Below are 55,769 nucleotides of genomic sequence, written 5' to 3'. Positions count from 1 at the left end.
GGTCACGATTCGACAACCGGCGGCGTCCAGTTGAGCCCACCAAGCATATTCATAATAGCCGAGATCGAAGACGTAGGTTGCTCCCGGCTCGATGGGCATCTGATGCGCTGCAGTATTGTCGTTGACGTTGGCTCCGCTGATTGCCGCATAAATCGGCCGGTCGGCGTCGGCATCATAGATCACATGCACCTTGGCACCGCAGACACCGGTAGAGAACCGTGCCCAGCCAGCGCTGGCTTCTGTCAGCCGTACGCTGGTCGAATCAATCAAATACGTCGTCTCGGCAAGCTTGCGGCGTAACCGGCGATGGGCCTGCTTCATCATGATGGCCAACAGGGCGGCAAACATCTCCGCAGGCCGATTCATATTGGCGTCCGCGAAAGTCGAGCGGCGGACAGGGCCCCCACCCAGGTGATAAAGCCGCGCGGTGTGGCTCGACAGCCCGGTGACAATCTCACGCAGACTGGAAGCCCCCGAAAGCTGGCCGTACAGCAGCGCCACAAATTGGTCTTTGGTGGAAAGCCGTCGAATCCGCGCGTCCGTGCCATGCTCGTCCACAAGCGCCTCGAAGCGATGCCAGGGGACCAACTTCAGAATGTCTCGGAATACTGTATTCTGATGCGGCATGGCGGGACCTTCCTGGTGTGTCTCGAACATTTGGCGATGCTCAAGACCGCAGAAGAATCCACGCCATGCGCCTTGTCCAGCCTGCCTGAACCGGACAGCCGTGGGCTTGTCCCGGGCATCCACGTTTTTCCGAGGGCGCCGCACGGCGTGGATGGCCGGGCTTGACCCACGGCTGTCCGGTTCAGCTTCCGCATATTGCGAGGCTCAACTGTTGTGGGTTTTTGGCAAGTTGGGGTGGCCCCGTGAGCAATTGATCGATGGGGCGGCGATGCATGAGGTTGGTGCGGACCAATCTGGCAAAGACCAAGGGGCTTTGGATTGCCTTCTGAAGGTCTTGCGCGAGGCGAAGCAAGAGGAAGGCGATCAGGGCAACGGCGATCTGGATACGAACGGCGTTCTCAGAAGTCCCGAGGAACCTGGTGATCTTGAGGGTCTGCTTGACCCAACGAAAGAACAACTCGATGGCCCAGCGGCGACGATAGAGGTCGGCGATCTCTTGAGCGCTGGCATCGAGGTCGTTCGACAGGATGCGCAGGATCTTTCCCGTTTCCAAGGTGACGCGCACTTCGCGCACCGCAGTCTGCATTGGATTGCGGCGGCTGTAGGCTTGGCGTTGTGGAAGGAAGCCGATGCGGTCGGAGAGGATGTTGCCATCCGCGATGACAGGCAACTCCTCCACGACCCGCAGCGGCGTATTGGATTTGAACCGGGTCACGATTCGACAACCGGCGGCGTCCAGTTGAGCCCACCAAGCATATTCATAATAGCCGAGATCGAAGACGTAGGTTGCTCCCGGCTCGATGGGCATCTGATGCGCTGCAGTATTGTCGTTGACGTTGGCTCCGCTGATTGCCGCATAAATCGGCCGGTCGGCGTCGGCATCATAGATCACATGCACCTTGGCACCGCAGACACCGGTAGAGAACCGTGCCCAGCCAGCGCTGGCTTCTGTCAGCCGTACGCTGGTCGAATCAATCAAATACGTCGTCTCGGCAAGCTTGCGGCGTAACCGGCGATGGGCCTGCTTCATCATGATGGCCAACAGGGCGGCAAACATCTCCGCAGGCCGATTCATATTGGCGTCCGCGAAAGTCGAGCGGCGGACAGGGCCCCCACCCAGGTGATAAAGCCGCGCGGTGTGGCTCGACAGCCCGGTGACAATCTCACGCAGACTGGAAGCCCCCGAAAGCTGGCCGTACAGCAGCGCCACAAATTGGTCTTTGGTGGAAAGCCGTCGAATCCGCGCGTCCGTGCCATGCTCGTCCACAAGCGCCTCGAAGCGATGCCAGGGGACCAACTTCAGAATGTCTCGGAATACTGTATTCTGATGCGGCATGGCGGGACCTTCCTGGTGTGTCTCGAACATTTGGCGATGCTCAAGACCGCAGAAGAATCCACGCCATGCGCCTTGTCCAGCCTGCCTGAACCGGACAGCCGTGGGCTTGTCCCGGGCATCCACGTTTTTCCGAGGGCGCCGCACGGCGTGGATGGCCGGGCTTGACCCACGGCTGTCCGGTTCAGCTTCCGCATATTGCGAGGCTCAACTGTTGTGGGTTTTTGGCAAGTTGGGGTGGCCCCGTGAGCAATTGATCGATGGGGCGGCGATGCATGAGGTTGGTGCGGACCAATCTGGCAAAGACCAAGGGGCTTTGGATTGCCTTCTGAAGGTCTTGCGCGAGGCGAAGCAAGAGGAAGGCGATCAGGGCAACGGCGATCTGGATACGAACGGCGTTCTCAGAAGTCCCGAGGAACCTGGTGATCTTGAGGGTCTGCTTGACCCAACGAAAGAACAACTCGATGGCCCAGCGGCGACGATAGAGGTCGGCGATCTCTTGAGCGCTGGCATCGAGGTCGTTCGACAGGATGCGCAGGATCTTTCCCGTTTCCAAGGTGACGCGCACTTCGCGCACCGCAGTCTGCATTGGATTGCGGCGGCTGTAGGCTTGGCGTTGTGGAAGGAAGCCGATGCGGTCGGAGAGGATGTTGCCATCCGCGATGACAGGCAACTCCTCCACGACCCGCAGCGGCGTATTGGATTTGAACCGGGTCACGATTCGACAACCGGCGGCGTCCAGTTGAGCCCACCAAGCATATTCATAATAGCCGAGATCGAAGACGTAGGTTGCTCCCGGCTCGATGGGCATCTGATGCGCTGCAGTATTGTCGTTGACGTTGGCTCCGCTGATTGCCGCATAAATCGGCCGGTCGGCGTCGGCATCATAGATCACATGCACCTTGGCACCGCAGACACCGGTAGAGAACCGTGCCCAGCCAGCGCTGGCTTCTGTCAGCCGTACGCTGGTCGAATCAATCAAATACGTCGTCTCGGCAAGCTTGCGGCGTAACCGGCGATGGGCCTGCTTCATCATGATGGCCAACAGGGCGGCAAACATCTCCGCAGGCCGATTCATATTGGCGTCCGCGAAAGTCGAGCGGCGGACAGGGCCCCCACCCAGGTGATAAAGCCGCGCGGTGTGGCTCGACAGCCCGGTGACAATCTCACGCAGACTGGAAGCCCCCGAAAGCTGGCCGTACAGCAGCGCCACAAATTGGTCTTTGGTGGAAAGCCGTCGAATCCGCGCGTCCGTGCCATGCTCGTCCACAAGCGCCTCGAAGCGATGCCAGGGGACCAACTTCAGAATGTCTCGGAATACTGTATTCTGATGCGGCATGGCGGGACCTTCCTGGTGTGTCTCGAACATTTGGCGATGCTCAAGACCGCAGAAGAATCCACGCCATGCACCATGTCCAGTCTGTCTGAACCGGACAGCCGTGGGCTTGTCCCGGCCATCCATGTCGTTCGGTATTCCGGGGACGGCGTGGATGCCCGGGACAAGCCCGGGCATGACGGTGCGACTTATTAGAAGCGTCCCGGGGCAACGCAGGGAGAGATCAGTCCCCTGACACGCTGCCAAGATTGGAGGCGATAGGAATGAGCTAACAACTACACGCCAGCATCACCTCGTTCCGCCGCAGCATGGGCAAGGTCCAGGGCGGATTGTAGAAGGCGAGCAGCGGTGCGCCGGACACGGCCAGTCCCTTCCGTTGCGCGTAGTCGCGCAGCACGCGGGTTTTCTCGGCCAGGATGCCGTCGGAATAGGAGCCCGAGAAGGTCAACGCGACCATGCGCTGTGCCGGGACGGGCGTCAGCTTGATCCTGCGGTCGGCCGGCGGCGGCAGCGTTTCCAGCGACCAACTCGACGGCATCACGAAGCTGACGCTCCACCGGTCGCTGTTCCCGCCATCCGTCGGTGGTGTGCCGCTGGCCTGCTGCTGCACCGGGGCCGTCATCGCGATCTTCGCCTTCGCACGGTTGGCGCCGAAGATGTAGCCGGCGATGATGCGAAAGCCTTCCTCGATGGCCGGCCTGCGCGCGCCCTGCACCTCCGCCTGCGCGATGATCATCGGCGCATAGGCGCGGATCTCGAACTCGCCGTCGCGCTTCACCACGTCATACTTGGGATGTTCGACCCGGCTCATGATCGGCCCCGCGGCAATGGCGGCACCGGCCAGGACGAGCACGAGGAGGCTGGTGAGCCCAATCAGCATGCGGCGCCTCCTTGGTGGTGTCGTTTCGGTCATGGCGGTTGCGCCGTCAGGTTTGAGTAACGAGGGGACGCGAGCAAAGGTTCGGCAGATCACGTGCCGGGTGCTTGCCTGCGGGCGATCCTTCGCGAACCCCTGCCTGCGGATCCGGATCAGCGATATCTGGGATCACACGCGTTGTGGGGGAGCGCCCCGGGTGACGCTGCGCTCGTCCGTGCTGCGCCTGTGCTGCCGGCAATGCGTGCCCGTCGGGCGACTCGGACCCGGGCGCCGCCAAGAGCGCTGCCCGCAACGCCTCTCATGATCGAAGATCGCGTGTGCGCCCAAAACGAAAAATCGCCCGCGCGTTCAACACGATCACCTCTGTCCAGATCTCGACGTAAAAATTTCCTTCTTTCGTTTTATCGGAATACATGCTCTCCTCCCTCTATCCCGTCCTCATGCTGAGGGGCGTACGCGTCGTCACGATACGTTGAGGCGGGGAGCGGTGGCCGCGAGCCTGTCAGGTGCTGTTGCGCTGGACGATTGGCAACTCGCGGACGTTCAAGCCGTGTGGTCCTGGCGCCCCGATGCTGGCGCCAAGCCTGATGCCGACCTGACGGGTTGCGCAGGTGACGGGGGCAAACAAGCCGGTCCCCGGGGAGAGCGCGGAGCAGACGTTCAACCCACCGCGCAGGGAAGGCCGGGTCTGTCCGGCTGAACCTGTGGTTCCTGCCGCCTGCATTTTTTTCGCAGGCGGGCCACGGGCCTCAGTCGAGGTCCGGCCTTCCCTGCGCCCTCGCGCTTCCGGCGAGGGTCTCGAGCATCGCTTCGGGCGCGTGTTGCGTCGCGAGAGCGACCGCGCGTGCGCGCATGGTGGCGCTGGCATACTGGATATGCTTATCAGTTGGGGCGCCGATAGCGCTCAAGAACAACAGGCCGCCAGTCGCGACGGCTGACCCCAGGAGGACCCCAATGGCAGACACCTCACGCCGCAATCTTCTCGTTGCCGGCAGCGCCGCTGCAGCGGCCGCGATCATGACGGATACTCATCCGGCTGCGGCTCAGGCCGGACCGAAGCCGATCTTCGCCGTGCCGGCGACCACGATCCCGATCGCCGGCGAGCAGGGCGTGTTTCCGGTCCGCCGCATCTATTGCATCGGCCGCAACTACGCAGCGCATGCGATCGAGCGCGGCTCCGATCCGAACCGCGAGCCGCCGTTCTTCTTCCAGAAACCGACCGACGCGATCCAGAACGTCGCGATCGGCGAGGTCGCCGATCATCCCTATCCGTCGCTGACCAAGAACTATCATCACGAGGTCGAGCTGGTGGCGGCGCTGAAATCCGGCGGCACCAACATTCCCGCCGAGTCCGCGCTCGATCATGTCTATGGCTACGCGCTCGGCCTCGACATGACTCGCCGTGACCTGCAGAACGGCATGGCCGCCGAGAAGAAGCCATGGGAGATCGGCAAGAGCTTTGATCATGCCGCCGTGCTCGGCCCGATCCATCCGGTCTCGAAGGTCGGCCACTTCACCAAGGGCGCGATCTCGCTTGCGGTCAACGGCACGGTCCGGCAGAACTCCGACCTGACCAAGATGATCTGGAACGTCGCCGAGCAGATCGCGAAACTGTCCGAGGCGTTCGAGCTGAAGGCCGGTGACATCATCTATTCCGGCACGCCGGAGAATGTCGGCCCGGTGGTGAAGGGCGACGTGCTCTTGTGCAAGCTCGAAGGCTTGCCGGACATGTCGATCAAGATCGTCTGAGGATCGTGGATCTTGTTTACGAAGACGAACTTCTCCGCAGTTCGCTTCCCGCCTGTGGCTCATGGTTCGAGACGCGCCGCGAGCGGCGCTCCTCACCATGAGGCGCAAGCGGCGGGGCGGCCGCTGCATACGGGACTATGAACACGCTGTTGGCGTGTTCATGGAGAGGATCACGACTGTGACATGAGGCTCAAGCCTTTGACCGAGCATTCCGCCCTCATCCTGAGGAGCGCGCCGAAGGCGCGCGTCTCGAAGGATGGGCCGAGCAAAGAATGCCGATGTGGCGGCAATACGCTGTCCTCCTGCGGACCGCCGCCCAAAGGGCGGCAGCCGCCATCATCCCTCCGGATGCTGCGCCTGTCGCCATGGCGCTCGCGGCGCTGCGCCTCCCATCACCTGCCGAACGGGAACTATCGTTGTTCCCGCGCAAACAGTCGCTGCCACCCGTTCGCAAGTTTGTGGCCCGACAAAGAGCGTCCCGGCCTCGCCGCCTATCGTCGCCTGCAACAGGCAAGCGAACGAGGGCAGCCGTGGCCATCACCATCGAGATCGATCACGCCAGGACGCGGCGCATGGCGGAGGGACGGGGACAAAGCCAGTCCCAGGCACCAGCGCGCAGCCCGGCACGATCGCCGCGCAAGGCGGGTGGTCCTGTGGTTCCGCAGGGCGTCAAGGGCCCGATCCGCCGGCTCAAATGGCTGATCCTGGTGTTCACCCTGTCGGTCTACTACGTCTCGCCGTTCATCCGCTGGAACCGCGGGCCGAATGCGCCGGGCCAGGCCGTGCTGCTCGATTTCGCCCACGGAAAGCTCTATCTCGGCCCGGCCGAGATCTGGCCGCAGGACCTCTACCTCATCACCGCGGCGATGCTGCTGGCGACCTTGATCCTGGTTCTGGTCAATGCGCTGGCCGGCCGTCTCTGGTGCGGCTTCGCCTGTCCGCAGACGGTGTGGACCGACCTGTTCCTGCTGGTCGAGCGCCTGGTCGAGGGCGACCGGCGGCAGCGGCTGAAGAACATCGGCGCGCCGCTGACGGCGAAACGCATCGCGCAGATCGCGACCAAGCACGCACTTTGGATGGCGATCGCGCTCGGCACCGGCGGCACCCTGATCTTCTACTTCACCGACGCGCCGGAGCTGGTGCGCGATGTCATCCATGGCGAGATGTCGGCGACGGCGCTGACCTGGACGCTGGTGTTCGCGGGCACGACCTACGGCCTCGCCGGCTTCGCGCGCGAGCAGGTCTGCACCTTCATGTGTCCGTGGCCGCGGCTGCAGGGCGCGATCTGGGATCCCGAAGCCTTCACCGTCAACTACCGTGACTATCGCGGCGAGACCCGGATGTCCGCCAAGAAGGCCGCCGAGGCGAGGTCGCAGGGGCTACCGGCCGGCGACTGCGTCGATTGCGGCGCCTGCGTCGCGGTCTGCCCGATCGGCATCGACATCCGGCAGGGTCCGAGCTTCGCCTGCATCAATTGCGGCCTCTGCGTCGACGCCTGCGACGGGGTGATGGCCAAGCTCGATCGTCCGCGCGGCCTCATCGACTACGAGAGCTGGCGCAACATCGAGCGCGGCCGCGTCGGCGAGCCGCGTGTGTCGCGGCTGGTGCGGCCGAAGACGATCGGACTCGCGCTGGCCTGCGTCGCGCTGGCCGGCGTCATCGCGGTGTCGTTCGTGACCAAGACCACGGCCGTGCTGTCGGTGCAGCACGATCGTGATCCCCTTGCCGTGCGGCTGTCGGATGGTTCGGTGCGCAACGCCTACACCGTCAAGCTGCTCAACAAGTCCTCGGCCGTGCAGAGCTTCAAGCTCGGGATCAGTGGCGTCGACGCGGCGCTCGCCATCGTCGGCCATGCGGCGGCGGATGCGATCGAGGTCGAGCCCGACGGCTCGGAAACGCTGCGGGTGACGCTGACCATGCCAGAGCCCGAGGATGCCGACGTCACCTTCGAGGCGGTCGATCCGAGCGGGCAGGTCGTGCTGACCGCGCACGATCGCTTCGTCAACCGGTAGAGGAGGCTCAGAGATACGCCTTCGGCAGCAGCATGTGGATGCCCTTGTTGCCGTCGACCAGCTGGGTGACGCGCAGATTGCCGGCCAGCGAGCACAGCATGTAGGCCTGGTTGCGCGACAAATTGGTGCGGGCGCAGACATGCTTGACCATCTCGCGCACCGCCTGCTTGGCGGCATCGTCGAGATCCTCGTCGAGGCCGATCGACATCAGGTGGGTGGCGTTCTCGGCGAACGGCCAGGTGATGTCCATGTCCTTGCGCACGGTGAGGCGGAAGCTGCCGGTGACGCCGGTCTCGAGCGCGGTGATGCAGACCTCGCCGTCGCCCTGCACGCCATGGCCGTCGCCGGCAAAGAACAGCGCGCCCTCGTTGAAGACGGGCAGATACAGCGTGGTGCCGGGCCGCAGCTCCTTGTTGTCCATGTTGCCGCCAAAACTGCGCGGCACCGGCGAGCCGCACCGCCCCCATGCGGGCGGTGGCGCGGTGGCGATGATGCCGAAGAACGGATCGAGCGCGATCTCGGTGCCCCAGGGCATGATGCAGACCTGGCGGTCGTGGTCGACCTTGGGGTGGATGGTCTCGTAGTCCGTGAACTCGTCTGGCAGGGTGCCGAGCAGCGGCAGGATCGAGACGAAGCCCCAGTCCTGGCTGACCTTGACGTTGAGGATGTCGACCTGGAGCGTGTCGCCGGGCTGCGCGCCCTTCACATAGACCGGGCCGGTGATGAAATGCGGTCCGGGCCCCTGGATCATGGTGTCGAGCGCAGTGAGGTAGTTGGCGGGAACGATCCTACGGTCCTCGGGCAAGGTCTCCTTCCCGCCGGCCGGAAAGGAATGCAGCGTCACGGTGTCGCCGGAGGCGACCTCGAGCACCGGCGGCGTCGTGCTGTCGAGATAGCCCCAGACCATGCTCTCATGCGTCGCGGGAATCTCGTGGCGTTTGGACATGGCAGGGCTCCTCGGGTCTCGGTCTTTGCAGCTGATATCAAGGCAGGATGTCGCGGTCGGCAACGCCAAATACTGTTCAGCCTTGCTCACACGACCGGCAGCGGGCGACGTGTCTGGCGACGCGCGTCAATTTTGCCAATTGGCGGCGAGGCGCCGGCGGCCCGCGATGAGCCCGCATCGCCGCGCTTGACCTCGATCGCGGTGCGCCCACGCGGAGCGCGGTTGCGAGACCCATGCGTTGCCGCACTACCAAGCTCATGGAATTCATGCGAGATTGACCGCGTTGGCCGCGTAGGGGTACCTGATCATGCGACGTTCCCTGCACACCGAGCACGAAATTCTGGTTCTGCTTGGCGAGGCGGAGTCGGGCGTTCCGATTGCCGAAATTTGCAGCACGGCCGGCGTGTCGCTGCGCACCTTCTATCGTTGGCGTCAGCGCTATGGCGGTCTCAGCAGTCCTGCTCTGCGTCATCTGAAAGAGCTGGAGATCGAGAATCAGCGGCTGCGCTCGCTGGTGACGAAGCTCGTCGAGGGGCAGCCGAATGCAAACACGGCCATCAAGGCTGCGCCGGTGCCGCAGCGCCAGGACTGCGGCAGCACGCCTCACGGCGTGGCCGGCGCGCCGGGGCAGGGAGGTGGCGCCGTCATTGGCCGCTATGCCTCGGTGCGCTATGGGCGCTGACTGATCCTGCGTCTTCCGGTAGGATCATCGGCCGGATCGCTCCGGCCGATGATCTGCTGATTGCTGCAAGCTTACGTCGCGAGCTGATTGCCGATCGGCAGCGCCCGCAGGCGCTTGCCGGTGGCGGCGAAGATCGCATTGGCGAGCGCCGGCGCGAACGGCGGCACGCCCGGCTCGCCGACGCCGCTCGGCGGCGTGTCGGCATCGGCAGGGACGATGTGCACGTTCGTGATCAGCGGGGCCTCGTCGATCCGGACCACCGGATGGTCGTCGAAGTTGCGCTGCTGCACCCGGCCGTTCTTGAAGCTCACCTCGCCATATTTGGCGAGGCTCAGCCCCATGATCGCGGCACCTTCGAGCTGCGAGGCGATACGCTCGGGGTTGACGAAGGTGCCGCAGTCGATCGCGGTGTCGACCTGATGCACGGTCAGCTTGCCCTTGTCGTCGACCGACACCTCCACGATGGTGGCGATGTAGCTGACGAAGCTGCGATGCGCGGCGATGCCGAGACCGTGGCCCTTGGGCACCGACCGGCCCCAATTGCCTTTCTCGGCGACGAACTCGACGACGCGGCGCAGCCGTCCGGTATCGATCGGGTAGCTCTCGTAGGGCTCGCCGTAGTTCCAGAGGTCCTTCACCGAGGTGAGCTTGAGCACGCGCGGGCTGCCGATCAGATCGAGCAGCGTGTCCTTCTGGTCGCGGCCGGTGGCGTGCGCGATCTCGCCGACCATCGACTGCACGGCGAAGGCGCGCGGGATGTTCGAGACCGACCGGAACCAGCCGATGCGGGTCATCGCCTTGGCGGCCGGATTCTCGCATTGGATGTTGGCGATCTCGAACGGCATGTCGACGAGGCCCATGCCGAGCTCGAACGGCGCGGCATGGTCGGCGCCGGCGGCGAAGGTCGACAGGATGGTCGGCGCGACGCTGCGGTGACGCCACGCCACCACCTTGCCGCTCTTGTCGAGGCCGGCCTCGATGCGCTCCACCGACACCGTGTGCAGGAAATCGTGATGGATGTCGTCATCACGCGTCCACTGCACCTTGACCGGCGCGCCCACCGTCTTCGACAGCAGGGCGGCCTCGAGCGCGAAGTCGCATTTGGACTTCCGCCCGAACCCGCCGCCGAGCAGGGTGACGTTGACGGTCACGTTCTCCGGCGGAATCTGCAGCGTCTTGGCGACATCCTCGTGCGTGCCGCCGGGGCTCTGCACCGGCGCCCAGATCTCGGCCTTGTCGCCCTTGACGTCGGCGACCGCGACCGGCGGCTCCATGCTGGCATGAGCGACGTGCGGCAGGTAGTACTCACCGATGACGACCTTGTCGGCCGACTTCAGCGCGGCCTCGACGTCGCCTTCCTGTCGCACGACGAGGCCCGGCTGGCGCGCGGCGGCCTCGAGCTCGGTCCGATAGGCGACAGAGTCGTAGCTCGCATTGGCGCCGTCGTCCCACTCGACCTTGAGCACGTCGCGGCCCTTGATCGCGGCACCGGTGTTGCGTGCGATCACGGCGACGCCGCCGAGCGGCTGGAACTTCGACGGCCACGGCCAGCCCTTGACCTCGATCACCTGCTCGACGCCGGGCACCTTCAGTGCCTCGGCCGGATCGAACGACTTGACCTTGCCGCCGGTCACCGGCGGCCGGGCGATGACCGCGTATTTCATGCCGGGCAGGCGGACGTCGGCGCCGTAGCGCGCCTTGCCGACGGTGATGTCGTGCAGATCGACGATGCTGACCTGCCCCTTGCCGAGATAGCGGAAATCCCCAGGCGACTTCAGCTTGATGGTGTCGACCGCAGGCACCGGCAGACCGGCGGCATCGGCTGCGAGCTCGCCGAAACCGAGGCGGCGGCCGCTGGCGCTGTGCACGACCTCATGATTGACGGCTTTCACTTCGCTCGGCGGCACGCCGAGGCGCTTGGCCGCCGCGGCTTCGAGCATCGCCCGCGCCAGTGCGCCGATCTGGCGCATCGGCAGCAGATAGTGCCGCGTGCTGCGCGAGCCGTCGGTATCCTGGTTGCCGAACTTCACCTCGTCGCCGGGGGCCTGCACGACGCGCACGCGCGACCAGTCGGCTTCCATCTCCTCGGCCACGATCAGCGGCAGGCTGGTCCGCACGCCCGTGCCCATCTCGGAACGGTGGGCGACGATCGACACGATGCCGTCGGGGGCGATCGAAACGAAGACCTTGGGATCGACCACGGTGCCGTGCGGCATCTTGCCGGCGCCGGTCTCATAGGCGGCAAACGCCGGGCGCGACAGCAAGGGAGCCGCGAGCACGAACCCGCCGGCGAGCCCCAGCGTCTGCAGGATGGCGCGGCGCGAGACGTTCTCGACCTTGAGATGCCGCTCGAAGCCGCCGCGAGAAGCAGACTTTGCGATGTCGGGATTTGCGATGATGCTCATGATCACACCCCTGTCGAGGCCAGATGGACCGCATTCTCGATGCGCTGATAGCAGCCGCAGCGGCAGATGTTGCCGGACATCGCGTCCCGGATCTGGTCATGCGACGGCTTGGGATTCTGGTTGAGCAGCGCCGCCGCCTGCATGATCTGCCCGGCCTGGCAGAAGCCGCATTGCGGCACGTTGACCTGCCGCCACGCCTTCTGCACCGGATGATCCCCGGTCGGATGCAGACCTTCGATGGTGGTGACCTCGCGGCCGGCCACATCCGAAATCGCCGTGATGCAGGAGCGCGCGGCTTCCTTGTCGATCATCACGGTGCAGGCGCCGCACAGCGCTGCCCCGCAACCATATTTCGAGCCGGTCAGGCCCAGCTCATCGCGCAGGTACCACAGCAGCGGCAGGCTCGGATCGCCATCCCAGCTCTGCTCCTGTCCGTTGATTTTCACCTTGATCATGCTCGCCCTCGTTCTGTCGGACCAATGGTCGTTGGTTCTGATCGTTGGTGGACGCGCGCGGGACCACATGTCCTGAGTACACGCGCCGGATCAATTGGGAGTTGTCGGAAAACGATTCACGATAGCAGACCGGGACAGGCATCGGTCTACACAGGCGCGTGTGTTGGCAGAGCAGGTGCACGCCGTGCGCGGCCCGCTGCAATGCAAACGCGGAACAAGGACGATGCGCCGGCGACAATGGCGGCCGCCAGATCAAAACGACGGGAAAAAAAGAAACGACGGCAAAAAAGAATGCCTCGCCAGCGTGGGGCAGGCGAGGCACCAAGTCTTCAGGAAGGAACGCTTCAGTTGTACGCTTGGTAGGTTGCGGCCGTCAGGCCGCCTTTGCTTTCGCCACGTGGGTGGCAATCGCATCCATCAGGGCCGGCGACAGGCAGTCATAGGGCTCGAGCCCCAGCTCCTTCAATCGCGCCCGAATCTCGCCCATCTGTTCCGGCTTCACGCCCGACTCGATCACCGAGGAGACGAAGGCCGCAAAGCCCGGCGCGGCCGAACCCTGCTCCTGGAACAGCTCGGGGTGAATGAAGTCGAGGCCGTAGAACGGGTGACCCGTGTTCTCGATGCGGCCATACATGTGCGTGCCGCAGCCGGTGCAGGCGTAACGCTGGATGACGGCGGAGGGATCGACGATCTTGAGCTTGTCGCCGTTCTCCAGCACCGTGACGTTCTGCCGCGGCACCACTGCAACGACCGAGAAGGTCGCGCCGGAGGGCTTCCAGCATTTGGTGCAGCCGCACGCGTGGTTATGCGCGACATCGCCCTTGATGCCGACCTTGACCGGCCGGTCGTGGCATTTGCAGACCAGCGTGCCGCCGGCGAAATGGCCGCTTCCCTGTTTGACGCCGTTATCGACGGACGGATGGATGTGGACAGTCATGGCGCAATCCTCCTCAGTTTTGCGTGCTTGGGGTCAGAACACGACGACGGAACGGATCGATTTGCCCTCATGCATCAGGTCGAAGCCCTTGTTGATGTCTTCGAGCTTGAGCGTGTGGGTGATCATCGGGTCGATTTCGATCTTCCCGTTCATGTACCAGTCGACGATCTTGGGAACGTCGGTGCGCCCGCGCGCGCCGCCGAACGCCGTGCCCTTCCAGACGCGTCCGGTGACGAGTTGGAACGGGCGGGTCGCGATCTCCTTGCCGGCCTCGGCGACACCGATGATGATCGATTCGCCCCAGCCGCGATGGCAGGCTTCCAGCGCCTGGCGCATCACCGTGGTATTTCCGGTGCAGTCGAAGGTGTAGTCGGCACCGCCGTCGGTGAGCGCGACCAGGTGCTGGACGATGTCTCCCGTCACCTTCTTCGGGTTGACGAAATGGGTCATGCCGAAGCGGCGCCCCCACTCCTCCTTGCCGTCATTGAGGTCGACGCCGATGATCTTGTCGGCCCCGGCCATCCTGGCGCCCTGAATGACGTTGAGGCCGATGCCGCCAAGGCCGAACACCACGACGTTCGCGCCGGGCGTGACCTTCGCCGTGTTGACGACCGCGCCGACGCCGGTGGTGACGCCGCAGCCGATATAGCAGCTCTTGTCGAAGGGCGCGTCCTCGCGAATCTTCGCGACCGCGATCTCCGGCAGCACGGTGAAGTTGGAGAAGGTCGAGCAGCCCATGTAGTGATAGATGGCCTGGCCCTTGTAGCTGAAGCGCGACGTGCCGTCGGGCATCAGGCCCTTGCCCTGCGTGGCGCGGATCGCGGTGCAGAGATTGGTCTTGCGGCTGAGGCAGCTCTTGCACTGGCGGCATTCCGGTGTGTAGAGCGGAATGACGTGGTCGCCGAGCTTGACCGAGGTCACGCCAGGGCCGACTTCGCGCACGATGCCGGCGCCCTCATGGCCGAGGATCGAGGGGAAGATGCCCTCGCTGTCGAGACCGTCGAGCGTATAGGCATCGGTGTGGCAGATGCCGGTAGCCTTGATCTCGACCAGCACCTCGCCGGCCTTCGGCCCTTCGAGGTCAACCTCGACGATCTCCAGCGGCTTCTTGGCTTCGAAAGCGACCGCGGCGCGCGTCTTCATGTCTCAAACTCCTGTTTCAGTCTGTCAGGCCCGCGACCCTGTCCAGGGAAACTGTCCAGGCGCGGTCCTCGTCGTCAGTCATTTCTTGCCCATGCAGGAGTTCTCCGCTTCCGTATAGGCTGGCGGCTTGTCCTCATGCTTGGCGGGGCGAACGCGGCCCACCGCATCATCGCCGCGGGCGCGCAGGTAGACGTAGAGATCGTCCATGTAGCAGGCCACGTTCGGATTGTCGCCGAAGGCCGGCATGACGTTCTCCTGGGACGTGCTGACATTCTTGCGGCCGCTGGCGATGGTCCCGATGAAGTCGCCGTAGCTCATGTTCTTGACCGAGTCCTTGAGCGCCGGCGCGTAAGTCGATCCCATGCCGTCGGGGCCATGGCAGACGTGGCATTCGGAATGATAGCGGCGGTATCCGGAGTAGGTGTACCAGTCGACCGTTCCGTCGGCGGCCACCTTGTAGGTCGGAATGCCATCCTTATCGAAGTACTTCCCGTCCTCGGATTTGACGGCCCTGGAATCGCCGGGACCTTCGGCCCAGGCATTTTCGGCGACAGTCATCCCGCCGGTTGCCAGGCTCAGAGCCGTGGCGACCGCAAACCAGATTCTACGCAAGGGCGTTTTCCCATAATTTTTTGGAACAGGCGAACCGGCGCATGGACGAGATCCATGCGCCGGAGGCAGGTACCTGGCTTACTGCGGCAGTGAGAACACGGTGAGCGCACCACCGAGAGCGGTGTAGTTGCTCAGCGCGGCGTAGCCGCCGACGGCACCAAGGCCGGCGGTCGGATCGGTCAGACCCGCCGCGAGACCAATGCCGGCCCAGCCACCGACACCCGAGAGCACGGCGACGTACTGCTTGCCGTTGGACTCGTAGGTCGTGACGTTGCCGATGATGCCGGACGGGGTCTTGAACTTGTAGAGCTCCTTGCCCGTCTTGGCATCGACCGCCTTGAGGTAGCCTTCGAGCGTTCCGTAGAACACCACGCCGCCCGCTGTCGCGAGTGCACCGGACCACACCGAGAACGGCTCCTTGTTCGACCAGGCGATCTTGCCCGTCTTGCCGTCCCAGGCGATGAAGTTGCCCATATGGGTGTCACCCGCCGGCGGGTACATCGACAGGGTCGCGCCGACATAGGGCTGACCTGCGGTGTAGCTCACCTTGAAGGGCTCGTAGTCCATGCAGACATGGTTGGTGGGCACGTAGAACAACTGCGTGTCCGGCGAGTAGGCCGCCGGCTGCTCGTCCTTGGTGCCCAGCGCCGCCGGGCAGATGCCCTTGGTATTGACGTCCTCACCCTGCTTGTCGGTCGAGTATTGATCGACAACCTTCGGACGGCCGTAGGTCGCAGAGTTCTTGTCCATGTCGACGCCGGTGGTCCAGTTCACCTTCGGGTCGTACTTCTCGGCAACCAGCAGCTCGCCGGTGGCACGATCAAGCGTGTAGCCGAGGCCGTTACGATCGAAGTGCGTGAGCAGCTTGCGCGGCTGGCCGTTGATGGACTGGTCGGACAGGATCATCTCGTTGACGCCGTCATAGTCCCACTCGTCGTGGGGCGTCATCTGATAGACCCACTTCGCGACGCCGGTGTCGGCATGGCGGGCGAAGATCGTCATCGACCACTTGTTGTCGCCGGGACGCTGCTTCGGATTCCAGGTCGAGGGATTGCCCGACCCGTAATAGACCATGTCGAGCTGCGGGTCGTAGGAAATCCAGCCCCAGGTGCAGCCGCCGCCGGTCTTCCACTGATCGCCTTGCCAGGTCTTCAAGCTCGAGTCCTTGCCGACCGGCTTGCCGAGCGCGGTGGTGTTGGCGTCGAATAGGATCTGGTCATCCGGACCTTCGGAGTATGCCTTCCAGACCTGCTTGCCGCTCTTGATGTCGTAAGCGGTCATGCTGCACTGGACGCCGAACTCGCCGCCGGACGTGCCGACCAGCACCTTATCCTTCACTACGAGCGGAGCCGAGGTTCCGGTCTGTCCCTTGGTCGGATCGCCATTGACGGCGGTCCAGACGTGCTGGCCGGTCTTGGCGTCGATCGCCACCAGCTTGTCGTCGGCCTGATGCAGGAAGATCTTGCCGTCACCATAGGCGACGCCGCGGTTGACAGTGTCGCAGCACATCACCGGAATGACGTTCGGATCCTGCTTGGGCTCGTACTTCCAGACGATCTTGTTGTCCTGCGCGAGATCGAGCGCATAGACCTTGTTCGGGAACGGCGTGTGCACATACATCATGTTGCCGATGATGAGCGGTCCGCCTTCGTGGCCGCGCAGCACGCCGGTGGAGAAGGTCCACGCGACCTGCAGCTTGCCGACGTTCTGGGCGTTGATCTGGTTGAGCTTGGAGTAACGCGTATTGGCGTAGTCTCCCGCCGGCATCACCCAGTCCTTCGGGTTGGCCGACATCTTGGCCAGCTCATCGCTGGCCCATGCGCCACCCGCGGCGAGCGCCGCGACTGACGTCAGACATGTTGCGAGTAGCACTCTTCGCATCGTCTTTCCTCCCGGGTTCAACTGAGGTTCCGCAGCACGCGGCCCAGTATTCGTTTTCGGCATCATTGAATATCCACTTCTCAACCGGGAAACTTGCCCAAAAGAGAAAAGAGCTTGCTCAAGAGTGAAGCGAATAGAAGTTTTTGAAGGAGATTTTGCTTTGCTGGTCCGCAACATGAGCGCCATTCTTGCTGCGCAGCATCAATTTGCGACACCATGGTTCCACCGAAGGTTGACGTTTCCCTTGACCTTACAGAGACGAAGGCGGAGGATCACGCGGGGCGCGTTATGGAACGAAGTGCGCCGCGAAAGCCGCGGCCTTAAAATGGGAGCAATCTTGCTGCAGTCTCGTTCGCCGTCCTGCGGCGGACCCGTTGCGTTTCGATCATGAATCGGTGGATGAAACATGTCCGACACGATCCGCTCGCTTAATACTTCGGGATTCTCACCGAAGAGCCAGATCCAGCGTTGGTCAGATGCACTGACCGACCTGTGCGGACGTTTCGATGTCGATCCGCTGGAGGGGGCCTCATTCGAGGGGCGCATCAATTTCACGACGGTGTCGCGCCTGAAGCTCTGCCAGATCGAGGCCAGCCAGCACCGTATTGCGCATACCTATGCGCGTGCGCAAAAGGCGGCACATCCCTACATCAAGATCTTGTTCCAGACCTATGGGACGTCCTATTTCGAGCAGGATGGCCGCCAGATCGAGATCGGCCCGGGCGATTGTCTCGCCTATGACGTCTCGTCACCGCACACCATCATCAGCCCCGCGCTGACCCGCCATGACGTCGTGATCGTGCCGAAGGAGCTACTGCAGGAGCGCGGCTTCCGGTCGGAGAAAATGCCCGCATACAAGCTGTCTGCGCGGAGCGGGACCGGTCGGATTGCGCATGACGTCACCCACGCCGCTTTCGACGAGGCGACCCGGCTTTCGCCCAACTCGGCGGTCAGCGTCGCCGAATCGCTGATCGATCTGTTGCTCCTGCCGCTGCGTGAGGCCGATCGCATGCTGGACCGCGCGGGACCCGAGGCGGTCTATATCCGCGCTCAAGCCTTCATCCGCGAGCATCTGCGCGATCCAGATCTTTGCATCGATCAGATTTCGGCGGCGCTCGGGTGCACCAAGCGCTACCTTCACATGGTCTTCAGCGATCGCGGCATGACGGTCAGCGACTACATCTGGCGGGCTCGGCTTCAGCATTGCCGGCAGGAGCTGGAGACGCAGAGCGGCAAGACCATCACCGATGTCGCGTTCTCGTGGGGCTTTTCGAGCTCGTCGCACTTCAGCCGCGTCTTCCGCAAATATTTCGGCGTCGTGCCGTCGTCGGTTCACAAGACGGCGGCGCGCTGAGCGCTCCTGCAGCGGCCGCGCTAGCGTGTGCCGCTCCGGATGATCCTCTGGAACGCGTCGCCCAGAATCACCGGCTGACGCGGCGGAAGGTAGGTCAGTCCGGCGGATCGGCCGAGAGTCGCAAGAATCCCTGAGGCCTCGAGCTCCGTCAAGGCCTTGTCGACCGATGCGATGAGCTCGGCAGAGCTGGCCAGCCCGACATAACCTCGATTTGCACCGATCGGATAGCTGTACCCCGACGCGCTCAGCTTGGTGTCGGGATGAGCGGCCCGATACGCATCGAAACGTCTGCCATCGAGCAGGGTCGCGTCGAACTTTCCCTGTTCGAGCGCCCCGAGCAGATCATCCCGCGCCGGAATCAAATGCGTGATGTCGTCGATCAGCCGCCCCTTGTCGAACGTCATCAGGATTGCATCTGCCAACGTGCCGCTCTCGATTGCCAGCCGCAGCCCGGCCAGATCGCCGATGTCGGTAATCGGGCGCTGTTTCGCGGAAGGTCCGAGAACGACGGTCAGGGTCGAAAACATGTAGGGCTTGCTCGGCGTCAGCGTGCCGAGGGCAACACGGCGGCGGCGGTCGTCGCGCGTGGCGCCATCGAAGTCCGGCAGCTTGGCCGTCTTGACGCCAGGCGCGACCAGTCCGTCCTGGGTGAACGCGTAGCTGCCGAGCAGCGAGCAGCGTCCGTCCGATAGCAGCGCATTCGCCTCCAGCGCCGGACTGGAATCTTCGTCCAATTTGCTTTCGTACCACTGGATCTCGAGCTTCCTGCCAAGGCGGTCGGCGATCGCCTGACCCAGCAGGACATCGAAGCCGCCGCCGGGCTTGCCGCGATGATGGACCGAGAGCGGCGGAAGATTTTCGTCGAGACAGATGCGCAGCACGTCGTCAGCGGCTAAGGCCGCGGACGACATTGCCGACATTATCAAGGCAGCCAGCCAACAGCAGAGATGACGCATCACTGCGCTCTCCGGCTCGAGACGTAGGCCCACAGTGCGGTGATCTCGTCATCGCTGAGAATGTCGCCCCAGGGCGGCATACGGCCGTTCTTGCCCTGCTTCACCGTGGTGACGAAACGAGGCTGATCATCGGGAAACCGGCGCAGGTCCGGCGTTATAGTCCCGGAGTTCACCATGTTGGGCCCGTGGCAGTGCGAGCATTTCTGGGCGAATGTCGTCTTGCCGAGGTCCACCTGGCTGTGTGCCGCGCTGTCATCTTGTTGTTGGGCGAGGGCGGCCGTCGACAGGACGGCCAACGTCGCCACGACGGCGGCGAAGGCCGCCGCCGCTTTCATGAACGTATTCTGTCTCACGGGCGATCCGCACTCAATTCTTGACCGCGAAGACCCACAACGAGCCGCCTGCCGGAACGTTGGCGAGGCGCTCGTCACCGGAGAACAGCGAGTAGACGCCGCCGTAGCCGGAGGTGACAGCGACATACTGGACGCCATCCTGCTGCCAAGTGACGGGCTGGCCCTCGATGCCGGAGCCGGTCTGGAACTGCCACAGCTTCTTGCCGCTGTCGGCGTCGAAAGCCTCGAACTCGCCAGTCAGCTTGCCCGAAAACACCACGCCGCCTGCCGTGGACAGCACGCCGGAGAAGCGCGGGATGTCGCTCGGCTGCTCCCACTTGGTCTTGCCGGTCATCGGATCGATGGCCTTGAGCTGACCACGCGGCCCTTCCGGCCAATCCCACAGATCCGTCAGATCCATGCCGAGGTACCACTCGCCGGCCTTGTAGGTCGCAGGCTCGGTCTTGTAGTGGCCGCCGAATACGAGCGTGTTGGCGTAGGCCAATCCGGTTTGCGGATTGAACGACATCGGCTCCCAGTTCTTGCCGCCGAGAATCGACGGATAGACCGTGACCTTCTTGCCCTCGCGCGCATCACGCGTGACATCGGTCTCGACCGGCTTGCCCGTCTTCAGGTCGATGCTGGAGGCCCAGTTCACCTTCACATAGGGGTTGGCCGCGAGCAGCTTCCCATTGGTGCGATCGAGCACATAGAAGAAGCCATTGCGGTTGGCGTTCATGAGCACCTTGGTCTGCTTGCCCTCGACGTTCATGTCGGCGAGCACCATCTCCGCGACCGCGTCGTAGTCGAACGGATTGTTCGGCGAGAACTGGAAGTGCCACTTCATCTTGCCGGTCTTCGGATCGAGCGCGAGCACCGAGCAGGTGTAGAGGTTGTCGCCCGGGCGCACCGCCGCGTTGAACGGTCCGGGATTGCCGACGCCCCAGAACACGGTGTTCTGCTCGGGATCGTACGATCCTGTGATCCAGGTCGAGCCGCCGCCGAGCTTCCAGGTGTCGCCCTTCCACGTGTCGCCGCCGGGTTCATCCGGGGTTGGCACCGTATGCGTGCGCCACAAATGCTTGCCGGTCGCCGGGTCCCAGCCATCGATGAAGCCGCGCGTGCCGAACTCGGCGCCGGAGATGCCGGTCAGCACGACGCCGTCGGCGACCAGCGGCGCCACCGTCATCGAGTAGCCTTCCTTGATGTCGGCAGCCTTCTGGCGCCACAGCTCCTTGCCGGTCTTGGCATCGAGCGCAATGACGTTGGCATCGAGCGTCGTGCGGAACAGCTTGCCGTCGTACAGCGCGGCGCCGCGATTGATGATGCCGCAGCAGACCACGCGCGGCGTCTCGGCAGGATAGTCGATCTTGCTTTTCCAGATCTGCTTGCCGGTCTTGGCGTCGACGGCCATCGTCGCATTGTGGGTCGTGACGTAGAGCACGCCCTGGTAAACCAGCGGCTGCGACTCCTCGCTGCGGTCATCGGCGAAACTGTAGTTCCAGACCGGAACCAGGTTCTTGGCGTTGTCCTTGTTGATCTGGTTGAGCGGACTGAACCGCTGCAGATTGTAGCCCATGCCGTAGTTGAGAACGTTCGCCGTATCAGTTGCACCCTTGACCAACTGATCGGCGCTCTGCGCGCTTGCACCATGTGATGCAAAAATGGCGAGGCCTGCGGCCAGCGCGATCCGCTTCATTCATTTCCTCCGAGATTTTTATGCGCGCCTATCCTGACGCTGCGGGAACAACACTCCGCTCGAAATCAGGAACCGTCAATACGAAAAGCTGGCAACCGCCCTCGGCGCATCGGGAAGCCGTCCTCGCTCGATTCGGGCATAGCGCCAAGCCGTTGCGACGCTCACTGATCGGGATCGACAAAATGGCACCGCCGTCATGCTGCATTGCGGCACGAACATTGCTTCACTGCATCATGCCGGGATAACAGAGGAGTAGGCGGATGAGACGAACCATCCTTTGGCTCGGCATGCTTTGTTGCCTTTGGGTGAGTGCGAGTGCGCGTGATCTCGGTCAGTGGGGAGCGGTCGATCCGGCGTTGCGCCAATGGTACGAGGCGCTGATGCAGCCTGACGTGCCGACGGCATCGTGCTGCGGCGAGGCCGACGCCTACTTTGCCGATGAGATCCATGTTCGCGACGGCAAGACCTATGCGATCATCACCGACGACCGTCCCGATGAGCCGCGTGGCCGTCCGCATGTCGATGTCGGCACGGAAATCGAGGTCCCGGATCACAAGCTGAAGTGGGATAAGGGAAATCCGACGGGGCACGGCATCATTTTCCTGAGCCGCAATCGGTATGTGTTCTGCTATGTGCAGCCGGGCGGTGCGTGAGCGGATGCTGCGGGCGCTCGTCCTCGGCGGATGATGCCTGCGTCGAGCAGCCGGAGACGGGCGGGCGGCGATTGCGGCGGAACGTTGTCGGGTCAACTACGCGACATCTGCATAGGGATCCGCCGGCGACGGTCGAGCCTTGCGTTCTTCCGAACGCGATCCTAGCTTCGGCCTTGGCGCGAGCAATGCGCCAGTCAATGATAGTCGAACTTGGGAGCTTGAAATGGCCTGGAAGACACCAAAGATCGTCGAAGTGCCGGTTGGCATGGAAATCAACATGTACGCCTGTGCGGCGCGCAAGTAACGCGTAGCGATCTGCCAAGCCACGAGGTGCGCCATTCGCTTCTGACTGGCTTGGCGGATCCATTCGATGGACGATCCGCGAGATCGTCCCGGCGACCGGCCTGTCGGCCGATCGGATATGACGGGCACGCCGCCGAACGTTGGTGACGGCCTGAGGACCGTCCAAGGGTCAGACGTCCTGCGTGTCGAAGATATACAGATCGACGCCGCCATCGGCGAAGTTGGGCAGATCGCCCGCCGCCGCCTTGCCTTCGGCAGAGCTCATCCCTGCCTGCAGTGCCGACATCGAATCGAATACCAGGGTGGCGACGAGGTGGAGGTTGGTAGGCCCCCCCGGCCCATTCACCGGACCGCGGCTGATATCGTAGCTCTTCAGACCGGGAATCTTCTTCGCCAGCGGCACATGGACGTTCATATAGTGTTTGTCGAACGCCTCGGCGCTCTTGGGGGTCTTGTAGAGTACGAGAACCTTGGGCATCTGCTTCCTCCGCATTCGCTCTTTTTGAGGTCGATCGACCGATTCCATTGCAGCCGATCTGCCGGTTCGGATCAAGCGTCAGGGCGGCTTCGCCCAGGGATCGTCGCTCCAGCCTCGGTTCCGCTGCATAATTTGTTGCGGGCGGAGAAACTGATGCAGCCGGATGTCGTAGTTTCAGATAAGCTGTTTCAGGCTTATCGAAGGACAACGAGCCATGAGCTCCATCGATCTCGTCATCACCGTCTGCGCAGTGCTGTCTCCGGCCACCTGCGAGGAGCAGCATCTCGTTTTCGCCGATGGCGGCGCCTCGCTGCAGCAATGCGCGATGAAGGCGCCGCCCTACATCGCCCAGTGGATCGGCGAGCACCCGAAATGGACTGCAGTGCGATGGCGCTGCGAATATCCGCACAGCAACGACAAGGCCTGAGGCCGGCTTTGCCGCAGGCGCGTCAGCCGCCTATTTCGTGCATTCCTTGAGGTCCTTGTCCGCCACCGAGACCACGGCGTCGGCCGTGATGTCGAGGCCGCGAACGACGCATTGGCGCTCGCCGGCATAGCTCACCTTGGCGTCGTAGCGCCCAGGCTCGACTCCGGTCAGCTTCAGCCGTTCGTCGTGATCGAGCTCCTTGTCCTTGTCGTTCAGCGTCTGATTCGGTCCCCAGTTGTTCTGGCCGGCCGGAGAGAGCTGAAAGCCGGTCATCGTTGCGGTGGTCAGATTCCAGAGCCGGATGCCCTTGCTTTGTGCGGCGGTCGCGAGCGGGATGCCGAACAGAATGATCGCCGTCACGGCGAATGCGCGTCTCATGGCGTTTTCCCTTGGAGTCCGATGTCCTTTGCCGTGACTATGACACGGAAAAATCCAGTCGCGCCACATCGGCCTTGATTGCCGCGACCGCGTCGTTGTTGCGCTGCGCGCGCGGCAGGTCGATCGGGACTGAATGAAGCAGACGGGCGGGGCGCGAGGACAGCAGGAAGATCCGGTCGCCGAGCCGTGCCGCGTCGTCCATGCTGTGCGTGACCAGCAGCGTGATCATGGGGCGCGAGGCCACGAGCGTCGCGATCTCCTCGCGCAGCCGCGCGGCGAGCGCGTCGTCGAGCGAAGCCAGCGGCTCGTCGAGAATCAGGAAGTCCGGCTCCACTGCAAACGCCCGCGCCAGCGCGACGCGGCGGGCGAGGCCGAGCGACAGCTCGCCGGGAAAATGGCTGCGATGTCCCTCGAGCTCGAGCACGCCGAAGATGGCGGCCAGCCTGTCCTCGGCGACACCGGGCGCTGCCAGCCGGACATTGTCCTCGACGGAGCGCCACGGCAGCAGCCGCGGCTCCTGGAACACCATCGCCAGCCGGGCGCCGGCGGGTTGTGCGACGTGGCCCTCATAGTCGTTGTCCAGACCGGCGAGGATCCGCAGCATCGTGCTCTTGCCGCAGCCCGAGGGACCGACGACGACGCCGACCTCGCCCCGCTGCAGCGCAAAGGCAATGCCCGCAATCACCTCCTGGCGCTTGCCATTGGCGCTGGTGTAGCTCTTGGACCTGATATCGACCTCAAGCCGCACGGAGCCGCCACCTCGATGCGCGCAGCTCGAACGGCTGGACGATGACGGCCTCGATCACCAGCACCACGGCGGCAAAGCTGAGCGAGTAGGCGAGCAGCAGCGGAATGTCGAACAGCTGGAAGGCGACGCCGATCTCGAAGCCGATGCCGTTGGGCCTCCCGAGCAGCTCGGCGACCAGCACGATCTTCCAGACCAATGACAGGCCGGAGCGCGCGGCCGCCGCAATATAAGGCGCAAGTTGCGGCAGCAGGACATGGCGGAGGATGCGTCCGCGCGGGAAGGCGAACACCTTGGCCATCTCGTCGAGCGATGGATCGAGCGCGCGGGCGCCTTCGCGCAAGGTGACGACGGCGGTCGGCAGCTTGTTGATCGCGATCGCCGCGATCGCTGCGACCTCGGTGAGACCGGCCCAGATATAGGCGAGCACGATCACCACCAGCGCGGGCAGATTGAGCAGCAGGATCAGCCAGGGATCGCCCAGGCGGTTGGCGAGCTGGCTGCGCCCCATCAAAAAGCCGATCGCCGAGCCGAGTGCCATCGACAGCGTGAAAGCGAGGGCGACGCGGGCGAGCGTAGCGCCGAGATGCAGAAACAGCGCGCCGGACCGCGCTTCCGCCACCGCAACCGCAAGCACGGCCGATGGCAATGGCAGCTTGGCGCTGCCGGCGACAGCCGCGGCAATCCACCAGGTGGCCAGCAGGAGCGCAAAGGACAACAAGCGCAGCACTAATCCCTCGCATCCGCCCTGTAGTAGGTGCCGGGACTGAGCTCCGGAGACGGGCCGACCAGATCGCGGCCGCCGATCGAAGCGAGCACGCCGTAGAGGATGCGCGCGTCGGCCTCTTCCTCGGCGATCGGCCGGCGCGGAATGCCCTCGCGATAGCGGTCGCGATAGGCGCGCAAGGTAGCGTCGTCCTGCGCGCCGGTCAGCGGGGCGATCGTCTGCCAGTCGGCGTCGGATGTCGCCAGGATCTCCTTGGCCTTGGCCGTGACGGACAGGAAGCGTGCCACGAGATCGCGGTGCTTGGCGGCCCAGTCCTCGTCGAAGACGTAGCCGATCATCGCGGTGCGGCCCTTGGCGCCGAACGGCGGCAGCAGGTCCTCGACCCCTGCGAGCCGGCGGAAGCCCTTTGCCTCCAGCGCCGCGCAGAAATTCCAGTAGTTCAAGCCCGCATCCATCTCGCCGTCGGCCAGCTTGGCGGCCAGCAGCGGCGGCGCGCCGTAGGTGATGGTCGCCTGCGATTTCAGATCGACGCCGTCGCGCTTGAGCGTGGCTTGCAGCAGCAGCCAGCTCTTGTCGAGCGGGCCGCCGGCCACCGCCAGCTTGCGTCCCTTCAGATCGGCAAGCGTCTTGATCGGCGAGGCCGCCGGCACCATCACGGCGCCGAGCGCGCTCGAATAGGGATAGAAGGTGAGCTTGGCGCCGAGCGCACGCTCGCGCGACACCCACAGCCAGTCCGACACCATGATGTCGGCATTGCCGGCGCGCAGCGCGATCTTGCCGGCCTCGGGGCTCGCCAGCTCGATCGCATCGATCGCGATATCCGCCTGCTTGTCGAGCTGGTGGGAACGGATCACGGCCAGCTCCCAGGCGAAGGTGCCGGTCTTCTGCACCGCAACCTTGACGGTCTCGGCGGCGCAGCACGCCGTGACCGGCAGCAGGGCGCAGGCGACAATCGCCATCAACAAACGACCGATCTGCGTCATGAGCCCGTCTGCGTTTCCTCGAGATGTGTTCTTTTCAGCCTCATTCCCTTAGCATAGCTTCGGCTGCGATGCCGCGGAGGACTGTGATGCGTAGTGCTGTTCCGGTAGGACCGATTGTCGCCACCCTCATTGCCATGATTGCGCTGGGCGGGCCGGCTCGTGGCGAGGATCTCAACGACTATCCGACCACGGCGCGGGCCGAATATGTATTCGGCTGCATGAAGGCGAATGGCGAGACCCGTGAGGCGATCGCGCAGTGCTCCTGCTCGATCGACGTGATCGCTTCGATCATCCCCTATGAGCGCTACGTCACGGCCGAGACCGTCCTCAGCATGTCCCAGGTGCACAGCAATCTCGGCACCCAGTTTCGCACGTCCGAGCAGGCCGCCAACGCGCTGAACGATCTCCACCGGGCGCAGGCCGAAGCCGAAGTCAGATGCTTCTGAAGCGCTGCTACTCTGCCGCATCAGGTTCCTGAACCGTCGGCCGGCCAATCGTGCTCGAACACGTGGCCCTGCGTATCCTTCGCTTCCGCATGGAATTGCTTGGCGCCGTTCGACACGTAGGTGAAGCGGATATTGGGATCCTCCGAGATCGAGATGCCGCCTTCGACCGACAGCACCAGGCTGCCATCCTGCGACAGCGTCAGCCGGTCGATGAAGAAGGCCGGAATGTAGAGCTGCGTCACCTGGTCCATCTGGAGCCCGGAATTGTTGGGATGCCCGATCATGACCTGCGCTTCGCGGATGCCGCTCGTGGCGCCGTCGCTGCTTTGCGTGAACTGCCGGTAGCGCATCTGGCCGATGCGCGCCTTGGCCTCGTCCGGATTCTTCGCCGCCGGCGCCGAGCAGCCTCCGGACGCCTTGACGAAGGTCTTGACCACATAGAGCTGACCATCCGTCAGCTCGGCCACGGCATGCACGTCCGTGTAGTTGTTGACGCGCACCCGCGTCGAGATCGCAGTCACATTGGCGTCCGCGCCGAGCGTGAACTTGGCGGCCATCGGCGCAGGATTCTGGTCGATCACCAGCGTGATGGTCTTGATGCGGCGCTCGTCGGCGGGCGACAGCTTGCTACGCAGGGTGACCGGGACCACCGAGGCATCCTCGGCGCGCGTCGGCATCTCGATCGACAGCACATTGGTGCCGTCCTGCATCGCCTTATTGTTGAAGATGTCCTGGACGAGTCCCGGCCATGGATCATAACCATCAGCGGCTTTCGCAGGTGCGAAGGCAAACGCGAGGCATACCCCGAGAAGCAATGTGGACGGCAAGCGGAGCCCGATCATGGCGCAGTCCTCCCAAGGCAGTCTGGTGGATTAACGATCATAGCGCGTCACCCGCCTCATTCCCATTCCATTTCCGAAAATGCTGCAGTTGCGTTGCGGGCATTGTAGTCGTCGAACAGCTCCCATTTGCCGCGCTCCGATCCGGCGGCCCCAGCGGCGTCGGCGATCGGCCTGCCCGCCTTGATCAGCCCGCGAACGTCGTGGGCCAATGTGTCGAGGTAGCGACGCTCGTCACTGAGCGCCAGTGGCCAGGGGCTGACAGGGCCATGGCCCGGGACGACGCGCTCGGCCGGGATGGCCGCGAGCGCGGCCATGTCGGCGATCCAGCCGCGCAGGCTACCATCCATCACTGGGATGTGACGCAGGAATACGAGATCGCCGGCGAACAAGGTCCGGCTCCGGTCATCATAGACGGACAGGTCGCAGTCGCTATGCGCGGTGCTCCAGGCCTTCAGCGTGAGGGTACGGCCGCCCAGGTCGAGCGCCATCTCGTCATCGACGAGGATCGACGGAGCGACGAGGCGGACCTCGTCGATCAGTTCGGCGCCCATCAGGCGCCGGAACGCCTCGATGTAGTGCGGCCCGCGCAGGGCGAGCGCCCGGGGCAGGTTCTTGGCGCCGACGAAGCGGGTGTCGTCCGCCTCGAAGGCGGCATTGCCGAACAGATGGTCGGGATGAGCATGGGTGTTGACGACGTAGCGCACGGGCTTGTCGGTACGGGCGCGGATCGCGGCCAGCAGCGCGCGGCCTTCGCGGACGCTGCCGCCGGTGTCGATCACTGCGACCGCGTCACCGCCGACGATGAAACCGACATTGGCGATGGCGCCTTCGTTCGCCGCGTTCATCAGCGCGGTCTGGCCGATGTGAACGAACACGCCGGGCGCGATCTCGCTCACCTCGAGTTCCGGGGGCATGGCAAGAGCGGCGCCGCCGAGCGCCAGCGCACACCAGGCGATGATCGCAATGATCGGATGCCTCACCATCGGCTTGCCTTGCTCGCGTGGGACCTGTTCATCAGGCCATGGACGCTGCGGCGCAGCACTGGGTCAACTCTTCGCGATGACGGCGACTGTTGCACCCGCGCGGCCGGCGGCCTAGCATTTTCAAAAATACCGCGATGCGTTCGATAGGGATGGAAATACGGATGACGAAGCGTCACAAACTTGCCTGCTCGCTGGCTGTTGCCGCGGGGCTCACTCTGCTCGGACCGGCCGCCGCTTTCGCGCAGAGCAATGACGGCCTGGACCTGTCGATCGAGCTGGTCGATCCCAAGGTGCTCAGGGTCTGCGCCGATCCGCGCAACCTGCCGTTCTCGAACGAGAAGGGCGACGGCTTCGAGAACAAGCTGGCCGAGCTCTTTGCCGCCAAGCTGCAGAAGAAGGTGGACTACACGTTCTTCCCGCAGGCCACCGGATTCGTGCGCATGACGCTCGGCTCGCACCGTTGCGACGTGATCATGGGCTTTCCGCAAGGGGACGACCTGGTGCAGAGCACCAGTCCCTATTACCGGACGGCCTACGCGATCGTGACCAAGCCGGGCTCCGATCTCTCCGATGTGACGACGCTGGAGGACGCCAAGCTGAAGGGCAAGCACATCGGCATCGTGGCGGGCACGCCGCCGGCGACCAACATGGCGCTGGCCGGCCTGATGCCGACCGCAAAGCCCTATCCGCTGATGATCGACACCCGCGTCGATTCCTCGGCGGAGGCGATGATCAATGATCTGAAGTCCGGCGAGATCGATGCCGGCGTGCTGTGGGGGCCGATGGCCGGCTACTATGCCAAGCAGGCGAGCCCGCAACTGCACGTCACGCCGCTTGTGAAAGAGACCAGCGGGCCGAAGCTGATCTATCGCATCGCCATGGGCGTCCGTGGCGCGGACCAGAATTGGCGGCGACAGCTCAACAAGCTGATCCAGGAGAACCAGGGTGAGATCAACAAGATCCTGCTGGACTTCGGGGTGCCGCTGCTGGACGAGAGCAATCATCTGATCACCGCCGAGGCTGCAGCGAAGCCATGATCGGTCGGCTCACCGCTGCGGCATTGGCAGGCGTGCTGCTGATCGCCGTGGCGGTGCGGGCCGATGATCTCGTGCCGGAGCCGGACAGCTATCGCACCGAGAACTATCGCGCGCCGGTGCCGACGACCCTGAGCGGAGCGCGCGTGCTGTCGACGCGGGAGACCGAGGCGATCTGGCGCGCAAAATCGGCCGCCTTCGTCGATGTGCTGCCGCGGCCGCCCAAGCCGAAGAACCTGCCGGCCGGGACGGTGTGGCGCGAGCAGCCGCGCCTGGACATTCCCGGCAGCATCTGGCTGCCCGATACCGGCTACGGCGTGCTGGCACCCCAGACTGAGGACTATCTGAAGCGTGGCCTCGCCCATGCATCGGGTGGCGATTTCGGTCGTCTGCTCGTGTTCTATTGCCTCGAAGATTGCTGGATGTCGTGGAATGCCGCGCGGCGCGCGCTGACTTACGGCTATCGCAACATCGCCTGGTACCCCGACGGGACCGACGGCTGGAGCCGCGCCGACCTGCCGCTGCAGCAGACGCAGCCCGAGCCGCGGCCTGAGGAGTGAGCGGAGAGGGCGGCGAGAGCGCATCAAATCAGCTACTCCATGTCCTGCTGGATCTCGCGGGCCAGGGCGAACAGGCGCTGGTCGATCGCGGTCGGGACCTCGCAGACGAACTTCATCACGCGACGCCGGTCCTCGAAGATGCGCGTCTCCCAGTTCAACTGGTTGGTCATCTCCTCGACCTTGGCCTGATCCGGGTTGGGCCCGCTGTGCATCTCCTGCAACGCGATGGTGTCGCCGCGCACCTTCTCGACCGCTTCGCGCTGCTTGCGCATGACGCGCTCGAGGCCGTTCATGACCGACGTCCGCTGGGCGTTCAGCGTATCGAAAAGGCCGGCAAACAGCAGCTTGCCCTTGCGGGTCTTCTCCTCGGGCGTACCGGTCAGGAAATCGGCGACGTCCTTCTGCGCCTGCTCCAGCGGGATGCGGCGCGCCGCCAGCCTGGCGACCAGCTCCGCGATCTTGGCGTCGTCCTTCCAGCTCGCGCCGACATCGTCGATCGCAGGGCCGGACCACACGGCCGCGATGGAGATTTCCGGCACCTTGGCCTGCGGGCAGGGCCAATCCGGATAGCGCGGATCGGCGGCCATCGCAGCGCCTGCTGACGCTGCGATGGCGACGGCCGCCAGGATCGTTCTCAACCTCATGCCTCGCCTCCGGGACCACGCCTGACAAGACCCCGCGACGGATCGTAGGCCAGGATCGCGCCGATCATGAACACGGCGGTACAGCCGCCGACCACCGCGAGCGAAACCCAGTTCAGCTTGCCATAGAGCGCGAAGCGGATGAGCTCGACCGCGTGGGTGAAGGGGTTGGCCGCGCAGAGATAAGCGAGCCATGGGCTGCCTTCCTCGACGCGCCACAGCGGGTAGAGCGCCGACGAGGCGAAGAACATCGGGAAGATCACGAAGTTCATGACGCCGGCAAAGTTCTCGAGCTGCTTGATGCCGGAGGAGATCAGCATGCCCAGCGCGCCGAGCATCAGCCCGGACAGGACCAGCGCCGGCAGCACGGTGAGATAGCCCATCGGCGGCGGGGTGATGTCCCAGAACCAGGCGATGGCGAGAAACGCGTAGACCTGCAGCACCGAGACGGCGGTGCCGGCGAGCAGCTTGCAGAACAGGAGATAGCCGCGCGGCAGCGGGCTCACCAGCAAGGTGCGCATGTTGCCCATCTCGCGGTCGTAGACCATCGATAGCGACGACTGCATGCCGTTGAACAGCTGGATCATCGCCATCAGGCCGGGCGCGATATAGACCTCGTAGGGGATGTAGGTCTCGTAGGGCGGGATGATCGAGATGCCGAGCACCTGGCGGAAGCCGGCAGCGAAGATGAACAGCCAGACCAGCGGCCGCACCAGCGCCGAGATGAAGCGCTCGCGCTGATGCAGGAAGCGCAGCCCCTCGCGCCAGACGATGCCGGAGAGGCAGGTGATGTACTCACCGGCCGAGAAGCCGCTGCGTGGTGTGGCAGGAGCGTGAACTGTCGTGACGGTCATGGCTCGCTCCGCGCCGGGCTGGCCTGCGTCGTCAGCCGCGCGAACGCCGCGTTGACGTCGGATGCGCCGGCTTCGGCAATGACCTGCGGGACAGGCCCGCGCGCCAGCACGCGGCCTTGATGCAGCACCACGAGATCGTCGGTCGGCGCGATCTCGTCGAACAGATGCGTGGCCCAGAGCACGCCGATGCCCTGCTCGGCGACGAGCTGGCGGACATGACCGACGATGTCGGCGCGCGCCTTGACGTCGAGCCCGACGGTGGCTTCGTCGAGCAGCAGGAGGCGCGGCCGGTGCAGCAGGGCGCGGGCGATTTCCAGGCGGCGCATCTGGCCGCCGGAGAGGTCGCGCACCTTGTTGCCGGCGCGGTCGGCGAGACCGATCCGGGTCAGCAGCTCCTCGCTGCGGGCGCGGGCCTCGCGGCGCGAGATGCCGTGCAGGGCGGCGTGATAGAGCAGGTTCTGAGTCAGCGACAGATCGAGATCGAGCGTGCGCGGCTGGAACACGACGCCGAGCAGCCGCAGCGCCTCGCCGGGCGTACGGCCGATGTCATGGCCGAAAATGCCGATCCGGCCGGTCTGCACCGCGAACAGCCGCGTGATCAGCGAGAACAAGGTGCTCTTGCCGGCGCCGTTGAGGCCGAGCAGGGCGGTGAAGCTCGCAGGCCTCACGGCGAAGCTGACGTCGTTGAGCGCCTTGCGTGCGCCGTAGGAATGGCTGACGCCGACGACCGACAGTGCCGGCACCTGGTCGGGAGCCGTTTGCGGCGTGGCGCCTGTCGCGTCGAGAGCGGGTGCGTTCTGCATCGTCATGGCTGTGCGATCGTGATGCCCCAGGGCAGCTCGCCGACCTGGATGGTCTTGATCACCTTCTGCGCCGCGACGTCGATCACCGAGACGTCGTTGGAGACGCCGTTGGTGACCAGAAGATATTTCTCATCCGGCGTGAATTCCATGTGCCAGACGCGCTGGCCGACCAGGAGATATTTCTTCACCTCGTGGGTGGTGCCGTCGACGACCGCGACGCGGTTGGCGGGGCCGAGTGCGACGAAGCCGGTCTTGCCATCCTTGGTCAGGGCGATGCCGACCGGCTGGATGGCCTCGCTGCGCAGGCCGGGCACGGCGAACTTGATCTTGCCGGTGACCTCGCGCTTGGCGGGATCGATGATCGACACCGTGCCGCCGATCTCCGCCGACACCCACAGTTCCGAGCCGTCGCTCTTGAACTCGGCATAGCGTGGCCGCGCATCGACCAGCACGTTGGCGACGATCTGGCGCGTCGACGTGTCGATGAAATGCGCCATGTTGGTGGTCTCGGAGGTGCAGATCAGGATCTTGCCGTCCGGGCTGAGCATCATGCCCTCGGGCTCGACGCCGACCTGGACATCGCCGATGCGCACGCGCTTTTCGAGGTCGAGCACGGTGACGGTGTTGTCATTCTCGTTGGCGACATAGAGCGTCTTGCCGGCGGCGTCCTGCGCGAACAGCTCGGGATCCGGGCCGGAGGGCAGGGTGTCCACCACCTCCATCTTCCTGGCGTCGATCACCTGGATGGTGTCGTCATCGCCGACGGCGACCATCACGAACTTGCCGTCGCGCGTGAACGCGATGCCGCGCGGCCGCTGGCCGACCTTGATGGTCTTGGTGACGGTCCATGTGTCGGTATCGATGACGGAGACGGTGTTGCCTTTTTCGTTGGAGACGAAGGCGACGTAGGCGGAGGCGGGCGACGCGTGGGCCAGCCACAGCGCGGCGGTGAGCAGGCTGGCTGCCATGCCGACATACCTGCGAAGCCGTGGCCGTCCTTCGAGACGCCCGCCTCCGGCGGGCTCCTCAGGACGAGGCCGGTGTGCGCGGTTAGATCCAAGCCATGCGCGCTCGAGACCTTGCTGCTGAACCTCCCCGTGATCTCGCCCCTCATGGTGAGGAGCGCCGTCTTGGGCGCGTCTCGAACCATGAGGCCCCAGACCGATAGCCACATTGGTTGTCGGACTGCGCATCGTCATCAACATCTTCCAATCCGACATCATTGCAGCTTGCACTTGGTTTCGGGGCGGTCGACACCGAGGGTGTCGAGCTCGGAGACTTGATGCAGGAAACCCTCCTGCGGCGAGACCGAGACGATCATGCGGCCGTCAGCCAGCAGGATCGGCTGGCGCAGTTGCAGGTTCCAGTCGCGCAGCGAGAGCCTCGTGCCCTTGAAGGCGGCGATGGTGAAGTTCGGGCCCTTGAGATAGTCGGTCAACGTCTTTGCGTCGCCGGAGTTGGTGCGCGAGGCAGCCTCGCCGATCATGCGCACGGCCATCCAGGCCTGCATGTCCAACGCGTCCATGCGGCGTGATGCCAGCTTCATGAAGCGGTTCTGCAATTGCGTCGCGCCCCACTGGTCCTGCGCCGGATCCCAGCTGGTCGGACGCAGGCCGGCGGAGCCCGCGACGGGGCGCGGATCCCAGGTGCGATAGGGCAGGTAGTTGGCGAACACCTCGCTCTCGTCGGCGGCGACCAGCACGTCATAGGCCGGCGCCTTCTGCGTGAACACCGGCATCTGGCGCTGGATCAGGGTCACGCCAGAGTCAGTGCGCCGCGCGCCGCCGGTGTCCTCGAAGGTCCGCTCCTCGACGATTCTAGCGCCGAAACGGGTGGCGGCGCGGCGCAGCGCGTCGGCGAACAGCTTGTCGTTGTCGTGCGAGCCGGTGACCAGCAACCAGCGCTTCCACTGCTTCCATACCAGATACTGCCCAAGCCCATCGGCCAGCATCGAGCGTGTCGGGGCGACATGGATGACGTTGGCGCGGCAGTCCTGCTCGCGCAGGCGGTCGTCCGTGGCGCCGACATTGAGCAGGGTGGTGCCACGTCCGCGCAGGGCGTCTGCGACCTTCAGCAGCGCATCCGCCGGAAGGTCGGCGAGAATGAAGCCGGCTTTTCCCGCGAGCTCATTGGCGGCCTGCGCCGCGTCCTCTTCGTCCTTGATGCGGCGCTCGATCAAAGTGAAGCGCTGGTTGAGGAACTTGCCGGTGGTGTTGTTGTCCTCGATCGCGAGCTTCGCGCCGGCCACGCCATCATCGGCCGCCGGCTGGTCGAGCGGCGACAACGTCTGCGGCACGCCGCTACGGCCGAGATAGCCGATCGCGATGTCGACCGGCTCCGCCGCGCTGGCGGCGGTTGCGGCGGCGATGAGGCCGATCGCGCCGATCAGAGATCGGGCCAGAACTCCCAGGACCACATGTCCTCCCACTGTTCCCTCGTCCTTTTCCGGCGAGGTTTCGTCTTGCAAGATGAACGAATTGGCCTAGCTTTCAACCCCACTTTTGGCCGCTGTCGCGTCATTTCGGATCACGACCTTGAAACCTGCCGTTCTCTTCGCGTTCCTGATCCTGATGTCTGCGACATCAGTGCATGCCGAGCCGACCAAGGTGGCGGTGTTTGACTTCGAGCTGATCGACACCAGCCTGCAGGGCGAGGTGCAGGGCCCGCGCCAGGACGAGCAGACCAGGCTGGCGCACGCCGCCGAGCAGTTGCGATCGGCGCTGCAGGATTCCGGACGTTTTCGCGTCCTTGACATCGCCCCCGTCAACGATGCGGCGCACCACAGCAATCTGCAGGCCTGCGGCGGCTGCGACGTCAAGCTCGCGGGCGACATCGGTGCCGATCTCGCCATCACCGGGACGGTGCAGAAGGTCTCCAATCTCATCCTCAACATGAACATCTATCTGCGCGACGCGCATACCGGGAAGCCGGTCGCGGCAATGACCGCCGACATGCGCGGCAACACCGACGAATCCTGGACGCGCACCATGGCCTGGCTGATCCGCAACCGCCTGCTGGCGCCGAACTACGGTGCGCCGCAGGCGCAGTAGCCGACGAGATATGACGGTGCGTTCTCGCGGCGGATGACGCCCGAGCTGTGCATGTCGATCGCCCCTCGAAAAGTAGAGAGGCGCAGGGAAGGCCGGGAGCCTGCCGCCCCCATGGCCCGCCTGCAGAAGAAAATGCAGGCGGCAGGTACCACAGGTTCGGCTGGGACATCCCGGCCCTCCCTGCGCGGATGGTCTTAACGGTTGCTTCGCGTTCTCCCCGGTGCGCCGGGCTTTCTGGTCACCGTGCGCGACGACGCGCTTTCGCGCGCCGCCGCGGGGGCATCGGCATCGGGATGCCAGGACCACGCGACTTGGCCGTACGCCGCGGCGCGTTCGTCCGCACGCTCTCGCGAGCATGCTGCGCGCCGCCGGCGTCCACCGCATCCCACCTCCACGTTCGTGACGACCGCGATACGCCCTCTCGACAAGGCGGGACGGCGCGATACAATCATGTTTTCTGGAAAAGCGAAAGCAGAATCTTTTTCCCCGACGCACTGGACGCGGTGATCGCCTTGCGCGGCCTGCGGAAATCGGCCTGCGCGCGCAGGAGATGATCGGACGGTGAAAATCATGCCATTGCCTCGACGGGCGCGCGATCGCGCCCGTCGGGCAAATCAAGGCTGCGGCTGATGTCAGCGGCCGAGCCGCGCGGCGTGCCAGCGCAGATGATCGGCCATGTAGGTCGAGATGAAGTAGTAGCTGTGGTCGTAGCCCTCCTGCTTGCGCAGAAGCAGCGGGATGTGGGCCTTGTCGCAAGCGGCCTTGAGCAACTCCGGGCGCAACTGCTGGGTCAGGAACTGATCGGCGGTGCCGACATCGACCAGCAGGTCGGAGACGCGCGCGCCGTCCTCGATCAGCGCCACCGCATCGTGCTTGCGCCACGCCGCCTTGTCGGCGCCGAGATAGCCGCCCAGGGCCTTCTCGCCCCACGGCACCTGCGACGGCGCCACGATCGGCGAGAACGCGCTGGCGGCGCGATAGCGGTCGGGGTTGCGCAGCGCCACCGTGAGCGCGCCATGGCCGCCCATCGAGTGGCCCATCACCGACTGCCGGCGCGGATCGACCGGGAAGTTTGCCGCGACCACGCTCGGCAGCTCCTCGGTGACGTAGCTCCACATCCGGTAGTTCTTGGCGAACGGTGCCTCGGTCGCGTCGACATAGAAGCCGGCGCCGAGGCCGAAATCATAGGCGTTGTTGGGATCGCCGGGCACGCCGTCGCCGCGCGGCGAAGTGTCGGGCGCCACAAAGACGAGGCCGAGCTCGGCGCAGGCGGCGCGAAACTCGCCCTTCTCGGTGACGTTGGCGTGGGTGCAGGTCAGGCCGGAGAGATACCAGACGACCGGCAGCTTCGCGCCGTCGGCATGCGGCGGCACGAACACCGAGAACGTCATCTCGGTCCTGGTCTCCTGGCTGGCGTGGCGGTAGACACCCTGGACGCCGCCATGGGATTTGTTCTGGGAGACGGTCGTAAGCGTCATGGGATCACCTGTTCGGCAATGATGTCAGGCCGCTGGCGCGCGTGCCGCCAACGCGTGTCAGGCTGCGTCGTTCAATCGGGACGAGTCAAGCGACGCCGTTCTCGATCGCCAAACGCACCAGCTCGCCGGATGTTCGCACGCCGAGCTTCTGGCGGATGATCGAGGAGGTGTTGGCGACGGTCTTGTAGGACGAGTGGATCAGCCAGGCAATCTCCGACAGGCTCTTGCCGGCGCTGAGCAGGCGGAGGATCTCGAGCTCGCGCGAGGTCAGTTTCGCCAGCGGACTCTGCGCGACCGCCGCGCCCGCGAAGGCAATGCTGCGCGCGATCGCCGGCGGCAAATAGCTGCCGCCGCGCGCGACCTCGCGGATCGCCTCGGCAAGATCGTTCGGATCGCCGCTCTTGGAGACGTAGCCCTTGGCGCCGATGTCGATGGCGCGCGCGGCGAACACCGGATCGTCGTTCATGCTGAACATGATCAGCCGGGCATTGCCGTCGTGGGCGAGAATGCGCCGCGCGAGCTCGAAGCCGGAGACGGTCGGCAGGTTGATGTCGACGACGCAGACGTCCGGCCGGCGCGCGATGAAGCCGGCTTCGCCGCTCTCGGCGTCCGCGGCTTCGATCAGCTCGAGCTCCGGATCGGTCGAGAGCAGGGCCCGGCAGCCTGATGCCACAATGGGATGGTCATCGACGATCAGTACGCGCATGGCCTTGGGGTCCCGGACTTCCAACTCGCGTCATTGTTGCGATGCATCATTAATGCATGCTGCGCGGTATTGCATGATGTTGCAATTAGATCGCCGGCGGATTTGTCTGTCAATGTGAGTGCGCATGAAACCCGGTGGCGGTGAGGCGGAGAGAATGTGGCAGAATTGGTCGTTGCGGACCCGCATCAACGTGCTGCTGGCGCTGCTGCTGACGCTGGGCCTCGCCATCAACATCGGCCGTCTCGTGCTGGAGGCGGCGCCGCGCGTGCTGGCGGAGGACCAGAGCGTCATCCGCCTGACGCGGGCCTTCGTCGAGACCATCATGGACGAGGTCAACGACGCGCCGGATCCGAACGCGCGGCTGGACCGGATCGTCGGCGATCTCCGACAGCTTCGTCACGTCAGCGTGAGACGGCAGGGAATGCCGGCGCAGACTCCGCCCTCTCCCGGCGTCGGCCGCGCGGCACCGGCGTGGTTCATCGCACTGGTGCATCCCGACAAGACCTCGGTCAGCATGCCGGTCATCGTCGCCGGCCAGAGTGACTCGCTGGTGATCACCTCGCATCCCGACGACGAGATCGCGGAGATCTGGGACGGCATCGTCACCCAGCTCGTCGTCGGCTCGCTGGTCGGGCTGGCGTTGTTCGCGATCACCATGCTCGTGGTCGGCCGCGCGCTGGCGCCGCTTTCGGATCTGTCGGACGCGATGAGCCGGATCGAGGCCGGCGCCTACGATACCCGCGTCAAGCCGGGCGGCGCGCCCGAGCTCGCGGCGCTCTGCGCCAAGCTCAACCATCTCGCCGGCGCGCTCGGCGAGGCGGTGGAGGAGAAGCGCCGCCTGGCCGAGCGCACGGTGTCGCTGCAGGACCACGAGCGCAAGGAGATCGCGCGCGAGCTGCATGACGAGTTCGGGCCGCATTTGTTCGCGCTGCGCGCCCATGCCAGCGCGCTGATGCGCTTGCCGGAGGCTGCGACGCTCGACGTCGCCGCGATGCGTCGGCACGGCCAGGCGATCCTCGACCAGGTCAACGCCGTGCAGCAGTTCAACCGCCGCATCCTGGAGCGGCTGCGGCCCGTCGGCCTCGCCGAGCTTGGCTTACGCGAGGCGCTCGGCGCTTTGGTGCGGCTGTGGCGGGAGTCGCGCCCGGAGGTCGCGATCGAGACCAGCTTCACCGACACGGTCGTGCGCAGCAACGAGACGGCGGAGCTGACGATCTACCGGGTGGTGCAGGAGGCGCTGACCAACGTGTTCCGCCACGCCGAGGCCACCGCGGTCGACGTCACCATCGAGCCGCTGCAGCAGACGACGGCCGGCCATCGCCGCAGCTATACGCGGGTGCGCGTCCGCGACGACGGCCGCGGGTTCAGCCCGGAGCACAAGCTCGGCTTCGGCCTCACCGGCATGCGCGAGCGGCTGCTGGCGCTGGGGGGCACCCTGACGGTGGCCTCCACCGGCGCCGGCGTCACGATCGAGGCGATGGTGCCGGCCGACGCGGCGTGAGTCCGGCCGCAACGAACCATCCGACCGGCTATTCGCAATTTGCAGCGCGGAGCACGCGGCGGCAGCTCCGCGGCAGATCGCCTATGGCGAGCATGCCTTGGAACTTCGTCTTGTCCCGATGATTGCCACGCAGGGAGCGCGAGCGGACAAGGAGCGAGCTGATGAGCAAGGAAACGCCGAAGGACGATCCGCGCCAGAAAAGCGACTGGGGCTCGATGAAGCAGACCGACAAGCCCTGGGCCGAGAAGCCGGAGAAGGAGCAGCGCTCGGAGGCGGCCAAGGACCTGGAGACGTGGAGCGAGAGCAACACGCATTGAGGTGACGGACTGCGATGCGGATAGACGTGTGCAGCTCGGCGTTGTCGCCTTTGTCCGACATCCGACAAATCCGTGTCGGAGCTACGCGGCGGACATCATCGCGCACGGCGCCGGCTCGGGCTTCACCGGCCACACCGCCGCGACGGCCGTGTCAGCCTGCCGCTCGTCGAGAATCCGTTTCACCGAGCGCGAGCAGAGGCCGCATTGGACCGTGCAGCCGAGACAATCATACACTTGCGCCGGCGAGCCGAAGGTGATGTCGGCCGCCGTGACGACGTCGCGAATGGCCGTGTCGCTGATGACGTTGCAGGAACAGATGATCATGGCTGTTGCTCGCTCCTGCAAACGATAAGCAACCGGGATGCCAAGGCCGGCGCGCAGGGCGCGGGCTAATCAGAATCGTTCGAAACGATCTGATCCGCGGGCAGGTCCGCGGGCAGGCTCGCGCTCGTCCTGATGCAGTGCGCGACATGCAGCCGCATGGCGGCCAGCGTCGCCTGGGCGAGTGCCTGTCCCTGCGCATCGATCCCGGTCCACTGCGCATGACGGCCGCGTGGATCGATCTCGGCGAGCGCGATGCCGGCCGGCAGGTCGCTGCCGTCGCGGACGATGCCGCGCAGGATGCCGTCATGGGGGGCCGTGACCGGCGCGCCGGAGAGATGGCCGATCACGAAGCCCTTGTAGATGCGCGTGCCGATCTCGATCGGAGTATGCCATCGGCCCTCATGCGGCGAATGCACCAGGCACTCGACGCCGACGAGCGCGCCGACATCATCCGTTGCCAGCGTCCAGCCCTGGCGTACGATCTGGCCGACCCGGTCCGGCCGGGTCTCGATCGCGATATCGCAATTGGCCGACGGCGAGAAACCCGGACCGATGCCGATCGAGAGCCGCGTCATGCCGCGCAGGTCCGGGGTCACTTCGCGCCTCTGCATCCGCGCGTCGATCAGGACGTCGATGGTACGGACCGGCAGGAGATCGAGCAATCCGAGTGGGGTGACGAGGACGTGCCGGGGATTACCGAGCGCCTTGAACACCTCCATCGTGCTCTCGATGCGCTCGCCGGTCACGTTCTCGACGCGGACCGTGTCGCCGAACAGGGCGTCGTGAAACGCCATCTTGCGGCGCATGACCGGCGGATTGGGATCATGCGACAGCACCACGCAGAAGCCGGCACGATGCAGATGCACGCCGATCGCCGACGCGACGTCGTTGGTCCCGAGGACCACGGCGAAGCGCACTGCATTCGTCCCCATGTCCTGGTCCATACGCTGTTGGCGTCTCGTGGCTGTCCGTCGTTCGACTGACAAGCGGTCTTCCAGTTCGAATGATCGGTTCCGTCGAGCAAGAGTTGGACCATCGGCCATCGTTCTGAAAACGATCGCGCTTTGACGGTCTTGCGAAGGACGCGGTCCAAAGCCGACGCGGGATGTGTCCAGAACCCGCCAATCTGTCGCGAACCCGACAGGAAAAGGCTGCTTTGCCCGCTGTTTTCGCTGGCCCGGAATCTGCACAACCGGAGCATGGCGATACCACTGGTATTTCCGATCGTCGCGGAGCCTGCGCCCAGACCACGTCTGAGGCAAAGGCAGCAGCCGAAGCTCGGTAGCCGGCGTCCTGGTGGCGTTGCGGCGCAGGATCAGGACGGATGAGGTGAGCCTCGATCTCGACCAGGACGTCCGCGAACCCGTCATCGAGGCGGCCGGGACCATCACGGCCTGCCCGTTCCATCGAGACATGGCCGCCGCCGAGCGGCCCGCGCGCACCGAGCAGAAAACGCTCGTGCTGACCGGCGGCTCGCGCGGCATCGGTCATGCGACCGCAAAGCTGTTCTCCGACGCCGGCTGGCGCATCATCACCTGCTCGCGCCAGCCTTTCGATGGCGGCCGCTGTCCGTGGGACGCCGGTCCCGACAATCACGTCCAGGTCGATCTCAGCGATCGCAAGGCGATCCCGCGTGCGATTGCCGACATCAAGCACCGTCTCGACGGCGCGCCGCTGCATGCCTTGATCAACAATGCCGCGATCTCTCCGAAGGCCGGCGACGGCGGCCGGCTGGATTCGCTGTCGACCTCGGTCGAAACCTGGATGACCGTCTTTCACGTCAATTTTCTCGGACCGATCCTGCTGGCGCGCGGGCTGTTCGAGGAGCTGAAGCGCGGGCAGGGCGCGGTCGTCAACGTGACCTCGATCGTCGGCACCCGCGTCCATCCGTTTGCGGGCACAGCCTATGCGACCTCGAAGGCGGCGCTCGCCTGCCTCACCCGTGAGATGGCGCACGACTTCGCGCCGCATGGCATCCGCGTCAACGCCATCGCGCCGGGCGAGATCAAGACCGAGATGGTGTCGCCGGAGACCGAGGCGCGGTTCTCGCCGCTGATTCCGATGCGCCGGATCGGCGCGCCGGAAGAGGTCGCCAAGGTGCTGTTCTTTTTGTGCTCGGATGCGGCGAGCTACGTGACCGGCGAGGAGATTCAGATCAACGGGGGGCAGCACCTCTAGGTTGATCACAGCCGCGCGCGGCCGACACGCGGATGTGAACGCGTCATGCCGCGGCTGGCAGCCGAAGGAGTCGAGCGGCGGGCCGGACGTGGAAAGTTGGTGTTCAGGTGTTGTCCGTTGCGATCCGGTCGCAAACATGCCGGCGGATACGCGAATACTAGATGTCGAGAAGACAACGCGAAATCGTCAGGCGCATCGTCTTTGCCGCCCGGGCGGACGTGCAATGCACGCATCGTCACGGGTGCAAACTAATTTGTTAACATCATGAAAGCCTGCAGCTTTTCTGATCTGTCCGTTGCACACTACTTCTGCGGCAATGCAGCAAAGTTAGGCACGACAATCATCTGCGGTTAAGGGAGGATGTTAGAACACCTACAATCACGGGCGGCTTCACCAAGGCGTTCGTGACGATCAGAGAAGCGACGATGGTCCAAACGGAAACACGTCAGGTCGAAGCTCAGGACGTCAGGTCCAACGCCGCGCCGATCCCGCTCAGCGAGATCGCGCTGACCGGAATTTTCGAAATCTCGAAAATTCTCGCCGCGCCGACGCGGCTGGAGATCACCCTCGCCAATGTCGTCAACCTGTTGCAGTCCTTCATGCAGATGCGCCACGGCGTGGTGTCGCTGCTCGCCGATGACGGCATTCCCGATCTCGCAGTCGGGGCCGGGTGGAGCGAAGGCAGCGACCAGCGTTATCGCGAGCGCCTGCCGCAGAAGGCCATTGACCAGATCGTCGCCACCGCCGTGCCGCTGATCGCCGAGAACGTCGCCGATCATCCCGCCTTCAGCGATGCGGATGCGGCCACGCTCGGCGCCGGCGCCGACACCCGTGTGTCCTTCCTCGGTGTTCCCATCCGCATCGACCAGCGCGTCGTCGGCACCCTGACGATCGACCGGGTCTGGGACGGCCGCGCCGTCTTCCGGCTGGATTCCGATGTGCGCTTCCTGACCATGGTCGCCAATCTGATCGGCCAGACCATCAAGCTGCATCGCGTCGTGGCGCGCGACCGCGAGCGGTTGATGGCGGAAAGCCACCGGCTGCAGAAGGAGCTCTCGGAACTGAAGCCGGTGCCGAAGGATCGCAAGAGGGTGCTGGTCGACGGCATCGTCGGCGACAGCCCGGCGCTGCGCGCGCTGCTGGAGAAGATCAACGTCGTCGCCAAGTCGAATGCGCCGGTGCTGCTGCGCGGGGAATCCGGCACCGGCAAGGAGCTGGTGGCGAAGGCGATCCATGAACTGTCCAATCGCGCGAAGCGGCCGTTCATCAAGATCAACTGCGCCGCATTGCCGGAGACGGTGCTGGAGTCGGAGCTGTTCGGCCACGAGAAGGGCGCCTTCACGGGCGCGATCAACGCTCGCAAGGGCCGCTTCGAACTGGCCGACAAGGGCACATTGTTCCTCGACGAGATCGGCGAGATCTCCCCGGCGTTCCAGGCCAAGCTGCTGCGCGTGCTGCAGGAGCAGGAGTTCGAGCGCGTCGGCGGCAACCAGACCATCAAGGTCGATGTCCGCATCGTCACCGCCACCAACCGCAATCTCGAGGAGGCGGTGTCGCGCAACGAGTTCCGCGCCGACCTCTACTACCGCATCAGCGTGGTGCCGATCAAATTGCCGCCGCTGCGCGAGCGGCGCAGCGACATCCCGCAGTTGGCGCGCGAGTTCCTGCGCCGCTTCAATTGCGAGAACGAGCGCGATCTCACCTTCGACGTCAGCGCCATCGAGGTGCTGATGCATTGCGGCTTTCCTGGCAATGTGCGCGAGCTGGAGAACTGCGTGCAGCGGACCGCGACCATGGCGACGGGCTCGGCGATCGGCATGGACGACTTCGCCTGCAGTCGCAACGAGTGCATGTCGGCGATCCTGTGGAAGGGCAATACGGTGACGCCTCCGCCGCCGCGCGGCCAGCCGATGGTGCCGCTGCCGATCCTGCCGCGGACGTCGGCGCCGGTCGAGGCTCCCGTCGAGCTGCCGGCGATCGATGCCGATGACGGCGAGTATTCCGATAGCATGGAGGGCGGCGCTGTGCCGGAGCGCGACCGCATCGTGCAGGCGATGGAGCGGTCCGGCTGGGTCCAGGCCAAGGCCGCCCGCCTGCTCGGCCTGACGCCGCGCCAGATCGGCTACGCGCTGAAGAAGCACAACATCGAGGTCAAGCGGTTCTGAGCGGCCTGGCTTCGGCTTTTTGAAGGGCGCGCGGCTGGCGCGCCCTTTTGTTTGGGCGCACGCTGCGGTCGACCGCTGCAGTCATCGTGAGAGTCGAGCTTTCAACCACGGTGGTGGTCGGCTCCCCTCCCCCTTGCGGGGAGGGGTTGGGGGGTCTCCGAACGCAAATCGTTGTGAGTGCATTCGATCGTTATGCAGGTCTTGCCGCGGCTTACGCTCGGTTGCTCAGCGGTTCGATGTATCAACGATGGCCGGTGTCCTCGACAGAGCATCAGCGCGCATCACATGCCGCGTGCGCGTGGACCCACACCCCCGACCCCTCCCCGCAAGGGGGAGGGGAGCGCACCGTCGTCGCGGTTGGCAGTCCGATTTCGGAGACTACCGCTTACCTCGCGTCCTGTCGCACTTGCGACATGCTGTCGGGAGAGCGACAGCTCGCCGTGACCGGCGAACTTTAGAATCCTCCTTAGAAATCAACCAAATGCGCTCTGGCACGGCGCTTGAAAGATAACGCGCGAATGACATCGCTCGATGTCGCAGGAATCGCGGGAGCTGCACATGACCTACAAGATCATCGCCTCACAATGCACGGTCTGCGGGGCATGCGAGTTCGAGTGCCCGAACGCAGCCATTCGGCTCAAGAACGACATGTACATCATCGATCCGAAGAAGTGCACGGAGTGCGAAGGCCATTTCGACGCGCCGCAATGCGCTGCCGTCTGTCCGGTGCCGGACACCTGCGTCCCTGCCTGACGCGGGCCGCGGCGGAAACATTGCAAGCGGAGTGAGCGATGGCAGCAGTTCAGGAGACCATTGATCGGGTCAAGGGCATTGACGTCGATCAATATCGCTACGGGTTCGAGACCGTCATCGAATCCGAGAAGGCTCCGAAGGGGCTGTCGGAAGACACCATCCGCTTCATCTCGGCCAAGAAGAACGAGCCGGCCTGGATGCTGGAATGGCGGCTGGAGGCCTATCGCCGCTGGCTGACCATGACCGAGCCGACCTGGGCGCGGGTCGGCTATCCCAGGATCGACTATCAGGATCTCTATTATTACGCCGCGCCGAAGCCGAAGAAGAAGGTGGCCTCGCTCGACGAGATCGATCCGGAGATCCTGAAGACCTACGAAAAGCTCGGCATTCCCCTGCGTGAGGTCGAAATCCTCGAGGGCGTCGAGCGGCCTGCGGCGGCGGAAACCAATGTCGACGGCGAGGCCGCGGCGCCGCGCAGCAGGATCGCGGTCGATGCCGTGTTCGACTCGGTGTCGGTGGCGACGACCTTCAAGGAGGAGCTGAAAAAGGCCGGCGTGATCTTCATGCCGATCTCCGAGGCGCTGCGCGAGCACCCGGCCCTCGTGCAGAAATATCTCGGCACGGTGGTGCCGACCACCGACAATTATTTCGCCACGCTCAATTCGGCGGTCTTCTCCGACGGTTCGTTCGTCTACATCCCGCCGGGCGTGCGCTGTCCGATGGAGCTGTCGACCTATTTCCGCATCAACGAGCGCAACACCGGCCAGTTCGAGCGCACCCTGATCATCGCCGACAAGGGCGCCTACGTCTCCTATCTCGAAGGCTGCACCGCGCCGCAGCGCGACGAGAACCAGCTCCATGCCGCCGTGGTCGAGCTGGTCGCGCTCGATGATGCCGAGATCAAATATTCGACGGTGCAGAACTGGTACCCCGGCAATTCGGAAGGGGTCGGCGGCATCTACAATTTCGTCACCAAGCGTGGCGACTGCCGCGGCACCAATTCCAAGATCTCCTGGACCCAGGTCGAGACGGGATCGGCGATCACCTGGAAATATCCGAGCTGCATCCTGCGTGGCGACAATTCCAGCGGCGAGTTCTACTCGATCGCGATCTCCAACGGCTTCCAGCAGGTCGACAGCGGCACCAAGATGATCCATCTCGGCAAGAACACGTCGAGCCGGATCATCTCCAAGGGCATCGCCGCCGGAAAGTCGCAGAACACCTATCGCGGCCTGGTCAGCGCGCATCGCAAGGCGTCGGGGGCGCGCAACTTCACCGCCTGCGACTCGCTCTTGATCGGCGACAAATGCGGCGCACACACCGTGCCCTACATCGAGACAAAGAATTCCTCGGCGGTGTTCGAGCACGAGGCAACCACGTCCAAGATCTCCGAGGACGTGCTGTTCTACTGCATCCAGCGCGGTCTTAGCCAAGAGGAAGCGGTCGGCCTCGTCGTCAACGGCTTCGTCAAGGACGTGCTGCAGCAATTGCCGATGGAATTCGCCGTCGAGGCACAGAAGCTGATCTCGATCTCGCTCGAAGGTTCGGTTGGATGACGGCGTCGCGCGGCGACAATATCAGAAGGAGTGTTCGATGACGGCCCTGCTCGAAATCAAGGGACTCCACGCCGAGATCGCCGGCGGACGGAAGATCATCCAGGGCCTGGACCTGACCGTGAACAAGGGCGAGATCCACGCCATCATGGGGCCGAACGGTGCCGGCAAGTCGACGCTGTCCTACGTGCTCGCCGGCAAGCCCGGCTACGAGGTCACCGCCGGTGAGGTCTATCTCAACGGCGAGGACCTGCTGGCGATGGCGGCCGACGAGCGCGCCGCCAAGGGCGTGTTTCTCGCCTTCCAGTACCCGCTGGAGATCCCGGGCGTTGCCACCCTGACGTTCCTGCGCGCCGCCTTCAATGCCCAGCGCAAGGCGCGCGGCGAGGAGGAGCTGTCGTCGCCCGACCTGATCAAGCGCGTGCGCGAGATCGCCAAGACCCTGAACATCGACGCCGACATGCTGAAGCGGCCGCTCAATGTCGGCTTCTCCGGCGGCGAGAAGAAGCGCAACGAGACCCTGCAGATGGCGCTGCTGCAGCCCTCGCTCTGCGTGCTCGACGAAACCGATTCGGGTCTCGACATCGATGCGCTGAAGGTCGTCGCCAACGGTGTCAACGCGCTGCGCTCCGCTGAGCGCGGCATGATCGTGATCACCCATTATCAGCGGCTGCTCGACTACATCGTGCCCGACATCGTCCACGTGTTCGCGGCAGGGCGCATCGTCCGCACCGGGACCGCGGACCTCGCGCGCGAGCTCGAGGCGACCGGTTACGCCCAGTATCAGAGCGAAGCGGCGTAAGAGCGCGAGGAGCACGAGCATGGGCGTCGCGATCCGCAAGACCAAGGCCGAGCTCGGACTGGCCGATCTGTATCAGGGCGCCCGCCGCTATCTGCCGGGTGGCGAGGAGATCACGGCGGTGCGCGCCGCCGCATTCGACCGCTTCAACGCGGTCGGCCTGCCGCATCGGCGCGTCGAAGCCTGGCGCTACACCGATCTTCGCACGCAGATGAAGGAGGCGAAGCGTCTCGCTTCGCTTCCGGACGATGCTGCGAAGGCCAAGGCGCGCGAGGCGCGCGACTTGTTCGCCGGCGCCGGCTTTCGCAAGCTGATGGTCGTCGACGGCGCCTTCGTGCCCGAGCTGTCGGACCTCGCCGATCTCGAGACTGGCCTCACCATCCAGCCGATGGCCGACGCGCTCGTCGCCGACAAGCCGCTGCTGTCGCAGCGTCTCGGCCCGATGGTGCCGGACGACGATCCGGCGCTGGCGCTCAACACCGCGCTGGCCGCCAATGGGGTCGTGATCCTGGTCGCACCGGGCACCGTGCTGAGCCGGCCGATCCATGTCGCCTTCGTCACGACCAACTGGGTCGCGACCTCGATGTTCACGCGGTCGCTGGTCAATATCGGTGCCGGCGCCAGCGCCACCATAGTCGAGACGCATCAGGGACCCGACGGCAGCGAGTATCAGGTGAACGCCGCAATGCAACTCGTCGTCGGCGACGAGGCGCGGATCGATCACGTCAAGGTCGTCAGCGAGGGCAACAGCGCGCTGCATATCGGCTCGCTGCTCGCCAATATCGGCGCGCGCGCGACCTTCAACCAGCTCGGCTTCGTTGCCGGCGGCGGCCTGGTGCGCAATCAGCTGTTCGTCCGCCTTGCGGGTGAGGGCACCGTCGCCGATATCCGCGGCGGCGCGCTGCTGTCGGGCACGCAGCATGCCGATGCCACGCTCGCTATCGAGCACGCCGCCGAGAACGGCCAGAGCCGCGAGACCTTCAAGGCCGTCGTCGGCGATACCGCGCGCGCGGTGTTCCAGGGCAAGATCACCGTCAGCCCCGGCGCGCAGAAGACCGACGCCAAGATGATGTCGCGGGCGCTGCTGTTGTCCGACGAGGCCGAGGCCGACAGCAAGCCGGAGCTCGAGATCTTCGCCGACGACGTGCAGTGTGGTCACGGCACGACCACCGGCGCCATCGACGATGAGCTGTTGTTCTACTTGATGGCGCGCGGCATTCCGCCCAAGGAGGCCAAGGCGCTGCTGATCCAGGCCTTCATCGGCGAGATCATCGAAGGCGCGGCCAATGAGAGCGTGCGGGCGGCGCTGACCGAGGCGATGCTGGGCTGGCTCGGACGACGGGAGTAGATGATGCATGCAGCGGTGCAGGGAAGCGGCTACGACGTCGGCCGCATCCGGGCGGATTTTCCCATCCTCGGCATGCAGGTGCACGGCAAGCCGCTGGTCTATCTCGACAACGCCGCCTCGGCGCAGAAGCCGCAGGCGGTGCTCGACCGGATGAACCAGGTCTATACGTCCGAATATGCCAACGTGCATCGCGGCCTGCATCATCTCGCCAACGCCGCCACCGAGGCCTATGAGGGCGCCCGTGCCAAGGTCGCGGCGTTCCTCAATGCTGAGAGCCCGGAGCAGATCATCTTCACGCGCGGCGCCACCGAGGCGGTGAATCTGGTGGCGCAGACCTTCGGGCGCGAGCGGATCGGGCCCGGTGACGAGATCGTGCTCTCGATCATGGAGCACCACGCCAACATCATCCCCTGGCATTTCCTCAGGGAGCGCCAGGGTGCTGTCATCAAATGGGCTCCGGTCGATGACGACGGCAACTTCCTGCTCGACGAATTCGAGAAGCTCCTGAGCCCGCGCACCAGGATGGTGGCGATGACGCAGATGTCGAACGTGCTCGGCACCGTCGTTCCGGTCAAGGAGGTCATCCGCATCGCGCACGCCCGCGGCATTCCCGTGCTGGTCGACGGCTCGCAGGCCGCCGTGCACATGGAGGTCGACGTCCGCGATCTCGACGCCGACTTCTACTGCGTCACCGGGCACAAGATCTACGGTCCGACCGGCATTGGCGCGCTCTACGGCAAGCGCGAGCTCCTGGCCGCGATGCCGCCGTTCAACGGCGGCGGCGAGATGATCCGCGAGGTATCGCGGGACTTTGTCACCTATGGCGACCCGCCGCATCGCTTCGAGGCCGGCACGCCGCCGATCGTTGAAGCGGCTGGGCTCGGCGCGGCGATCGATTACGTCGCCTCGATCGGCAAGCAACGCATCGCGGCGCACGAGCATGATCTCGTCGCCTATGCCACCGAGCAGCTGCGCGAGATCAACTCGCTGCGCATCATCGGCAATGCCGCCGACAAGGGCGCGATCGTCTCGTTCGAGATGCAGGGCGCCCACGCCCACGACTTCGCCACCGTCATCGACCGCTCCGGCGTCGCGGTCCGCGCCGGCACCCATTGCGCCATGCCGCTGCTGGAACGCTTCGGCGTGACGGCGACCTGCCGTGCCTCGTTCGCGATGTACAACACGCGGGAAGAGGTCGATGTCCTCGTGCGCGCGCTGAGGAAGGCGCAGGAGTTTTTCGCGTAGAGACGACTTGCCCTACGCTTGATGATCGCAAAGAGACGGTGCCGATTGATGCGCCCTCTCCCCTTGTGGGAGAGGGCAGCACCGCTGTGAGTCCCAGGCAAACTCGGGTGAGGGGTTGTCTCCGCGAGCCACGACCGTCTGAATATGCCGAGACAACCCCTCACCCGGCGACCCAGGGCGATGCTTCGCATCGCCAGGGGCCGCCACCCTCTCCCACAAGGGGAGAGGGTGCACCGAGATCGCCGCCACAAGACGGATCAATCAAGCCAGAAAATAAGCCAATCAAACCTACGCCGCCGCCAGCGCCGCCTGGGCATCCGCCTTGATGCGGGCCACCATCGAGCGGAAACCGTTGGAGCGCTGCGGGGTCAAATGCTCGCGCAAGCCGAGCTTCTCGAACAGGGCGATCGGATCGGCGGCCAGGATCTCGCTTGCCGTGCGGCCCGACACCATGGCCAGGAGGATCGCGACCAGGCCGCGAACGATGTGGGCGTCGCTGTCGCCGATGAAGTGGAGCGCCGGTGCTGCGGCGTCGTGCCGCACGGTGGTGGCGAGCCAGACCTGGCTGGTGCAGCCCTGCACCTTGTTGCCATCATTGCGGTCGGCGTCGGGCAGCGGCGGGAGGCCGCGGCCGAGCTCGATCACATAGCGGTAGCGGTCGTCCCAGTCGTCGAGCAGCGCGAAATTCTCGACGATGTCCTCGATGTCCGGCGCCGCCTGCGTCGTGGTCTGGGTCATCTTCAACATCAGGCTCTCCGTGTCACCGGCTGATCTCCGTGGATATGCGGGCCGGCGATGCCGTCGGGCCCGGTTCGCTCCCGCGCCGTGCCAGCACGGAATCGACCGCGTGCGTGACGCCGTCGAAGGTGATCGGCTTGGCGATGATGGCTTCCGCGCCCTGCTGCAGGCCGGCCAACGCGAGCGGCGATCGGGTCGATCCCGCGACCACGATGATGCCAGCCTGATGCATCTTCCGGGCAAGCATGCCGACGGTCTCGGCGCCGTCGTCCTCCAGGATGCTGCTCCCGACCAGGACGGCATCGGGCGTGGCCCGCACGGCCTTGCTCAGTGCATCCGCGGTCTCCGCGAAGGTGAAGGTCTCGTGACGCTCGCTGAGAATGTAGCCGAGCGCCGAGCGGATCACCTGATCGGCTTCAATGACAAAGACGCGCGCCTTGCTCGCCATCAAAAGTACTCCTGCTGGCCCGTTCGAAAGCGGGTTTGATCTACATCAAGCAAACTCCGTACCGCCGCTCCTGGCCGGCCTCGGCGAGCGTTCCGCGGTGTTCTCTACGGAAGCGTCGCTCGGAGCCGCGGCGGCATGTGTCGTTTCGGACAGCACGGCGCGGGAGCGTCGGGTGAAAACCCCCGATGTCGGATTTGCAACAAGTACATCCTAGCGCCGAGCTTGGCCGCATCTCTTTCAAAACATGGCCTTTTTAACGATTCCAAAGCTCTGGCACATCAGTTGCAAAACTGGGCTCAGGCAAAGGTTGAGGGCTGAGTGCACGCCGACGCTTCGGACGAGCGATGCTCTCCTTCCCAATAACCCGTCTGCCGGTTCTGGAGAGAGGACGCGGTCTCGTCATGCAAGGCGCATGCGGGACATTGGCAATCGGTTGATGGAGAGCAGAATGTCATCACTTCGACAAATCGCATTCTACGGCAAAGGCGGCATCGGCAAATCGACGACGTCGCAGAACACGCTCGCGGCGCTCGCCGAGATGGGTCATCGGATCCTGATCGTCGGCTGCGATCCCAAGGCGGATTCGACCCGTCTGATCCTGCACGCCAAGGCGCAGGACACCATTCTCAGCCTGGCCGCCGCCGCCGGCAGCGTCGAGGACCTCGAGATTGAGGAGGTCATGAAGGTCGGCTATCGCGACATCCGCTGCGTCGAGTCCGGCGGTCCGGAGCCGGGCGTCGGCTGCGCCGGCCGCGGCGTCATCACCTCGATCAACTTCCTCGAGGAGAACGGCGCCTATGAGGACATCGACTACGTGTCCTACGACGTGCTGGGCGACGTGGTGTGCGGCGGCTTCGCGATGCCGATCCGCGAGAACAAGGCGCAGGAGATCTACATCGTGATGTCCGGCGAGATGATGGCGATGTATGCCGCCAACAACATCTCGAAGGGCATTCTGAAGTATGCCAACTCCGGCGGCGTGCGCCTGGGCGGCCTGGTCTGCAACGAGCGCCAGACCGACAAGGAGCTGGAGCTTGCCGAGGCGCTGGCCAAGAAGCTCGGCACGCAGCTGATCTACTTCGTGCCGCGCGACAACATCGTGCAGCACGCCGAGCTGCGCCGCATGACCGTGCTGGAATACGCGCCGGACTCGGTCCAGGCCGGCCACTACCGCTCGCTGGCTCAGAAGATCCACAACAACGGCGGCAAGGGCATCATCCCGACGCCGATCACGATGGACGAGCTCGAGGACATGCTGATGGAGCACGGCATCATGAAGGCCGTGGACGAGAGCCAGATCGGCAAGTCCGCCGCCGAGCTCGCCGCAACGGCGTAACCGCCACCGGTGCTCCGGCCCTTCGTCTCCAAGGGCCGGAGCACCTCCGCAACCGATCATCGAGGAAAGCCAGATGAGCGTCATCGAGAAACAAAGCGTTGCCGAGATCAAGGCGCGCAACAAGGAACTGATCGCCGAGGTCCTGAAGGTTTATCCGGAAAAGACCGCCAAGCGCCGTGCCAAGCATCTCAACGTGCATGAGAACGGCAAGTCGGATTGCGGCGTCAAGTCGAACATCAAGTCGATCCCCGGCGTCATGACCATCCGCGGTTGCGCCTACGCCGGCTCGAAGGGCGTGGTGTGGGGACCTATCAAGGACATGATCCACATCAGCCACGGTCCGGTCGGCTGCGGCCAGTACTCATGGGCGGCGCGCCGCAACTACTACATCGGCACGACCGGCATCGACACCTTCGTGACGATGCAGTTCACCTCCGACTTCCAGGAGAAGGACATCGTCTTCGGCGGCGACAAGAAGCTCGCCAAGATCATGGACGAGATCCAGGAGCTGTTCCCGCTGAACAACGGCATCACCGTGCAGTCGGAATGCCCGATCGGCCTGATCGGCGACGACATCGAGGCGGTCTCCAAGGTCAAGTCGAAAGAGTATGACGGCAAGACCATCGTCCCCGTGCGCTGCGAAGGCTTCCGCGGTGTGTCTCAGTCCCTGGGTCACCATATCGCCAACGACGCCATCCGGGACTGGGTGTTCGACAAGCTCCCGGCCGATGCCGCGCCGCGCTTCGAGCCGTCGGCCTACGATGTCGCGATCATCGGCGACTACAACATCGGCGGCGACGCCTGGTCGTCCCGCATCCTGCTCGAGGAGATGGGTCTGCGCGTGATCGCCCAGTGGTCGGGCGACGGCTCGCTGGCGGAGCTCGAGGCGACGCCGAAGGCGAAGCTCAACGTGCTGCACTGCTACCGCTCGATGAACTACATCTCGCGCCACATGGAAGAGAAGTACGGTATTCCGTGGTGCGAATACAACTTCTTCGGACCGAGCAAGATCGCCGAATCGCTGCGCAAGATCGCGAGCTATTTCGACGACAAGATCAAGGAGGGTGCCGAGCGTGTCATCGCCAAGTACCAGCCCCTGATGGACGCCGTCATCGCCAAGTACCGGCCGCGCCTCGAAGGCAAGACCGTGATGCTGTTCGTCGGCGGCCTGCGTCCGCGCCACGTGATCGGCGCCTACGAGGACCTCGGCATGGAGGTCGTCGGTACCGGCTATGAGTTCGGCCACAACGACGACTATCAGCGCACCGCCCAGCACTACGTCAAGGACGGCACGCTGATCTACGACGACGTGACCGGATACGAGTTCGAGAAGTTCGTCGAGAAGGTCCAGCCGGACCTGGTCGGCTCGGGCATCAAGGAAAAGTACGTGTTCCAGAAAATGGGCGTGCCGTTCCGCCAGATGCACTCCTGGGACTACTCGGGTCCGTACCATGGCTATGACGGCTTCGCGATCTTCGCCCGCGACATGGACATGGCCATCAACTCGCCGGTCTGGAAGATGGCCAAGGCACCCTGGAAGCAGGCGCCCAAGCCGTTGCTCCAGGCGGCCGAGTAACCACCACCACCCACGGCCTGGCTCTCCTTCGGCGGAGAGCCAGCGCTCCCTGATCGACACAGGAACATAAAGAGGGTTTTCCCATGACGCAGTCTGCCGAACATGTGCTCGATCACTTCGAGCTTTTCCGTGGTCCCGAATACCAGAAGATGCTGGCCAACAAGAAGAAGATGTTCGAGAATCCGCGCGACCCCGCCGAGGTCGAGCGCATCCGCGAATGGGCCAAGACGCCCGAATATCGCGAGAAGAATTTCGCCCGTGAGGCGCTGACCGTGAATCCGGCCAAGGCCTGCCAGCCGCTCGGCGCGGTGTTCGTTGCCGTCGGCTTCGAAAAGACGCTGCCGTTCGTGCACGGCTCGCAGGGCTGCGTGGCCTATTATCGCAGCCATCTGTCGCGCCACTTCAAGGAGCCGAGCTCCTGCGTGTCGTCGTCGATGACCGAGGACGCGGCTGTGTTCGGCGGGCTGAACAACATGATCGACGGTCTCGCCAACGCGTACAACATGTACAAGCCGTCGATGATCGCTGTCTCCACCACCTGCATGGCGGAAGTCATCGGCGACGACCTCAACGCCTTCATCAAGACCTCCAAGGAGAAGGGTTCGGTTCCGGCCGAATTCGACGTGCCTTTCGCCCATACGCCTGCCTTTGTCGGCAGCCATGTCACCGGCTACGACAACGCGATGAAGGGCATTCTCGAGCACTTCTGGGACGGCAAGGCCGGCACCGCGCCGAAGCTGGAGCGCGTTCCCAACGAGAAGATCAATTTCATCGGCGGTTTCGATGGCTACACCGTTGGCAACATCAAGGAAGTGAAGCACATCTTCGAGGCGATGGGGATCGAGTATACGATCCTCGGCGACAATTCGAACGTGTTCGACACGCCGACCGACGGCGAGTTCCGTATGTACGACGGCGGCACGACCCTGGAGGACGCGGCCAACGCCGTTCACGCCAAGGCGACGATCTCGATGCAGCACTTCTGCACCGAGAAGACCCTGCCGTTCATCAAGAACCACGGCCAGGAGGTCGTCTCCTTCAACCATCCGGTCGGTGTGACCGGCACCGACGCCTTCGTGATGGCGCTGTCGCGCATCAGCGGCAAGGAGATCCCGGAATCTCTCGCTCTCGAGCGTGGGCGCCTGGTCGACGCGATCGCCGACTCCAGCGCGCACATCCACGGCAAGAAGTTCGCGATCTACGGCGATCCGGACCTATGCCTCGGCTTGGCCGCGTTCCTGCTCGAGCTCGGCGCCGAGCCGACCCATGTGCTCGCCACCAACGGCAACAAAGACTGGGCCGAGAAGGTCCAGGCGGTGTTCGATAGCTCGCCGTTCGGCAAGAACTGCCACGTGTATCCCGGCAAGGATCTCTGGCACATGCGCTCGCTGCTGTTCACCGAGCCGGTCGATTTCCTGATCGGCAACACCTACGGCAAGTATCTGGAGCGCGACACCGGCACGCCGCTGATCCGCATCGGCTTCCCGATCTTCGATCGCCACCACAAGCACCGCTATCCGGTGTGGGGCTATCAGGGCGGCCTGAACGTGCTGGTCACGATCCTCGACAAGATCTTCGACGAGATCGACCGCAACACCAACGTGCCGGCCAAGTCGGACTACAGCTTCGACATCATCCGCTAAGTGACGGCGCGCGGCGGTCCCTCAAGGGCCGCCGCGCTTCGATCTGGACGACAAGGCTCATGGGGACGGCCGCAGAGGCCGGAGCCTCCTCGTCTCACCAAGACGCGCAGAAGGTCCGCCAACAGGAGAAGCCGATGAGCTCGCTGTCTGCCACGATCCAGAACGTCTTCAACGAGCCGGGTTGCGGCAAGAACGCCAACAAGTCCGAGGCCGAGCGCAAGAAGGGCTGCACCAAGCAGCTGCAGCCGGGCGGCGCGGCCGGTGGTTGCGCCTTCGACGGCGCCAAGGTCGCCCTGCAGCCGCTGACGGACGTCGCGCATCTCGTGCACGGACCGATCGCCTGCGAGGGGAATTCCTGGGACAACCGCGGTGCGGCCTCGTCGGGCGCGCAGATCTGGCGCACCGGCTTCACCACCGA

56 protein-coding genes (2 of these 56 cut by a window edge) are annotated in these 55,769 nt (G+C 64.7%); 24 read left to right on the top strand and 32 right to left on the bottom strand.

Annotation, left to right across the window (positions count from 1 at the left end; all coding sequences use genetic code 11):
• The 4 genes from QW845_RS22655 to QW845_RS22640 all read right to left on the bottom strand — a co-directional run.
• On the bottom strand, positions 1-627 hold the 5' portion of the coding sequence (locus QW845_RS22655) for an IS4 family transposase (protein WP_315800429.1). 528 nt of this gene lie to the left of the window's left edge; 627 of the gene's 1,155 nt are visible here — the first part of the coding sequence; its start codon is at positions 625-627; its stop codon lies beyond the left edge, outside the window.
• Positions 628-808: 181 nt separating this feature from the next.
• Positions 809-1,963 (bottom strand): IS4 family transposase, encoded by a 1,155-nt coding sequence (locus tag QW845_RS22650; RefSeq protein WP_315800429.1) that lies wholly within the window; start codon positions 1,961-1,963, stop codon positions 809-811.
• A gap of 181 nt (positions 1,964-2,144) precedes the next feature.
• Positions 2,145-3,299: an IS4 family transposase gene (locus tag QW845_RS22645; RefSeq protein ID WP_315800429.1), complete on the bottom strand. Its 1,155-nt coding sequence runs from the start codon at positions 3,297-3,299 to the stop codon at positions 2,145-2,147.
• Positions 3,300-3,564: 265 nt separating this feature from the next.
• Positions 3,565-4,176 (bottom strand): heme-binding protein, encoded by a 612-nt coding sequence (locus tag QW845_RS22640; protein WP_315803738.1) that lies wholly within the window; start codon positions 4,174-4,176, stop codon positions 3,565-3,567.
• 951 nt (positions 4,177-5,127) lie between these two features.
• On the opposite strand from QW845_RS22640, the gene QW845_RS22635 reads away from it, so the two are divergent.
• On the top strand, positions 5,128-5,922 hold the full coding sequence (locus QW845_RS22635; RefSeq protein ID WP_315803737.1) for a fumarylacetoacetate hydrolase family protein: 795 nt from the start codon (positions 5,128-5,130) through the stop codon (positions 5,920-5,922).
• 530 nt (positions 5,923-6,452) lie between these two features.
• Positions 6,453-7,934 carry a cytochrome c oxidase accessory protein CcoG gene (gene ccoG / locus QW845_RS22630; protein ID WP_315803736.1) on the top strand — a complete coding sequence of 494 codons (1,482 nt, stop codon included), beginning with the start codon at positions 6,453-6,455 and terminating at the stop codon, positions 7,932-7,934.
• A gap of 7 nt (positions 7,935-7,941) precedes the next feature.
• On the opposite strand, the gene QW845_RS22625 is transcribed toward ccoG, so the two are convergent.
• Positions 7,942-8,880 (bottom strand): acetamidase/formamidase family protein, encoded by a 939-nt coding sequence (locus tag QW845_RS22625; RefSeq protein WP_315803735.1) that lies wholly within the window; start codon positions 8,878-8,880, stop codon positions 7,942-7,944.
• 307 nt (positions 8,881-9,187) lie between these two features.
• On the opposite strand from QW845_RS22625, the gene QW845_RS22620 reads away from it, so the two are divergent.
• Entirely contained in the window at positions 9,188-9,562 is a 375-nt protein-coding gene (locus QW845_RS22620; protein ID WP_315803734.1) for a transposase, read from the top strand.
• A gap of 71 nt (positions 9,563-9,633) precedes the next feature.
• On the opposite strand, the gene QW845_RS22615 is transcribed toward QW845_RS22620, so the two are convergent.
• From QW845_RS22615 to xoxF5, 6 genes are all read right to left on the bottom strand, one after another.
• A complete protein-coding gene (locus tag QW845_RS22615) occupies positions 9,634-11,967 on the bottom strand; it encodes a xanthine dehydrogenase family protein molybdopterin-binding subunit (RefSeq protein WP_315803733.1) in 2,334 nt (777 codons plus the stop codon).
• Positions 11,968-11,969: 2 nt separating this feature from the next.
• Positions 11,970-12,422 carry a (2Fe-2S)-binding protein gene (locus QW845_RS22610; RefSeq protein ID WP_315803732.1) on the bottom strand — a complete coding sequence of 151 codons (453 nt, stop codon included), beginning with the start codon at positions 12,420-12,422 and terminating at the stop codon, positions 11,970-11,972.
• 373 nt (positions 12,423-12,795) lie between these two features.
• Positions 12,796-13,359 carry an S-(hydroxymethyl)glutathione synthase gene (gene gfa / locus QW845_RS22605; protein ID WP_315713222.1) on the bottom strand — a complete coding sequence of 188 codons (564 nt, stop codon included), beginning with the start codon at positions 13,357-13,359 and terminating at the stop codon, positions 12,796-12,798.
• Between the two features lie 33 nt (positions 13,360-13,392).
• Entirely contained in the window at positions 13,393-14,502 is a 1,110-nt protein-coding gene (locus QW845_RS22600; RefSeq protein ID WP_315803731.1) for an S-(hydroxymethyl)glutathione dehydrogenase/class III alcohol dehydrogenase, read from the bottom strand.
• A 78-nt stretch (positions 14,503-14,580) separates the two neighbouring features.
• Positions 14,581-15,060 carry a c-type cytochrome, methanol metabolism-related gene (locus tag QW845_RS22595; RefSeq protein WP_315803730.1) on the bottom strand — a complete coding sequence of 160 codons (480 nt, stop codon included), beginning with the start codon at positions 15,058-15,060 and terminating at the stop codon, positions 14,581-14,583.
• A gap of 132 nt (positions 15,061-15,192) precedes the next feature.
• On the bottom strand, positions 15,193-16,995 hold the full coding sequence (gene xoxF5 / locus QW845_RS22590) for a lanthanide-dependent methanol dehydrogenase XoxF5 (protein ID WP_315803729.1): 1,803 nt from the start codon (positions 16,993-16,995) through the stop codon (positions 15,193-15,195).
• Between the two features lie 406 nt (positions 16,996-17,401).
• Between xoxF5 and QW845_RS22585 the strand changes: the two genes are divergently transcribed.
• Entirely contained in the window at positions 17,402-18,349 is a 948-nt protein-coding gene (locus tag QW845_RS22585) for a helix-turn-helix domain-containing protein (protein ID WP_315803728.1), read from the top strand.
• A 20-nt stretch (positions 18,350-18,369) separates the two neighbouring features.
• Here QW845_RS22585 and QW845_RS22580 read toward each other — a convergent pair whose 3' ends face one another.
• Genes QW845_RS22580 through QW845_RS22570 form a run of 3 tightly spaced genes read right to left on the bottom strand, consistent with a single transcriptional unit; the run spans position 18,370 to position 21,336 of the window.
• Positions 18,370-19,305, bottom strand: a complete 936-nt coding sequence (locus QW845_RS22580; RefSeq protein WP_315803727.1) for a transporter substrate-binding domain-containing protein — start codon at positions 19,303-19,305, stop codon at positions 18,370-18,372.
• Positions 19,305-19,640, bottom strand: coding sequence for a cytochrome c (locus QW845_RS22575; protein WP_315803726.1), 336 nt, complete (start codon positions 19,638-19,640; stop codon positions 19,305-19,307). Before QW845_RS22575 ends, QW845_RS22580 begins: the two co-directional genes overlap by 1 nt.
• A gap of 31 nt (positions 19,641-19,671) precedes the next feature.
• On the bottom strand, positions 19,672-21,336 hold the full coding sequence (locus tag QW845_RS22570) for a methanol/ethanol family PQQ-dependent dehydrogenase (protein WP_315803725.1): 1,665 nt from the start codon (positions 21,334-21,336) through the stop codon (positions 19,672-19,674).
• Between the two features lie 260 nt (positions 21,337-21,596).
• On the opposite strand from QW845_RS22570, the gene QW845_RS22565 reads away from it, so the two are divergent.
• A complete protein-coding gene (locus QW845_RS22565; protein WP_315803724.1) occupies positions 21,597-21,989 on the top strand; it encodes a hypothetical protein in 393 nt (130 codons plus the stop codon).
• A gap of 223 nt (positions 21,990-22,212) precedes the next feature.
• The gene (pqqA, locus tag QW845_RS22560; RefSeq protein ID WP_009031067.1) at positions 22,213-22,293 is read left to right on the top strand and encodes a pyrroloquinoline quinone precursor peptide PqqA; all 81 of its coding nucleotides are present in this window, start codon (positions 22,213-22,215) and stop codon (positions 22,291-22,293) included.
• A gap of 168 nt (positions 22,294-22,461) precedes the next feature.
• On the opposite strand, the gene QW845_RS22555 is transcribed toward pqqA, so the two are convergent.
• Positions 22,462-22,770, bottom strand: a complete 309-nt coding sequence (locus QW845_RS22555; RefSeq protein ID WP_315803723.1) for an EthD family reductase — start codon at positions 22,768-22,770, stop codon at positions 22,462-22,464.
• 214 nt (positions 22,771-22,984) lie between these two features.
• Here QW845_RS22555 and QW845_RS22550 point away from each other — a divergent pair, with 214 nt between their 5' ends.
• A complete protein-coding gene (locus QW845_RS22550) occupies positions 22,985-23,197 on the top strand; it encodes a hypothetical protein (protein WP_315713207.1) in 213 nt (70 codons plus the stop codon).
• Between the two features lie 30 nt (positions 23,198-23,227).
• On the opposite strand, the gene QW845_RS22545 is transcribed toward QW845_RS22550, so the two are convergent.
• The 4 genes from QW845_RS22545 to QW845_RS22530 are packed head-to-tail and all read right to left on the bottom strand — an operon-like array spanning position 23,228 to position 26,030.
• A complete protein-coding gene (locus QW845_RS22545) occupies positions 23,228-23,575 on the bottom strand; it encodes a hypothetical protein (protein ID WP_315803722.1) in 348 nt (115 codons plus the stop codon).
• A 37-nt stretch (positions 23,576-23,612) separates the two neighbouring features.
• Complete coding sequence (locus QW845_RS22540; protein ID WP_315803721.1) at positions 23,613-24,323, bottom strand: ABC transporter ATP-binding protein; 711 nt, start codon at positions 24,321-24,323, stop codon at positions 23,613-23,615.
• Positions 24,313-25,050 (bottom strand): ABC transporter permease, encoded by a 738-nt coding sequence (locus tag QW845_RS22535; RefSeq protein ID WP_315803720.1) that lies wholly within the window; start codon positions 25,048-25,050, stop codon positions 24,313-24,315. The genes QW845_RS22540 and QW845_RS22535 overlap by 11 nt, the downstream gene beginning before the upstream one ends.
• On the bottom strand, positions 25,050-26,030 hold the full coding sequence (locus QW845_RS22530; RefSeq protein ID WP_315803719.1) for an ABC transporter substrate-binding protein: 981 nt from the start codon (positions 26,028-26,030) through the stop codon (positions 25,050-25,052). The genes QW845_RS22535 and QW845_RS22530 overlap by 1 nt, the downstream gene beginning before the upstream one ends.
• Positions 26,031-26,116: 86 nt before the next feature.
• On the opposite strand from QW845_RS22530, the gene QW845_RS22525 reads away from it, so the two are divergent.
• Positions 26,117-26,476 (top strand): hypothetical protein, encoded by a 360-nt coding sequence (locus QW845_RS22525; protein ID WP_315803718.1) that lies wholly within the window; start codon positions 26,117-26,119, stop codon positions 26,474-26,476.
• A 20-nt stretch (positions 26,477-26,496) separates the two neighbouring features.
• Here QW845_RS22525 and QW845_RS22520 read toward each other — a convergent pair whose 3' ends face one another.
• Positions 26,497-27,318, bottom strand: coding sequence for a quinoprotein dehydrogenase-associated SoxYZ-like carrier (locus QW845_RS22520; protein ID WP_315803717.1), 822 nt, complete (start codon positions 27,316-27,318; stop codon positions 26,497-26,499).
• Between the two features lie 56 nt (positions 27,319-27,374).
• Positions 27,375-28,301: a quinoprotein relay system zinc metallohydrolase 2 gene (locus QW845_RS22515; protein WP_315803716.1), complete on the bottom strand. Its 927-nt coding sequence runs from the start codon at positions 28,299-28,301 to the stop codon at positions 27,375-27,377.
• Between the two features lie 161 nt (positions 28,302-28,462).
• Here QW845_RS22515 and QW845_RS22510 point away from each other — a divergent pair, with 161 nt between their 5' ends.
• Both QW845_RS22510 and QW845_RS22505 read left to right on the top strand, forming a co-directional pair.
• Positions 28,463-29,338 (top strand): substrate-binding domain-containing protein, encoded by an 876-nt coding sequence (locus tag QW845_RS22510; protein ID WP_315803715.1) that lies wholly within the window; start codon positions 28,463-28,465, stop codon positions 29,336-29,338.
• Positions 29,335-29,895 (top strand): PQQ-dependent catabolism-associated CXXCW motif protein, encoded by a 561-nt coding sequence (locus QW845_RS22505; protein WP_315803714.1) that lies wholly within the window; start codon positions 29,335-29,337, stop codon positions 29,893-29,895. The genes QW845_RS22510 and QW845_RS22505 overlap by 4 nt, the downstream gene beginning before the upstream one ends.
• A gap of 32 nt (positions 29,896-29,927) precedes the next feature.
• On the opposite strand, the gene QW845_RS22500 is transcribed toward QW845_RS22505, so the two are convergent.
• The 5 genes from QW845_RS22500 to QW845_RS22480 all read right to left on the bottom strand — a co-directional run bounded on the left by QW845_RS22500 (position 29,928) and on the right by QW845_RS22480 (position 34,594).
• Entirely contained in the window at positions 29,928-30,539 is a 612-nt protein-coding gene (locus tag QW845_RS22500; RefSeq protein WP_315803713.1) for a hypothetical protein, read from the bottom strand.
• Complete coding sequence (locus tag QW845_RS22495) at positions 30,536-31,390, bottom strand: ABC transporter permease (RefSeq protein WP_315803712.1); 855 nt, start codon at positions 31,388-31,390, stop codon at positions 30,536-30,538. Before QW845_RS22495 ends, QW845_RS22500 begins: the two co-directional genes overlap by 4 nt.
• On the bottom strand, positions 31,387-32,193 hold the full coding sequence (locus QW845_RS22490) for an ABC transporter ATP-binding protein (RefSeq protein ID WP_315803804.1): 807 nt from the start codon (positions 32,191-32,193) through the stop codon (positions 31,387-31,389). Before QW845_RS22490 ends, QW845_RS22495 begins: the two co-directional genes overlap by 4 nt.
• A gap of 2 nt (positions 32,194-32,195) precedes the next feature.
• Positions 32,196-33,161, bottom strand: coding sequence for a YVTN family beta-propeller repeat protein (locus tag QW845_RS22485; RefSeq protein WP_315803711.1), 966 nt, complete (start codon positions 33,159-33,161; stop codon positions 32,196-32,198).
• A gap of 251 nt (positions 33,162-33,412) precedes the next feature.
• On the bottom strand, positions 33,413-34,594 hold the full coding sequence (locus QW845_RS22480) for an ABC transporter substrate-binding protein (protein WP_315803803.1): 1,182 nt from the start codon (positions 34,592-34,594) through the stop codon (positions 33,413-33,415).
• A gap of 169 nt (positions 34,595-34,763) precedes the next feature.
• Between QW845_RS22480 and QW845_RS22475 the strand changes: the two genes are divergently transcribed.
• Positions 34,764-35,243 (top strand): DUF3280 domain-containing protein, encoded by a 480-nt coding sequence (locus QW845_RS22475; protein WP_315803802.1) that lies wholly within the window; start codon positions 34,764-34,766, stop codon positions 35,241-35,243.
• A gap of 632 nt (positions 35,244-35,875) precedes the next feature.
• On the opposite strand, the gene fghA is transcribed toward QW845_RS22475, so the two are convergent.
• Both fghA and QW845_RS22465 read right to left on the bottom strand, forming a co-directional pair.
• Positions 35,876-36,721 carry an S-formylglutathione hydrolase gene (fghA, locus tag QW845_RS22470; RefSeq protein ID WP_315803710.1) on the bottom strand — a complete coding sequence of 282 codons (846 nt, stop codon included), beginning with the start codon at positions 36,719-36,721 and terminating at the stop codon, positions 35,876-35,878.
• 85 nt (positions 36,722-36,806) lie between these two features.
• Positions 36,807-37,427: a response regulator transcription factor gene (locus tag QW845_RS22465; protein WP_315803709.1), complete on the bottom strand. Its 621-nt coding sequence runs from the start codon at positions 37,425-37,427 to the stop codon at positions 36,807-36,809.
• A gap of 154 nt (positions 37,428-37,581) precedes the next feature.
• Here QW845_RS22465 and QW845_RS22460 point away from each other — a divergent pair, with 154 nt between their 5' ends.
• Positions 37,582-38,928 carry an ATP-binding protein gene (locus QW845_RS22460; RefSeq protein WP_315803708.1) on the top strand — a complete coding sequence of 449 codons (1,347 nt, stop codon included), beginning with the start codon at positions 37,582-37,584 and terminating at the stop codon, positions 38,926-38,928.
• Positions 38,929-39,089: 161 nt separating this feature from the next.
• Positions 39,090-39,245: a hypothetical protein gene (locus tag QW845_RS22455; protein WP_315803707.1), complete on the top strand. Its 156-nt coding sequence runs from the start codon at positions 39,090-39,092 to the stop codon at positions 39,243-39,245.
• 81 nt (positions 39,246-39,326) lie between these two features.
• Here QW845_RS22455 and QW845_RS22450 read toward each other — a convergent pair whose 3' ends face one another.
• Complete coding sequence (locus QW845_RS22450; protein WP_315803706.1) at positions 39,327-39,569, bottom strand: bacterioferritin-associated ferredoxin; 243 nt, start codon at positions 39,567-39,569, stop codon at positions 39,327-39,329.
• Positions 39,570-39,634: 65 nt separating this feature from the next.
• Positions 39,635-40,501 (bottom strand): xanthine dehydrogenase, encoded by an 867-nt coding sequence (locus QW845_RS22445; RefSeq protein ID WP_315803705.1) that lies wholly within the window; start codon positions 40,499-40,501, stop codon positions 39,635-39,637.
• 397 nt (positions 40,502-40,898) lie between these two features.
• Here QW845_RS22445 and QW845_RS22440 point away from each other — a divergent pair, with 397 nt between their 5' ends.
• The 7 genes from QW845_RS22440 to QW845_RS22410 all read left to right on the top strand — a co-directional run bounded on the left by QW845_RS22440 (position 40,899) and on the right by QW845_RS22410 (position 49,610).
• On the top strand, positions 40,899-41,747 hold the full coding sequence (locus QW845_RS22440; protein WP_315803704.1) for an SDR family oxidoreductase: 849 nt from the start codon (positions 40,899-40,901) through the stop codon (positions 41,745-41,747).
• Between the two features lie 425 nt (positions 41,748-42,172).
• A complete protein-coding gene (gene nifA / locus QW845_RS22435) occupies positions 42,173-43,912 on the top strand; it encodes a nif-specific transcriptional activator NifA (protein ID WP_315803703.1) in 1,740 nt (579 codons plus the stop codon).
• A 558-nt stretch (positions 43,913-44,470) separates the two neighbouring features.
• Positions 44,471-44,665 carry a 4Fe-4S dicluster domain-containing protein gene (locus tag QW845_RS22430; RefSeq protein WP_006609648.1) on the top strand — a complete coding sequence of 65 codons (195 nt, stop codon included), beginning with the start codon at positions 44,471-44,473 and terminating at the stop codon, positions 44,663-44,665.
• A gap of 38 nt (positions 44,666-44,703) precedes the next feature.
• Positions 44,704-46,221 carry a Fe-S cluster assembly protein SufB gene (sufB, locus tag QW845_RS22425; RefSeq protein ID WP_315803702.1) on the top strand — a complete coding sequence of 506 codons (1,518 nt, stop codon included), beginning with the start codon at positions 44,704-44,706 and terminating at the stop codon, positions 46,219-46,221.
• A gap of 37 nt (positions 46,222-46,258) precedes the next feature.
• Entirely contained in the window at positions 46,259-47,020 is a 762-nt protein-coding gene (gene sufC / locus QW845_RS22420) for a Fe-S cluster assembly ATPase SufC (protein WP_315803701.1), read from the top strand.
• Positions 47,021-47,039: 19 nt separating this feature from the next.
• Complete coding sequence (sufD, locus tag QW845_RS22415; protein ID WP_315803700.1) at positions 47,040-48,365, top strand: Fe-S cluster assembly protein SufD; 1,326 nt, start codon at positions 47,040-47,042, stop codon at positions 48,363-48,365.
• A 3-nt stretch (positions 48,366-48,368) separates the two neighbouring features.
• Complete coding sequence (locus QW845_RS22410) at positions 48,369-49,610, top strand: cysteine desulfurase (protein WP_315803801.1); 1,242 nt, start codon at positions 48,369-48,371, stop codon at positions 49,608-49,610.
• Positions 49,611-49,898: 288 nt separating this feature from the next.
• On the opposite strand, the gene QW845_RS22405 is transcribed toward QW845_RS22410, so the two are convergent.
• Both QW845_RS22405 and QW845_RS22400 read right to left on the bottom strand, forming a co-directional pair.
• Entirely contained in the window at positions 49,899-50,357 is a 459-nt protein-coding gene (locus QW845_RS22405) for a SufE family protein (RefSeq protein WP_315803699.1), read from the bottom strand.
• A 13-nt stretch (positions 50,358-50,370) separates the two neighbouring features.
• Complete coding sequence (locus QW845_RS22400; protein WP_315803698.1) at positions 50,371-50,796, bottom strand: response regulator; 426 nt, start codon at positions 50,794-50,796, stop codon at positions 50,371-50,373.
• A 448-nt stretch (positions 50,797-51,244) separates the two neighbouring features.
• Here QW845_RS22400 and nifH point away from each other — a divergent pair, with 448 nt between their 5' ends.
• The 4 genes from nifH to nifE all read left to right on the top strand — a co-directional run.
• A complete protein-coding gene (nifH, locus tag QW845_RS22395; protein WP_315803697.1) occupies positions 51,245-52,132 on the top strand; it encodes a nitrogenase iron protein in 888 nt (295 codons plus the stop codon).
• Between the two features lie 73 nt (positions 52,133-52,205).
• Positions 52,206-53,708 (top strand): nitrogenase molybdenum-iron protein alpha chain, encoded by a 1,503-nt coding sequence (gene nifD, locus QW845_RS22390; RefSeq protein WP_315803696.1) that lies wholly within the window; start codon positions 52,206-52,208, stop codon positions 53,706-53,708.
• A gap of 83 nt (positions 53,709-53,791) precedes the next feature.
• Entirely contained in the window at positions 53,792-55,351 is a 1,560-nt protein-coding gene (gene nifK / locus QW845_RS22385) for a nitrogenase molybdenum-iron protein subunit beta (RefSeq protein WP_315803695.1), read from the top strand.
• A 134-nt stretch (positions 55,352-55,485) separates the two neighbouring features.
• Positions 55,486-55,769: the beginning of a nitrogenase iron-molybdenum cofactor biosynthesis protein NifE gene (nifE, locus tag QW845_RS22380; protein WP_315803694.1), read on the top strand. The gene runs 1,390 nt beyond the window's last position; the window shows 284 of its 1,674 coding nt (coding positions 1-284); its start codon is at positions 55,486-55,488; its stop codon lies off the right edge, out of view.

Origin of the sequence: Bradyrhizobium sp. SZCCHNS3002 (assembly GCF_032377435.1) — a bacterium.
In the GTDB taxonomy this organism is placed as follows: domain Bacteria; phylum Pseudomonadota; class Alphaproteobacteria; order Rhizobiales; family Xanthobacteraceae; genus Bradyrhizobium.
The sequence above is the reverse complement of the archived record's forward strand: the minus strand, read 5'-3'. Positions and strand labels throughout refer to the sequence as shown.

Coding starts and splice junctions, on each gene's coding strand:
- QW845_RS22650 (WP_315800429.1), bottom strand. CDS start 1,963: ATGCCGCATCAGAATACAGTATTCCGAGACATTCTGAAGTTGGTCCCC.
- QW845_RS22645 (WP_315800429.1), bottom strand. CDS start 3,299: ATGCCGCATCAGAATACAGTATTCCGAGACATTCTGAAGTTGGTCCCC.
- QW845_RS22640 (WP_315803738.1), bottom strand. CDS start 4,176: ATGCTGATTGGGCTCACCAGCCTCCTCGTGCTCGTCCTGGCCGGTGCC.
- QW845_RS22635 (WP_315803737.1), top strand. CDS start 5,128: ATGGCAGACACCTCACGCCGCAATCTTCTCGTTGCCGGCAGCGCCGCT.
- QW845_RS22625 (WP_315803735.1), bottom strand. CDS start 8,880: ATGTCCAAACGCCACGAGATTCCCGCGACGCATGAGAGCATGGTCTGG.
- QW845_RS22620 (WP_315803734.1), top strand. CDS start 9,188: ATGCGACGTTCCCTGCACACCGAGCACGAAATTCTGGTTCTGCTTGGC.
- QW845_RS22615 (WP_315803733.1), bottom strand. CDS start 11,967: ATGAGCATCATCGCAAATCCCGACATCGCAAAGTCTGCTTCTCGCGGC.
- QW845_RS22610 (WP_315803732.1), bottom strand. CDS start 12,422: ATGATCAAGGTGAAAATCAACGGACAGGAGCAGAGCTGGGATGGCGAT.
- gfa (WP_315713222.1), bottom strand. CDS start 13,359: ATGACTGTCCACATCCATCCGTCCGTCGATAACGGCGTCAAACAGGGA.
- QW845_RS22600 (WP_315803731.1), bottom strand. CDS start 14,502: ATGAAGACGCGCGCCGCGGTCGCTTTCGAAGCCAAGAAGCCGCTGGAG.
- QW845_RS22595 (WP_315803730.1), bottom strand. CDS start 15,060: ATGACTGTCGCCGAAAATGCCTGGGCCGAAGGTCCCGGCGATTCCAGG.
- xoxF5 (WP_315803729.1), bottom strand. CDS start 16,995: ATGCGAAGAGTGCTACTCGCAACATGTCTGACGTCAGTCGCGGCGCTC.
- QW845_RS22585 (WP_315803728.1), top strand. CDS start 17,402: ATGTCCGACACGATCCGCTCGCTTAATACTTCGGGATTCTCACCGAAG.
- QW845_RS22580 (WP_315803727.1), bottom strand. CDS start 19,305: ATGCGTCATCTCTGCTGTTGGCTGGCTGCCTTGATAATGTCGGCAATG.
- QW845_RS22575 (WP_315803726.1), bottom strand. CDS start 19,640: ATGAAAGCGGCGGCGGCCTTCGCCGCCGTCGTGGCGACGTTGGCCGTC.
- QW845_RS22570 (WP_315803725.1), bottom strand. CDS start 21,336: ATGAAGCGGATCGCGCTGGCCGCAGGCCTCGCCATTTTTGCATCACAT.
- QW845_RS22565 (WP_315803724.1), top strand. CDS start 21,597: ATGAGACGAACCATCCTTTGGCTCGGCATGCTTTGTTGCCTTTGGGTG.
- pqqA (WP_009031067.1), top strand. CDS start 22,213: ATGGCCTGGAAGACACCAAAGATCGTCGAAGTGCCGGTTGGCATGGAA.
- QW845_RS22555 (WP_315803723.1), bottom strand. CDS start 22,770: ATGCCCAAGGTTCTCGTACTCTACAAGACCCCCAAGAGCGCCGAGGCG.
- QW845_RS22550 (WP_315713207.1), top strand. CDS start 22,985: ATGAGCTCCATCGATCTCGTCATCACCGTCTGCGCAGTGCTGTCTCCG.
- QW845_RS22545 (WP_315803722.1), bottom strand. CDS start 23,575: ATGAGACGCGCATTCGCCGTGACGGCGATCATTCTGTTCGGCATCCCG.
- QW845_RS22530 (WP_315803719.1), bottom strand. CDS start 26,030: ATGACGCAGATCGGTCGTTTGTTGATGGCGATTGTCGCCTGCGCCCTG.
- QW845_RS22525 (WP_315803718.1), top strand. CDS start 26,117: ATGCGTAGTGCTGTTCCGGTAGGACCGATTGTCGCCACCCTCATTGCC.
- QW845_RS22520 (WP_315803717.1), bottom strand. CDS start 27,318: ATGATCGGGCTCCGCTTGCCGTCCACATTGCTTCTCGGGGTATGCCTC.
- QW845_RS22515 (WP_315803716.1), bottom strand. CDS start 28,301: ATGGTGAGGCATCCGATCATTGCGATCATCGCCTGGTGTGCGCTGGCG.
- QW845_RS22510 (WP_315803715.1), top strand. CDS start 28,463: ATGACGAAGCGTCACAAACTTGCCTGCTCGCTGGCTGTTGCCGCGGGG.
- QW845_RS22505 (WP_315803714.1), top strand. CDS start 29,335: ATGATCGGTCGGCTCACCGCTGCGGCATTGGCAGGCGTGCTGCTGATC.
- QW845_RS22500 (WP_315803713.1), bottom strand. CDS start 30,539: ATGAGGTTGAGAACGATCCTGGCGGCCGTCGCCATCGCAGCGTCAGCA.
- QW845_RS22495 (WP_315803712.1), bottom strand. CDS start 31,390: ATGACCGTCACGACAGTTCACGCTCCTGCCACACCACGCAGCGGCTTC.
- QW845_RS22490 (WP_315803804.1), bottom strand. CDS start 32,193: ATGCAGAACGCACCCGCTCTCGACGCGACAGGCGCCACGCCGCAAACG.
- QW845_RS22485 (WP_315803711.1), bottom strand. CDS start 33,161: ATGGCAGCCAGCCTGCTCACCGCCGCGCTGTGGCTGGCCCACGCGTCG.
- QW845_RS22475 (WP_315803802.1), top strand. CDS start 34,764: ATGTCTGCGACATCAGTGCATGCCGAGCCGACCAAGGTGGCGGTGTTT.
- fghA (WP_315803710.1), bottom strand. CDS start 36,721: ATGACGCTTACGACCGTCTCCCAGAACAAATCCCATGGCGGCGTCCAG.
- QW845_RS22465 (WP_315803709.1), bottom strand. CDS start 37,427: ATGCGCGTACTGATCGTCGATGACCATCCCATTGTGGCATCAGGCTGC.
- QW845_RS22460 (WP_315803708.1), top strand. CDS start 37,582: ATGTGGCAGAATTGGTCGTTGCGGACCCGCATCAACGTGCTGCTGGCG.
- QW845_RS22455 (WP_315803707.1), top strand. CDS start 39,090: ATGAGCAAGGAAACGCCGAAGGACGATCCGCGCCAGAAAAGCGACTGG.
- QW845_RS22450 (WP_315803706.1), bottom strand. CDS start 39,569: ATGATCATCTGTTCCTGCAACGTCATCAGCGACACGGCCATTCGCGAC.
- QW845_RS22445 (WP_315803705.1), bottom strand. CDS start 40,501: ATGGGGACGAATGCAGTGCGCTTCGCCGTGGTCCTCGGGACCAACGAC.
- nifA (WP_315803703.1), top strand. CDS start 42,173: ATGGTCCAAACGGAAACACGTCAGGTCGAAGCTCAGGACGTCAGGTCC.
- QW845_RS22430 (WP_006609648.1), top strand. CDS start 44,471: ATGACCTACAAGATCATCGCCTCACAATGCACGGTCTGCGGGGCATGC.
- sufB (WP_315803702.1), top strand. CDS start 44,704: ATGGCAGCAGTTCAGGAGACCATTGATCGGGTCAAGGGCATTGACGTC.
- sufC (WP_315803701.1), top strand. CDS start 46,259: ATGACGGCCCTGCTCGAAATCAAGGGACTCCACGCCGAGATCGCCGGC.
- sufD (WP_315803700.1), top strand. CDS start 47,040: ATGGGCGTCGCGATCCGCAAGACCAAGGCCGAGCTCGGACTGGCCGAT.
- QW845_RS22410 (WP_315803801.1), top strand. CDS start 48,369: ATGCATGCAGCGGTGCAGGGAAGCGGCTACGACGTCGGCCGCATCCGG.
- QW845_RS22405 (WP_315803699.1), bottom strand. CDS start 50,357: ATGTTGAAGATGACCCAGACCACGACGCAGGCGGCGCCGGACATCGAG.
- QW845_RS22400 (WP_315803698.1), bottom strand. CDS start 50,796: ATGGCGAGCAAGGCGCGCGTCTTTGTCATTGAAGCCGATCAGGTGATC.
- nifH (WP_315803697.1), top strand. CDS start 51,245: ATGTCATCACTTCGACAAATCGCATTCTACGGCAAAGGCGGCATCGGC.
- nifD (WP_315803696.1), top strand. CDS start 52,206: ATGAGCGTCATCGAGAAACAAAGCGTTGCCGAGATCAAGGCGCGCAAC.
- nifK (WP_315803695.1), top strand. CDS start 53,792: ATGACGCAGTCTGCCGAACATGTGCTCGATCACTTCGAGCTTTTCCGT.